Origin of the sequence: Actinomadura sp. 1N219 (genome assembly GCF_044326405.1) — a bacterium.
Lineage (GTDB): Bacteria > Actinomycetota > Actinomycetes > Streptosporangiales > Streptosporangiaceae > Spirillospora.
Map to the genome: position 1 here is coordinate 115344 of NZ_JBIRAY010000009.1, position 57671 is coordinate 173014.

43 protein-coding genes and 1 pseudogene (2 of these 44 cut by a window edge) are annotated in these 57671 nt (G+C 71.4%); 27 read left to right on the forward strand and 17 right to left on the reverse strand.

Annotated features, from left to right (window positions below; translation table 11 throughout):
* Both ACH35V_RS25895 and ACH35V_RS25900 read left to right on the forward strand, forming a co-directional pair.
* A protein-coding gene (locus ACH35V_RS25895; RefSeq protein WP_395975805.1) for a serine/threonine-protein kinase crosses the window boundary here: on the forward strand, positions 1-1581 show its 3' portion. The gene continues 111 nt to the left of window position 1, outside the view; only the last 1581 of its 1692 coding nucleotides appear in the window; its start codon lies beyond the left edge, outside the window; its stop codon occupies positions 1579-1581.
* A 106-nt stretch (positions 1582-1687) separates the two neighbouring features.
* On the forward strand, positions 1688-2491 hold the full coding sequence (locus tag ACH35V_RS25900; RefSeq protein ID WP_395975807.1) for a DUF4239 domain-containing protein: 804 nt from the start codon (positions 1688-1690) through the stop codon (positions 2489-2491).
* A 79-nt stretch (positions 2492-2570) separates the two neighbouring features.
* On the opposite strand, the gene ACH35V_RS25905 is transcribed toward ACH35V_RS25900, so the two are convergent.
* Positions 2571-4280 carry a hypothetical protein gene (locus ACH35V_RS25905; RefSeq protein WP_395975809.1) on the reverse strand — a complete coding sequence of 570 codons (1710 nt, stop codon included), beginning with the start codon at positions 4278-4280 and terminating at the stop codon, positions 2571-2573.
* A gap of 242 nt (positions 4281-4522) precedes the next feature.
* Between ACH35V_RS25905 and ACH35V_RS25910 the strand changes: the two genes are divergently transcribed.
* From ACH35V_RS25910 to ACH35V_RS25920, 3 genes are all read left to right on the forward strand, one after another.
* Positions 4523-5083 carry a heme-binding protein gene (locus ACH35V_RS25910; protein ID WP_395975811.1) on the forward strand — a complete coding sequence of 187 codons (561 nt, stop codon included), beginning with the start codon at positions 4523-4525 and terminating at the stop codon, positions 5081-5083.
* A gap of 178 nt (positions 5084-5261) precedes the next feature.
* Entirely contained in the window at positions 5262-6743 is a 1482-nt protein-coding gene (locus tag ACH35V_RS25915; RefSeq protein ID WP_395975813.1) for a hypothetical protein, read from the forward strand.
* A 49-nt stretch (positions 6744-6792) separates the two neighbouring features.
* Positions 6793-7545 carry a hypothetical protein gene (locus ACH35V_RS25920; protein WP_395975815.1) on the forward strand — a complete coding sequence of 251 codons (753 nt, stop codon included), beginning with the start codon at positions 6793-6795 and terminating at the stop codon, positions 7543-7545.
* Between the two features lie 18 nt (positions 7546-7563).
* Here ACH35V_RS25920 and ACH35V_RS25925 read toward each other — a convergent pair whose 3' ends face one another.
* Positions 7564-7905: an MmcQ/YjbR family DNA-binding protein gene (locus ACH35V_RS25925; RefSeq protein WP_395975817.1), complete on the reverse strand. Its 342-nt coding sequence runs from the start codon at positions 7903-7905 to the stop codon at positions 7564-7566.
* A 62-nt stretch (positions 7906-7967) separates the two neighbouring features.
* Here ACH35V_RS25925 and ACH35V_RS25930 point away from each other — a divergent pair, with 62 nt between their 5' ends.
* The 6 genes from ACH35V_RS25930 (at position 7968) to ACH35V_RS25955 (ending at position 17401) form a co-directional block, all read left to right on the forward strand.
* The gene (locus ACH35V_RS25930; RefSeq protein ID WP_395975819.1) at positions 7968-8354 is read left to right on the forward strand and encodes a CU044_2847 family protein; all 387 of its coding nucleotides are present in this window, start codon (positions 7968-7970) and stop codon (positions 8352-8354) included.
* A 6-nt stretch (positions 8355-8360) separates the two neighbouring features.
* Entirely contained in the window at positions 8361-10040 is a 1680-nt protein-coding gene (locus tag ACH35V_RS25935; protein WP_395975821.1) for a trypsin-like peptidase domain-containing protein, read from the forward strand.
* Positions 10041-11048, forward strand: coding sequence for an AAA family ATPase (locus ACH35V_RS25940; protein ID WP_395975823.1), 1008 nt, complete (start codon positions 10041-10043; stop codon positions 11046-11048).
* Positions 11038-15540 (forward strand): SAV_2336 N-terminal domain-related protein, encoded by a 4503-nt coding sequence (locus ACH35V_RS25945; protein ID WP_395975825.1) that lies wholly within the window; start codon positions 11038-11040, stop codon positions 15538-15540. Before ACH35V_RS25940 ends, ACH35V_RS25945 begins: the two co-directional genes overlap by 11 nt.
* 17 nt (positions 15541-15557) lie before the next feature.
* A complete protein-coding gene (locus ACH35V_RS25950) occupies positions 15558-16133 on the forward strand; it encodes a TetR/AcrR family transcriptional regulator (RefSeq protein WP_395975827.1) in 576 nt (191 codons plus the stop codon).
* An 80-nt stretch (positions 16134-16213) separates the two neighbouring features.
* Positions 16214-17401, forward strand: coding sequence for a Cmx/CmrA family chloramphenicol efflux MFS transporter (locus tag ACH35V_RS25955; RefSeq protein WP_395975829.1), 1188 nt, complete (start codon positions 16214-16216; stop codon positions 17399-17401).
* Between the two features lie 49 nt (positions 17402-17450).
* On the opposite strand, the gene ACH35V_RS25960 is transcribed toward ACH35V_RS25955, so the two are convergent.
* The 4 genes from ACH35V_RS25960 to ACH35V_RS25975 all read right to left on the reverse strand — a co-directional run bounded on the left by ACH35V_RS25960 (position 17451) and on the right by ACH35V_RS25975 (position 22069).
* Entirely contained in the window at positions 17451-18683 is a 1233-nt protein-coding gene (locus ACH35V_RS25960; RefSeq protein ID WP_395975831.1) for a hypothetical protein, read from the reverse strand.
* 204 nt (positions 18684-18887) lie between these two features.
* Positions 18888-20954 (reverse strand): M6 family metalloprotease domain-containing protein, encoded by a 2067-nt coding sequence (locus tag ACH35V_RS25965; protein ID WP_395975833.1) that lies wholly within the window; start codon positions 20952-20954, stop codon positions 18888-18890.
* A gap of 158 nt (positions 20955-21112) precedes the next feature.
* A complete protein-coding gene (gene rraA / locus ACH35V_RS25970) occupies positions 21113-21595 on the reverse strand; it encodes a ribonuclease E activity regulator RraA (protein WP_395975835.1) in 483 nt (160 codons plus the stop codon).
* Between the two features lie 18 nt (positions 21596-21613).
* On the reverse strand, positions 21614-22069 hold the full coding sequence (locus tag ACH35V_RS25975) for an Lrp/AsnC family transcriptional regulator (protein WP_395975837.1): 456 nt from the start codon (positions 22067-22069) through the stop codon (positions 21614-21616).
* Positions 22070-22250: 181 nt separating this feature from the next.
* On the opposite strand from ACH35V_RS25975, the pseudogene rocD reads away from it, so the two are divergent.
* The 4 genes and pseudogenes from rocD to ACH35V_RS25995 form a co-directional block, all read left to right on the forward strand.
* Positions 22251-23351: pseudogene (rocD, locus tag ACH35V_RS25980) on the forward strand (ornithine--oxo-acid transaminase); the annotation flags it as partial.
* A gap of 264 nt (positions 23352-23615) precedes the next feature.
* Complete coding sequence (locus ACH35V_RS25985) at positions 23616-24332, forward strand: LCP family protein (protein WP_395976288.1); 717 nt, start codon at positions 23616-23618, stop codon at positions 24330-24332.
* Positions 24333-24480: 148 nt separating this feature from the next.
* On the forward strand, positions 24481-25086 hold the full coding sequence (locus tag ACH35V_RS25990) for a PadR family transcriptional regulator (protein WP_395975839.1): 606 nt from the start codon (positions 24481-24483) through the stop codon (positions 25084-25086).
* Entirely contained in the window at positions 25083-26696 is a 1614-nt protein-coding gene (locus tag ACH35V_RS25995; RefSeq protein WP_395975841.1) for a DHA2 family efflux MFS transporter permease subunit, read from the forward strand. The genes ACH35V_RS25990 and ACH35V_RS25995 overlap by 4 nt, the downstream gene beginning before the upstream one ends.
* Before the next feature lie 32 nt (positions 26697-26728).
* Here the strand turns inward: ACH35V_RS25995 and ACH35V_RS26000 are convergent, their stop codons facing one another.
* The 3 genes from ACH35V_RS26000 to ACH35V_RS26010 all read right to left on the reverse strand — a co-directional run bounded on the left by ACH35V_RS26000 (position 26729) and on the right by ACH35V_RS26010 (position 29729).
* Positions 26729-27262 (reverse strand): DUF6113 family protein, encoded by a 534-nt coding sequence (locus tag ACH35V_RS26000; RefSeq protein WP_395975843.1) that lies wholly within the window; start codon positions 27260-27262, stop codon positions 26729-26731.
* 22 nt (positions 27263-27284) lie between these two features.
* Positions 27285-28184 (reverse strand): N-acetyl-1-D-myo-inositol-2-amino-2-deoxy-alpha-D-glucopyranoside deacetylase, encoded by a 900-nt coding sequence (mshB, locus tag ACH35V_RS26005; protein WP_395975845.1) that lies wholly within the window; start codon positions 28182-28184, stop codon positions 27285-27287.
* Between the two features lie 96 nt (positions 28185-28280).
* The gene (locus ACH35V_RS26010) at positions 28281-29729 is read right to left on the reverse strand and encodes a serine/threonine-protein kinase (RefSeq protein WP_395975847.1); all 1449 of its coding nucleotides are present in this window, start codon (positions 29727-29729) and stop codon (positions 28281-28283) included.
* 230 nt (positions 29730-29959) lie between these two features.
* Between ACH35V_RS26010 and ACH35V_RS26015 the strand changes: the two genes are divergently transcribed.
* Positions 29960-32053 carry a prolyl oligopeptidase family serine peptidase gene (locus tag ACH35V_RS26015; protein ID WP_395975849.1) on the forward strand — a complete coding sequence of 698 codons (2094 nt, stop codon included), beginning with the start codon at positions 29960-29962 and terminating at the stop codon, positions 32051-32053.
* 16 nt (positions 32054-32069) lie between these two features.
* Here the strand turns inward: ACH35V_RS26015 and ACH35V_RS26020 are convergent, their stop codons facing one another.
* Together ACH35V_RS26020 and ACH35V_RS26025 are read right to left on the reverse strand one after the other, a co-directional pair.
* On the reverse strand, positions 32070-33800 hold the full coding sequence (locus ACH35V_RS26020; protein WP_395975851.1) for an ABC transporter ATP-binding protein: 1731 nt from the start codon (positions 33798-33800) through the stop codon (positions 32070-32072).
* Entirely contained in the window at positions 33797-35503 is a 1707-nt protein-coding gene (locus ACH35V_RS26025) for an ABC transporter transmembrane domain-containing protein (protein ID WP_395975853.1), read from the reverse strand. The genes ACH35V_RS26020 and ACH35V_RS26025 overlap by 4 nt, the downstream gene beginning before the upstream one ends.
* Before the next feature lie 302 nt (positions 35504-35805).
* On the opposite strand from ACH35V_RS26025, the gene ACH35V_RS26030 reads away from it, so the two are divergent.
* From ACH35V_RS26030 to ACH35V_RS26045, 4 genes are all read left to right on the forward strand, one after another.
* A complete protein-coding gene (locus ACH35V_RS26030; protein WP_395975855.1) occupies positions 35806-37029 on the forward strand; it encodes a PP2C family protein-serine/threonine phosphatase in 1224 nt (407 codons plus the stop codon).
* A gap of 177 nt (positions 37030-37206) precedes the next feature.
* Positions 37207-37896: a succinate dehydrogenase cytochrome b subunit gene (locus ACH35V_RS26035; protein ID WP_395975857.1), complete on the forward strand. Its 690-nt coding sequence runs from the start codon at positions 37207-37209 to the stop codon at positions 37894-37896.
* Positions 37897-37898: 2 nt separating this feature from the next.
* A complete protein-coding gene (locus ACH35V_RS26040) occupies positions 37899-39836 on the forward strand; it encodes a fumarate reductase/succinate dehydrogenase flavoprotein subunit (protein ID WP_395976290.1) in 1938 nt (645 codons plus the stop codon).
* A 2-nt stretch (positions 39837-39838) separates the two neighbouring features.
* Positions 39839-40591, forward strand: coding sequence for a succinate dehydrogenase/fumarate reductase iron-sulfur subunit (locus ACH35V_RS26045; RefSeq protein ID WP_395975859.1), 753 nt, complete (start codon positions 39839-39841; stop codon positions 40589-40591).
* Between the two features lie 19 nt (positions 40592-40610).
* Here the strand turns inward: ACH35V_RS26045 and ACH35V_RS26050 are convergent, their stop codons facing one another.
* From ACH35V_RS26050 to ACH35V_RS26070, 5 genes are all read right to left on the reverse strand, one after another.
* A complete protein-coding gene (locus ACH35V_RS26050) occupies positions 40611-41624 on the reverse strand; it encodes a LysR family transcriptional regulator (RefSeq protein WP_395975861.1) in 1014 nt (337 codons plus the stop codon).
* Positions 41625-41728: 104 nt separating this feature from the next.
* Positions 41729-42427: a Crp/Fnr family transcriptional regulator gene (locus ACH35V_RS26055; RefSeq protein ID WP_395975863.1), complete on the reverse strand. Its 699-nt coding sequence runs from the start codon at positions 42425-42427 to the stop codon at positions 41729-41731.
* A 336-nt stretch (positions 42428-42763) separates the two neighbouring features.
* Complete coding sequence (locus tag ACH35V_RS26060) at positions 42764-43534, reverse strand: succinate dehydrogenase/fumarate reductase iron-sulfur subunit (RefSeq protein ID WP_395975865.1); 771 nt, start codon at positions 43532-43534, stop codon at positions 42764-42766.
* Positions 43531-45567: a fumarate reductase/succinate dehydrogenase flavoprotein subunit gene (locus tag ACH35V_RS26065; protein ID WP_395975867.1), complete on the reverse strand. Its 2037-nt coding sequence runs from the start codon at positions 45565-45567 to the stop codon at positions 43531-43533. Before ACH35V_RS26065 ends, ACH35V_RS26060 begins: the two co-directional genes overlap by 4 nt.
* Positions 45568-45579: 12 nt before the next feature.
* Positions 45580-46410, reverse strand: a complete 831-nt coding sequence (locus ACH35V_RS26070; protein WP_395975869.1) for a hypothetical protein — start codon at positions 46408-46410, stop codon at positions 45580-45582.
* A gap of 684 nt (positions 46411-47094) precedes the next feature.
* Between ACH35V_RS26070 and ACH35V_RS26075 the strand changes: the two genes are divergently transcribed.
* A complete protein-coding gene (locus ACH35V_RS26075; protein WP_395975871.1) occupies positions 47095-48906 on the forward strand; it encodes an LCP family protein in 1812 nt (603 codons plus the stop codon).
* A gap of 14 nt (positions 48907-48920) precedes the next feature.
* On the opposite strand, the gene ACH35V_RS26080 is transcribed toward ACH35V_RS26075, so the two are convergent.
* On the reverse strand, positions 48921-49538 hold the full coding sequence (locus ACH35V_RS26080; protein ID WP_395975873.1) for a prepilin peptidase: 618 nt from the start codon (positions 49536-49538) through the stop codon (positions 48921-48923).
* A 198-nt stretch (positions 49539-49736) separates the two neighbouring features.
* Between ACH35V_RS26080 and ACH35V_RS26085 the strand changes: the two genes are divergently transcribed.
* The 6 genes in view from ACH35V_RS26085 to ACH35V_RS26110 are tightly spaced (at most 44 nt apart) and all read left to right on the forward strand, a layout consistent with a single transcriptional unit that may run on beyond the window.
* Complete coding sequence (locus ACH35V_RS26085) at positions 49737-50288, forward strand: DUF4282 domain-containing protein (RefSeq protein WP_395975875.1); 552 nt, start codon at positions 49737-49739, stop codon at positions 50286-50288.
* Between the two features lie 12 nt (positions 50289-50300).
* Positions 50301-52748 carry a protein kinase gene (locus ACH35V_RS26090; RefSeq protein ID WP_395975876.1) on the forward strand — a complete coding sequence of 816 codons (2448 nt, stop codon included), beginning with the start codon at positions 50301-50303 and terminating at the stop codon, positions 52746-52748.
* Positions 52745-53881: a response regulator receiver protein gene (locus ACH35V_RS26095; protein ID WP_395975878.1), complete on the forward strand. Its 1137-nt coding sequence runs from the start codon at positions 52745-52747 to the stop codon at positions 53879-53881. The genes ACH35V_RS26090 and ACH35V_RS26095 overlap by 4 nt, the downstream gene beginning before the upstream one ends.
* 41 nt (positions 53882-53922) lie before the next feature.
* On the forward strand, positions 53923-55839 hold the full coding sequence (locus tag ACH35V_RS26100) for an AAA family ATPase (protein ID WP_395975880.1): 1917 nt from the start codon (positions 53923-53925) through the stop codon (positions 55837-55839).
* Positions 55840-55883: 44 nt separating this feature from the next.
* Positions 55884-56615 carry a 4Fe-4S single cluster domain-containing protein gene (locus tag ACH35V_RS26105; protein WP_395975882.1) on the forward strand — a complete coding sequence of 244 codons (732 nt, stop codon included), beginning with the start codon at positions 55884-55886 and terminating at the stop codon, positions 56613-56615.
* Positions 56603-57671: the 5' portion of an FHA domain-containing protein gene (locus ACH35V_RS26110; protein ID WP_395975884.1), read on the forward strand. Its footprint extends 230 nt past the window's final position; only the first 1069 of its 1299 coding nucleotides appear in the window; the start codon lies at positions 56603-56605; its stop codon lies off the right edge, out of view. Before ACH35V_RS26105 ends, ACH35V_RS26110 begins: the two co-directional genes overlap by 13 nt.

Consider the following 57671-nt stretch of genomic DNA (forward strand, 5'->3'; position numbering starts at 1 on the left):
GCGATCAAGTACCTCGCCGCCGATCTGCTCAGCGACACGGCGGCACGGAGCGTCTTCCGGGACGAGGCCGTGATGCTGAAGCGGGTGAACGACCCGCATGTGGCGCGGCTGCTCGACTACCTGGAGTCTCCCTGGGGCGCGGCGATCGTCCTGGAGGCGGTGCACGGCCGTTCGCTCCGCCGTGTCCTGGACGAGCACGACGGCCCCCTGGCGCCCGAAGCCGCGCTGACGACGTTGAAAGGCTCGCTGCTCGGGTTGGGCGCGGCCCATGCGGCCGGGGTCGTCCATCGGGACTACAAGCCCGCGAACGTCCTCGTCCAGGACGACGGGCAGAGCAAACTCATCGACTTCGGCATCGCGGTCCTTGCCGGACAGGGCGGGCAGGCCGGGACGCCGTCCTACATGTCGCCGGAGCAGTGGGCCGGTGACCCCGCCACACCGGCGACCGACATCTACGCGGCGACCTGCGTCTTCGTCGAATGCGTCACGGGCGAGAGACCTTTCCGAGGGACGACTCTCGCCGAGTTGAAGGCCGCGCACACCACAAGCCCGGTCCCCTTGGATCGGGTGCCAGGGCCCCTGCACCCGCTGGTTCGACGCGGTCTGGCCAAGCGCCCGTCCGACCGTGTGTGGAACGCCTACGAGTTCGTCAGGGAACTCGAAGCCATCGCCGTCCGGACCTATGGAGCCGAGTGGGAGCGGCGCGGTCTGATCGCGCTCGGCACCGTTGCCGCGACGGTGGCCACCGCCATTCCCCTGGCAATGCTCGGCCTCGCACCGGGGATCTCCTCCACCGCGGTGGGCGCCGCCGCCTCGGGCCTGGCGAAGGCCGGCCTCCCCGTGTCCAAAGGCTTCCTGGCCAAGGTCGGTGGCGCGAAGGGAGCGGCGGGCGTCGGAGCCGTGGGGGCGGGCGCCGTGATGGCGGCATGGTTGTTCTGGCCCGGCCCGAGCGTCGGCGGGACGAGTACCGCCGCAGTCCACGCGTACTTCACCAAGCCCGGCGTCCTCCTCGGCCAAGCCGGCATGCCCGCCGCCGAGACCCCCTACATCGACTTCAAATACACGCTCACTCCCGCGAGAGCGAAAGCCGGGACGGAGGTGCGCCTGGTAGAGCGCTTCCGGGGACGGACACCCGAGGGCGTCTACTACCCGCCCGGGGGCGGACGCCAATGCTTCGGTGAAGGAACCAGCTCGCCCAAGACCCACTTCTACAAATGGAGCATTGGCCAAGGCAACGGCTTCGACTCGGACACGCTCGCCTTCTACCGAATGCCCCCGGTCAAGCCGAAGGACATACCGCAAAAGACGACGGACGCGGTCATCCTCCCCGTCAGCGGCGACACGACGGGCGAGCACCAGCCGTTCGTCCAGGCGGAATGCGCCACCATGAGCAGCTGGACGACGACGTACAGGATCGTCCTCCCGGAGCAAGACCAGCTGCCGCCCGGCAAGTACCTGGTGACCCCGCGCGTACCAATGAAGATCACAACGACGCTGCGGGAAGAGACCGCGATCCCGCCGGAGTCCGCAGGCGCGACCATCGACGGGACCCTGCCCGTGCTCGAAATACTGGACGGCTGAGCACGCTCCCGCGGACAGCGCTGTGGGGGGGTGTTTATGGCTCTGACCTCTTGGAACTACTCCTTGTGGCTGGTTGTCGCTCTGAGTGGTCGGCATGGGGTGGGGCATGACGGTATTGATCCTTGTGGTGCTGGCCGTGGCGCTGGTGGGGGGTTTGGGCGCCAACCTTTGGTGGCGCAGACGCACCGGGAAGACCGACTCCGACGGGTGCGTGTCGCCCAAGGATCTGCTGGGTCCCGTGCTCACCCTGACTGTGCTGATCCTGGCGTTCATCCTGGTGCAGGCGTCCAGCTCGTACAACACCGCGCGCGACGCGTCCCGGGCCGAGGCGAACGCGCTCGACCATATGTACGAGGTCGCCGCCTATGTCCCGCAGCCGGAGCGGCAGCGGATCGAAGCGGACCTGGTCTGCTACTCCCGCGCGGTGGTGCACCACGAATGGGACATGAGCGACGGCACCCTTTCCCCGATCCCCAGCCTCTGGTCCACCGATGTCCGTAGGGCTTTCGCGGGGGTGGCCAAGAGCGAGAGTCCGGCATTCGGGATGCTGGTGTCGGCGGACAAGGAACGCGCCACGGAACGCGGTAAACGTGTGGACGAGTCGAAGGCCAAGACCCCGAACCCGGTCTACTGGCTGGTGCTGCTCGCCCTGGTGATCGCTCTGGTCGGGTACGCGCTGGAGATCCCGCTGACGCGCAACGCCGCGCAGATCAGCACCATGATCGCCGTCACGATCCTGTTCGCCCTGGTCCTGCTGCTGATCCGCGATCTGGAACAGCCGTTCACGGGGCTCGTCACCGTCGAGTCCGATCCGGTGGCGCAGATCTCCAACCAGCTCGCCCGCGACTTCGCCAACGCGAACCCCGGCGCGCGGCTGCCTTGCGACGACACCGGCCGCCGTATCGGATGACCGGGCGGCCGGTGCCAAAGGCGCTGTGACGCGGCCCCGGGGGCGGGGGCCCAGGGCGGGGCTCGGGGCCGCGTCGGGGTCAGCGAAGGCCGTAGGCGCGGGTCACGGTCTGTTCCACCGCGTTTCCGGAGCCGTCGGCGGCCTTGAACCGCAGGGCCGCGTAACCGTTGTGCGTGGTCGGGTGGACGACGTTGGCCGTCCACCGGTCGGTGCCGTTGGGGGTCAGCGCCACGGTGGTCCAGGTGGCGCCGTCGTCGAAGGACGCCTCCAGCGACGCCGAGGTCACCGCGGATCCGTTCAGGGCGCGCTCGGCGACCACGTCCAGCGGGAACGTGACGCCGGACGGGGCGCGTCCGGTGCCGTCGTAGTCGCCGGTGATCCGCGGCTGAAGGAGTCCGTGCTCGTTCGCGAACGGGTCACCGGGACGTTCGGCGGACGGGAACGTCCAGTGCGCGTCGATGCTCGACACGTACTTCGACCAGCCGACCGAGCGTTGCAGGGACATGTCGAGCCGGAACGTGGCGGCCTCGGCGGGCACGTTCCAGTTTCCGCCGAGCGGGTTGCTGCTCTGGCCGACCAGCTGGCCGTTGCGGTAGAGGGCGAGCGTGCCCGTGATGCCTTCGGAGTAGTTGCCGCCGAAGTTCTCGTGGCCAGGCGTGCCGGTGTCGGCGATCAGCGCCCCGGTCACGAGCAGTCCCTCACCGTGCCCGGTCTTCATCGTCGGCCCGAACGCGGCCTTGTTCCACGTCTCGGAGTAGGTGGCGCCGGGAGCATAGTTCTGCAGGCTGGTGTGCCGCTGGGCCACCTGGACGTCGGCGGCCTGGTAGAAGTAGTTCCCCCTCCAGACCACGCCGTCCGCCGTGTAGTAGATCCGCTGCGCGCTGGGTGCGGCGGCGGCGTGCGTGAGGCCCACCGCCGATTCGTCGATGCCTTCGAAGTCGACGATCGTGGAGTGGGGGCCGACGCCGTTGGACGCCACTCCCTGGGACGCGTAGGTGGTGTTCACCAGCGCCAGGCTGCTCGGCGCGGCGGTGAACGTCAGCGTGCTGGGGATGCGGCCGGACGTCGGGAACGCCAGGTTGTAGACGCGCGGCGAGGGCAGGGTGGCCGGCGGTTCGGACTGGCTCTCCACGTACAGGAAGTGGTACGGCCGCGTGGCCGTGGACGACGGCCAGGCGCGGAGGCTGGTCTGCGGGGTGCCGGTGATGGTGGACGAGATCCGCTGCCCCGCGATCGTCTGCGTGATCTGGGCGTGGCTGTTGGTCTCGGCGGCGGTCGTGGACGGGCTGACCGCCTTGATCTCCGTCGCCGTCCTGGCGTCCATGGTGATGTCGGCGTCGGCGGTCACCGAGAGCGCCGGGTTGCCGTAGAGGGCCAGGTCCCTGGGGTTGGCGGGGTCGCCGGTGAGGACGATGGCGGTCAGGTCGTAGGTCCCGGCCGGAACCAGGGCGGTGAGCGTGTCCCCGGACTGGGTCAGCGCGTACTCCGCGCCGGACGCCGGGTCGATCAGGCCGGCGAGGGGCGCGACGGGCGTCCCGTCGATGTCGATGCCGCGGATCGTGACCGTGTGGTCGGCGGCGTCGCCGCGTGCGGGGGCCTTGGTCTTGCTGTGGCCGATGCTGGCGGCGGGCCGGGACGGCTTGGTGGTCCCGTCCGGACCGTTCCCGGTGGTCCCGCTCGGCCCGTTCCCGGTGGGCCCGCCCGGGTCGGCCGACGCCGCGGGGGCGGCGGGGACGAGTAGCGCGGCCAGTGCGGCCGTTCCGATCAGGGCTGTTCTCCAGCGCCTCACCCGTTGTTCCTTCCATGTGGTGACAGGGGTCGGAAGTGGGCGCAGAACCGGACGTGCGGTCCCGGGGAGGACCCCCGCCAGCGGGGGGGGTTCTGTCCCGATTTCCAAGATCACCTTATCTTGATCTTGATCGGGGGCGCCGCCGTGGACGTCCGGTCGCGGGGCGGCATCGCCGGCACATTCCTGGGGATGTAACTCATTGCAATCAGGAAATTACTCTTAGTGTTCTGCGAAGGAGAGACATGTCATACAGGCATCTCGTTGGCGGTGTCGCCGTCGTGGGCGCCGTCGTGGCCGGGACGTTCGCCCCGTTGGCGCCGGCGGCGCAGGCGGACGCGGCGCGTCCGGTCGCCGTCCCGGCGGGGCGCGGCGGCGACGGGCCGTCCGATCTCGTGCTGTCGGACTGGTCGCTCACCCGCGCCACCGAGGCGCTGGTGCGGTCCGCCAAGAAGCGCGGGAACCAGCGGGTGACGATGGTCGTCATGGAACGGTCGGGGGTCATCAGGCTGGTCGTCAGGACGCGCAGGGCGGGCCCGCAGACCTACGAGTCGGCCAAGCGCAAGGCCTACACCGCGGTCGCCTTCGGCCGGCCCACCAGCGCCCTGACCGGGAACGAGACGATCAAGCAGATCCCGGGCACGCTGGTGCTCCCCGGCGGCGTCCCGATCATCCGGAAGGGCTTCCCGGTCGCGGGCATCGGCGTCGGCGGCGCCCCCGACGGACGGATCGACGAGGCCATCGCCGGCGACGTCCGCGCGGCGATGGCGGCACAGCGATGGCGGCACGGCGCTGATATGTCCTGATCTGGTGACATACGGGTTGGACGGGTGGGGGGTCCTGGGCGCGCTGGTAGGATCTCGGCCGATGCGTGGGCGGAGGCGTACGACGAGCCCAGGGTCCCCGCCCCCGGCGTGACGCGGCCGAGGTCCGGTCGGCACAGGATTCTGTCCGCCCGCACGTCCCACAGTTAGGGTCCCGGTGTTGCTCTCCCCTCTGCTCGACCGCCGTCCCACGGTTGGGGCCGTGGTGGACGCGGTGAAGGGGAACCGGCTTTTCGCGGTGGTGCTGGCCGCGGGCATCGTGCTCCGCGTGATCACCATGCTGGGTTTCCAGGGCGTGCTGTGGTTCAACGACAGTTACGACTTCGTGCGGATCGCCAACGATCCGTTTCCGCATCCGCTGCGGCCGTCCGGTTACGGGATCTTCCTGTGGGCGCTGAAGCCGTTCCACAGCCTGGCGCTGGTGACGGCGCTGCACCATGCGGCGATCATCGGGCTCGCGGCGGTCGGCTACCGGATGCTCGTGCGCGACTTCGACGTGCGGCGGGTGTGGGCGGCGGTGGCGGTCGCGCCGATCCTGCTGGACTCCTACCAGATCGTCCTCGAACATCTGCTGCTGTCAGACACGCTGTTCACCGTCCTGGCGTTCGGGGCGATGCTGCTGCTGGCGAAGCCCGGCGCGACGGGATGGCAGCGGGCGGCGCTGGTGGGCGCGCTTCTCGGCGTGGCCGCCGTCACGCGGACGGTCGGGGTGCCGCTGTTCCTGATCGCGGTGCTGTACCTGCTGGTGCGCCGGACGCGCTGGCCCGCCTACCTGGCGCTCGCGGCGATGTTCGTCCTGCCGGTGGGGGCGTACGCGACGTGGTACCAGCAGGAGCACGGCCGGTTCGGCATGACCGGGGTGGACGGCATCTTCCTGTGGGGACGGACGGCCGCGTTCGCCGACTGCGACGCGTTCACGCCTCCCCCGGACATCGCCAGGCTCTGCCCGCACGGCCCGAAGGACGAACGGCCCGCCTCGTCCCACCAGATCTGGGTGGAGGGCTCGCCGACCGGCTGGAAGAACGGCGAGGCGTTCGACGAGAAGACCAACGCGGACGCGCAGCGGTTCGCGCTGTGGGCGATCCGGAACCAGCCCCTCGACTACGCGCGGGTGGTGTCGTACGACTTCTTCGTCCGGACGTTCTCGTGGAACCGCAGCCGCTACCCGACCGTGGGCACCGAGGCCAGGTACCACTTCCCGACGAAGCCCACCGCGCGTAAGCCGGACCTGCCCGTGCTCGGCGGCGGCGACCGGCGGACGGTCGTCCGCGCGTATTCGCACGGCACGGGACGCACTCACGTAGTGGAGCCGTACGCGGGCGTCATGCGCGGTTACCAGGAGCGTGTGAGAGTGCCCGGAACGGTGCTGGGGGTCGTCCTGCTGGCCGGGGCGGCCGGAATCGTGTGGCGGCGGGCGCGCGCGCGGACGGCTCTGTTCTGGACGTCGAGTGTGGCGCTTCTGGCCGTCCCGCCCGTCACCGTGGACTTCGACTACCGGTACCTGCTGCCCGCACTGCCCTTCGCGTGTTTCGCGGCGGCGATGGCATGGGGACGCAGCGTCCCGTCCGGGGGCGGGTCGAAGGCCGAGCCGGTCAAGGAGACACCGGACGAGAAGGAACCACAGCCCGCCACCGCGAACTGAGTACGAACGCGGATACCGCCCCGGGGCCCGGCGGCTCGATCATGAGCGCATGCGCCGAATCGCGATCGTCCTGGTCAGCCTGGTGGGCCTGCTGGCGGGCCTGCTGATCACGGGGTGCGTCCCCGGGGCGTCGGCCGAGGACCGGGCCGCCGACGCCGCCCTGGAGAAGGCCCGTCGTGTCGGCAACGTCCTGTACGGCTCGCGTTCGTGGTCCGCGCAGGACATGGGGCACCGGGCGGCCGACCTCGACGAGGTGGACGTCATGCGGGTGAGCGGCACGAAGACCGGCGCACCCGAAGGGGTCGTGGTGGTGGTCAGGACGTCCGGCACCGCGGCGATGGATTGGCCCGACACCGGGACGGTCACCGTGAAACGGTGCTTTGAGCTGCGGTTCAGCCCGCGCACCGAATGGGACGACGCCCCGCGGAAGGTGTCCTGCCCGCGCGGGGAGCCGCTCAGGTTCAAGCCGTGGCCGAAGACGCCGGACATCCCGTCCACACGCCTTGAGAAGGTGCTGCCGCGCGTCCCTGCCGGGGGCAGGGCGGACGAGGCGGAGGTCCGTGAGGCCGTCGCGTCGCTGCGTCTCGACCCGGCCGTCCGCGCCGAGTTCGATACCCAGGGCTCTGTGGTGGGCTTGGTGTTGTCGGTGCGGCCTTACAAGTCCGGCGTGCTCGACTGCGTCCTGGCCCGCGTCGCGCCCGGCCGGACGGACGTGTGGTCACCGCCCAGAATCCAGCGCACGCTCGGCGAAAGCGGGTGCAGCACGGCCAACGCGATCAACCCGATGGCGCCGCCCCACTGAATCAGCGTTTTGAGCGCGCTAAAGGCCGAGGCGGGCGGCGGCGACCTTTTTCGGGACGACCATGCGCCACGCGTCCACGACCAGTTCCCGCATTTCGGGCTCGTCGAGCGCCTCCGTCCAGGCGTGGACCCAGTTGAAGCGCAGGTCGGATTCGCGCGGGAGGTGGAACTTGTCCGGCTCCGACTCGATCAGCGCGGCGCGTTCCTCCTTGGGGAACGCGAAGCCCATCACGGTCTCGTCCTGAGAGAAGGCGACGTAGACGATCGAGCCGACGCGGAACTTCACCTGGTCCCTGATCAGGTGCTCGGACGTGCGCGGAAGCGTCAGCGCGAGCGCCCGCACCTGGTCGACGGTGATCATCGTGTCCTCCTGTGGCCGTGCTCGCGGGGTCGCGATCCCCCGGCACAAGCATCACACACCGCATGATCTTGATAGATTTCCGTGACGAGGGGGCGGACGTGAACGAACTGGTGCGCTGGCAGACCGAGCACGGGACCATCGTCGTGGAGACCGACGACCGGGAGCCCGGGTTCTCGTCGGTGTCCCGCCAGGGCGGCATGATCCACGACGCGGCCGGGAAGTTCGAGGACGCGTTCCAGCACGTCCGGGACGCGGCGGAGACGGCGCTCGCGGCGCTGCGCGGCGGCGAGCTGAACCCGGACGCGGTCGAGCTGGAGTTCGGCGTCAAGCTGAACGCGGCGGCCGGGGCCGTGATCGCCAAGACGTCCGTCGAGGGGCATCTCAAGGTCAAGATGATCTGGGGCCGACCGGCGGCGGGGACGGGAACCGGAGCCCCGGAGGAGGCGTGACCGGACGTGGACGACTGGCAGTGGCGCGCCTGGGTCGGCCATCCGGCGGGCGGGAAGCTCGGCGCCGCGTTCCTCGTCACTGAGAACCGGCTGCTGACCTGCGCGCACACCGTCCACGGGCTGGACGAGGCGCGGGTCGGGTTTCCCGGGCTCCGCGAAGGGCTGACCGCCAGGGTCGTGTGGCGCGGCGGGTGGCTGCGGGAGGGCGACACCGGCGACGTCGCCGTCCTCGAACTGGACGAGCCGGTGCCGTTCCCGCCCGCCCGGCTGGCCGCCCCCGACGACCTGCACGAGCGCACCGCCGGCGGCCGGACGTTCGGCGTCTGCGGCTTCCCGAGGCGGCACGACCGGAACGAGCGGCACGCGGCCGTGACGACGTCCCCGCACCGGGGCATGCGGCAGGAGTGGTGGGAGCTGAAGACGGGCGCGGGCGAGTGGCTGGAGGAGGGGTTCAGCGGGTCCGCCGTGTACGACACGTCGACGGGCGAGGTCATCGGCATGGTGACGAACGCCGAGCTCCGGCACGGCGACCGCGCGGAGCTCGGCTGGATGCTGCCCGTCACCAGCCTCCGCGCGCACTGGGAGGAGCTGGACGACCTGCTCCCGCTCCGGTGGGCGACGGCGGAGGCGCGGCGCGAGCTGCGGGAGCTGCTGGACGGCGTGCGCTTCACCGAACCGCTCGGCGCCGACCTCGAACGGGCGGTCGGCCGCCCGCCTCTCAGCGAATTCCGATCCGCGTGGGCGTCGGTGCGGTATGTCGCGGAAGGGCTCGCTGAGGACAGGCTCGTCCGGTATCTGGCGGCTCTCGGTCGGCATCTGTCCGACGCGCTGCGCCAGCGGCTCGCCGCCTGGTCGGTGCGGCATCTGCCAGGCGCCGCGCCCGCCGCCCCGGGCCCGGCGCGTTCCGGGCCCGCGTCGGTGATCGTCCGGCTGGAGCGGGTGACGTTCGACAACGCCTTCGACGTCACCGTGCACACCTGGACGGACGGGGCCGAAGGGCCGTCCAGGCCGACCGTGCGCGTCCCGGAGCGGCGGGTCCGGGCGGCGGTCGAGGAGGGCGTGGCCGCGCTCGCGCCCGCGCTGTTCGGGCACGAGTGGATGATCGAGTTCGCGGTGCCGGAGAGCTGGCTCGGCAAGCCGTTCGAGCAGTGGTACATCGACCCGCGCAACAAGATCCCGATGCGCCGGTATCCGGTCGTCGTGCGGGACGTCGAACGCCTGCGCCCCGACTCGATCCGCCGCGACCAGGCCCACCACCGCTGGAAGCTGCTGAACGCGCGCGGACGCAGCGACCCGCACCCGATTCCCTGCGACGAACCACGCAAGGGCAGTGAATTCCAAGACTGGCTGGAAGCGCACGTCGATTTCTGCGTGCTCGTCTATGGGTCGCGTCCGGTGAAGAGCCGGTTGACGGCCGCGCTCAACAACGGCATCCCCGTCATGCTGTGGACGCGTACGCCGTGCGACGCGCCGGCCCACGGCGACTGCCGCGGGCACCGGCTGCTTGACGAGCTGACCGCCGCCGTGGGCGACAAACACCCCGGCGACCTGCCCCAGGTAGCGCTCGCCCTACGCAAAGAGGCGCTCGTCGCCCCCAAGGACAAGCCGCACTGCGGACGCGACCTGACCCTGCTGTGGGACGATCCGTCCCGGCTCCCCGATCCCCCGCTCGCCATGGAGGTTTAGGTGCCCGACTGGCTGCTCTACACAGGGAGCCGTCGCCCGCACGACGGCATCGACCGGTTGCCTCCGCCGCCGCCTTGGCGCGCGTTCGACGGCGAACCCGTCCTGCCGCCCCCGCCCGGGGCTTCCGGTAACGCGCACCAGGCAACGACGTACCGTCCGTCGGACGATGCCGTGCAGCAGGTCAATGCCGCCCTGTATTTGCGTCGTCCGCTCCTGGTGACGGGCCCGCCCGGTACGGGGAAATCGACGCTCGCCTACGCGGTGGCCCACGAACTAGGGCTCGGACCCGTCCTGCACTGGCCCATCACCAGCCGGACGACGCTCCGCGACGGTCTCTACCAGTACGACCCCCTGACCCGCCTCTACGCAGCCGGACACAACAGCGCTCCCGGACAGGGCAGCGGCCCCGGACAGGACGGTGCGCCCGCCGACGAGGACATCGGCCGCTACATCCGCCTCGGCCCCCTCGGCACCGCGCTGCTCCCCTTCGGGCGTCCCCGCGTCCTGCTCGTCGACGAGATCGACAAGAGCGACATCGACCTGCCCAACGACCTGCTCACCATCTTCGAGAAGGGCGAGTACGAGCTGCCAGAGCTGACCCGCCGCGCGGACCCGTCCGCCGACGTCATGACCGCCGACGCCCCCGGCTCCCGGGTCACGGTCACCGCCGGAACGGTCCGCTGCCGCGCGTTCCCGCTGGTCGTGATGACCAGCAACGGCGAGCGCGAGTTCCCGCCCGCGTTCCTGCGCCGCTGCGTCACCGTCGAGCTGCGGCAGCCGTCGGGCGAGGCGGAGCTGTCGGCGATCGTCCGCGAGCACCTCGGGCCGCTCGCCGACCAGAGCGACGACCTCGTCCGCCGGTTCTTCGAGCGCGCCGCGTCCGGCACCCTCGCGACCGACCAGCTCCTCAACGCCGTCTACCTGTGCCGCCACGCCGACACCGAGGACCGCCGGACCCTGGCCGACCGGATCATGCCGTACCTGTCGGAGCCCGTCGATGACGATTGACCGCCTCCGGGACGCCCTCTCCGCCATCGGGCCGCCGCCGGACGCGCGCGAGCTGAGCGAGATGCTGTGGCTCGCCTGCCACATTTCGCCTCCCGAGGAGCAAGCCCGACCTGCCCGGCCGGTCGAGACGGAGGAGCCCGCCGAGCCTCCTCGCCCCGCCGCTCCGTCCGCTCCGTCCGCGCCCGCTCCGCCGCCGCCCGCTCGGGAGCCGCACTCCCGGCTTCATCCGCGTCCCGCGCCCGGGGCCGCCGCCGGGCCGGTCGGCGAGGCGTCGGAGGTGCTCGTCCCGACCGCGCCGATGCTGGCGGACCCGCTCGGCGTGCAGCGGGCGCTCCGGCCGCTCAAGCGCCGCGTCCCGTCCAGGCACCGCTTCGAGCTGGACGAGGACGCGACCGCCGCCCGCATCGCCGAGACCCGGCTGTGGACGCCCGTCCTCGTCCCGTCGCCCGAACGCTGGCTGAGCCTGAGCCTCGTCGTCGACACGGGCCCGACGATGCGGCTCTGGCGCCCCCTCGCCCGCGAGCTGGCCGAGACCCTCCTCCGCCAGGGCGCGTTCCAGGACGTCCACCTCGGCTACCTCGACGCCACCGGCGGCATCACCGCCACCCCCGACGCCCCGCGCCAGGACCCCGGCACCCTCCTGGACGCCTCCGGCCGCCACGCCGTGCTCGTCCTGTCCGACTGCTCCGGCCCGCACTGGTGGAACGGGCGCGCGGCCGAGGCCGTCCGCCGCTGGGCGCAGACCGGGCCGACCGCGATCCTCCAGCCCCTCGCCGAACGCCTCTGGCGGCGCACCGCCGCCCCCGCCACCCCCGGCGTCGCCTTCCTGCCCCGCCCGGCCGCGCCGAACACCGACCTGCGCTTCACCCCGTACGACGGCGCCGCCGCCCCCGGGATCCCCGTCCCCGTGCTGGAGGCGTCGCCCCGCTGGTTCGGCGCGTGGGCCCGCCTCGTCTCCGGCTCGGACCCGCAGCCCGCCGCCGTCGCGACGATCCCGTCCCGCCCTGCCGGGACGACTCCGGTGCGGCGCGAACGCGAACTGACGATCGGCGAACGCGTCCGCCGCTTCCTCGCCACCGCCTCCCCGGACGCCGCCGAGCTCGCCGCCCACGTCGCGGTCTCCGTCCCGTCCCTGCCGGTGATGCGCCTCATCCAGCACCGCATCCTCGGCGGCTCAGGCCCCGGGCAGCTCGCCGAAGTGCTGCTGAGCGGGCTCCTGCGTCCGGCCGGGGGCGTCCGCTACGAGTTCGTGCCCGGCGCCCGCGAGGCCCTCCTCGATACACTCCCGCGCCCCGAGGCCCTGCACACCCGCCGCGTCCTCGAAGCCGTCTCCGCCGAGATCGAACGCCGCGCGGGAACGTCCGCCGACCAGTTCCGCGCCCTCCTCCCCACCGAGGGCGGCCCGGTGACCCTCACCGCCGACACCGACCACTTCGCCCTCCTCACCCCTCAAACCCGCTCCCACCTCGTCCCGGCACCACCCGCGCCCGACCTGCTGGACCTCCTCGGCACACCCGTCGACGAACTCCTCGGCGACGGCTGGGGCCGCCGCCCCCCGAACCCCATCCCCATCGGCGTGGACGGCAAGGGCGAAACGGCGCGAATCGACATCCTCCGCCGCGGTGTCGCCAACAAGCTCTGGCTGATCTTCGGCCCGAGAAGGGACCGCGACGCCCTGCTGCGGACGATCGTGCTCGGACTCGCCCTCAACCATTCGCCGAGCACGGTCACCTTCTCATTCGTCGACTTCTCCGGCGGCACTTCCTTCGTCGGCCTGGGCAGCCTCCCCCACGTCACCACCGCGGTACACACCACATCGACGGACTCACCGCTGATAGGCCAATTGCCATGGGTGCTGGAAAGCGAGCGACGGCGCCGCGAGACCATCCTCCAGGCCGCTGGGATCCCCACGTGGGACGAATACCAGACGGCCATCGCCGATGGACGGCCGCTCGACCCACTGCCCGCCCTGATCGTGATCCTCGACAACGCCGTGCCGCTCTTTGAGGCGCGGCACGACATGCTCGAACCCATCATCAACCTCTGCGAAGCAGGACCGGCTCAGGGGATTCGATTCATCCTCTCCTCTCCAGAGACTTCGCCGCCGCCGCCCCGCCTGGCCGAGTTCGCGGGATGGCGCGCCAACTTCCCCGCAGCGGAAGACGGCGTCAACTCCGGATCCCTCATGACCGAGCTGAAAACCCATTTCGGCTTTCGTCCCGCACGGATTTCTCTCGATGTGAGCGACCCCATCGTGGAACGGATGCGTCAGCGCGGCCCCCGGGCAAGCAGGCTCGCGTGGCGGACGGAGCCCCCGGCAGGCACGGCTCCGTCCCACATCACACCGCGGCCTGGCCTCGCCCCGGAAAACGACGTGCTGAGCTTGAACGGCGGCGACCCAAGCGCGGAGTTCGAGGAGACGTGGGCCCTTCCCGCGTCCACGCCCCGGAATCCGGCCGTCGGCCACGACGCTGATGGAAACGTCGTCACCCTGTACCCGCTCGACCTCTCGTCGGGTCTTCCGCATGGGCTGGTCGCGGGTGAGACCGAGGCACGTCAGCGCGTCATCCGCGCCATTACGCTCGCGCTGGCCGCGACGTCCTCTCCCTCGGACGTCATTCTTGCCTTCGCAGGTCTGGGCGAGCATCCGCTCGGGGACCCCATCGCGCTGCCGCACGTCGTCTACTCCGAGGACGAATTGCTCGGCCGCCCTGAGAAACTCCAAGAGTTCTTCAGATTCCTCACGGACGAGCTCGATGCCCGGGCCGCCGAGGGTGCGCCCGAAAGCATGGTGGAAGAACTCCTGTCCCGCGACGCGCCGAGACCGCCCCCAGGCCCGCCGCGGCTGCTCGTGGTGGCGGACGTTTCGCTGACCTTTCCGTCCAGCAGGCGCGAGGTGGGCGAGGCGCTCCTCTCACTCGCCCAGCGGGGTAGGTCGCTCGGCGTACAGCTGCTGCTCACGTCGACCAGCGTGGAGAACACCACGATGTGGAGCCGGTTCCTGCCGCTGCTCGGCTGGCGGATCGCGGCGGGCCGTCTGCCGCCCGCCGAACTCCAGCGCGTCCTCGGGCGCGCGAACCTCCCGTTCGCGGACGACCGGACGGCGTACCTCCTCGCGGGAGGCGGCACACCGCGTCCGTTCACGGTGGCGCCGGAGCCGCCCGAAGCCGCGCTCAACGACTTCCTCGAACGGACGAGGAGCCGGTCGCGAGCCGCCTCTCCCACCGCCGACGACCTTCCCCAGCTCGCCGCCCGGTTCGGCTCGCTGCTGAACACGTATGAGGGGTTGCTCGTTCGGCTCGGTGGCGGGCACGAGGCCGTCGCCGCGTTCGGGGTATTCGTGAACGAGGAGATCGAGTCCCGGCGGGCGGGCAGGGCTCCGGGGCCACGCCATCTGGTGTTCGAGGGAACGCGTCCCGCGCAGGTGATGTCGGCGTGTGCGGAGCTGTACGCGGAATTGCTCGGGGAGTTGGGTGTGGTGTCGACGGGCGGTCCGGTCGAGGCATCTAGCGAGGCTTTGAACGATCTCGACCTGATGAACACCGTGGGGGCCGTCCTGGAGCAGTTCGAGGCGGCCCTCGGCAAGGTGCTGTTCTTTCATGTCGCGGAGGACGTGTCGCTCCGGGAAGACCCCAGCCGCTCAGCCATCGGCACCGCGCTGAATATGGCCATGGACGAATTCAGCGACGATCCGGTCGTCATCCTTTACGGCGAGGCGCCGGTGCTGGGCCGTCTCTGGGAGCGCACTCCCGGCCTCCGTGACCGCTTTCGCCGGACGGTCAGCTTCACTGAGGACGAGGCGCGGCCCGGGCCGGACGTCGCCCCATCCGCGACGGTCGCGGACACGCGAATTCCCCTCGGCGTGGACGTTGACACCGATGAGCCCGTCCTGCTGGATTTCACGACCGACCAGCATTTGCTGATTTCCGGCCCGTCCGGGTCCGGAAAAGCGAGGCTGCTGTCTCACCTGTACGGCAAAATACGCACGCGCGTTGAAGGCGATCTCTACTTTCTCGACGGCGAAGACTACATTTCCGGGAGGAGGACCGCGTCGGGCGGTGACTCGCCCGCCGCCGACGAGTTCCGCCGCCGTCTCCGGGAGGTCGTCGGAAGGGTCGAGCACCGGGGCCGGACCGGCCACGGGGCCGATGTCTGCCTGGTCATGAGGAACCGCCGGTGGCTCCTCCAGGACGATCCGCTCCGGCCTCTTCTGCCCCTGCTCCGGTCGAGCGCCGAGAACGGTCTGCGCCTCGTGGTCTCCCGGCATCAGATCAGCTTCGGCGAGCCGAGGGATCCGCTGGTCGAGACGCTGCACGCGCTCGGCGCGCCGGTGTTGCTGCTCGGGCACGCGGGCGGTCAGGAGGCCGATCTGTGGGACGTGCCGTCCGCGTTGCGCCGCCCGATCCCGCATGGTCAGGCGCTGCTGGTGCAGTCTGACCGCCGGCGGTTCATCCGGCTGCCCCTGTTCCATATTGGATCGGACGGTCCATAACGTGTTAGCGTAGGCGCATGGCGCGGCCGAGGAAGTTCGAGGAGGAGCGGGCGGTCGAGGCCGCCATGCGGGCGTTCTGGGCGGACGGCTACGAAGCGACCTCCACCCAGGAGCTGTGCGACGCGACCGGCCTCGGACGGAGCAGCATCTACAACACGTTCAGGAGCAAGCACGACCTGTTCGAGAAGGCCCTGGTCCACTACATGGACGTCAAGACGGCCAACATCATCCGGGTCCTGGAGGACGGCGGCCGTCCCGTGCGGGAACGTCTGCGGACGATCCTGGAGTGGGCCGTCGAACCCGAGCCCGGCGATCCGGCCGGATGCCTGGTCGTGAACACGATGGTGGAGCTGGCGCCGCGCGACGAGACGGTCGCCGAGCGGCTGAAGCGGGACGAGCGGCGGCGGCTGACGGCCCTGACCGCGGCCGTCGAGGAAGGGATGCGGTCCGGGGAGATCGACCGGAGCAGGGACGCGCGGGCGCTGGCGCATTTCGTCGTCTCGACGGTCAGCGGCATGCGGGTCGTGGCTCGCGGCGGGGCCGACGAGCGCACGCTCGCCTCGATCGCCGACACCGCCATGAACGCAATCTGAGCTAAGAGGACGGGCATGTGCCCGTCCGTTCGCACGACCTGGTTTTGAACTGAACCATCCAATACAGAGGGGCGACATCGATGCCACTGGCCGTCTTCGTGCTCGGAATGGCGATCTTCGCGCAGGGGACGTCGGAGCTGATGCTGGCGGGGCTGCTGCCCGGCATGGCGGACGATCTCGGCGTGTCCGTGCCCGAAGCGGGGCTGCTGATCTCGGCGTTCGCGATCGGGATGCTCGCGGGCGCGCCGGTGCTGGCCGTCCTGACGCGGCGCTGGTCGCAGCGGCGGGCGCTGCTGGCGTTCCTCGCCGCGTTCGCCGCGACCCATGTCATCGGCGCGCTGACGTCCGACTACTGGGTGCTCTTCGCGACGCGGGTCGTGGGGGCGTTCGTCTACGCCGGGTTCTGGGCGGTGGCCGCGGCGACGGCGATCGGGCTCGTCCCGGCGAACGCGCGCGGGAGGGCGATGGGGATCGTCGCGGGCGGGCTCACGGTCGCGGCGATCGTGGGGCTCCCGGCCGGGACGGTCATCGGGCAGCATCTCGGCTGGCGGGCGGCGTTCTGGACAGTCGCGGCGATGTCGGTGGTCGCGATGGCGGGGGTGGCGGCGACGATCCCGGCCGGACGCCCGGCAGGCGAGAGCCCTCGCATCCGGGACGAGCTGCGCGCGGTGGCCGTCCCCAGGCTGTGGCTGCTGTACGGGACGATCGCCCTGGCCACGAGCGGGCTCATGGTCACGTTCAGCTATCTGGGCGCCTTGCTGGAGGAGACGACCCGCGTCGCCGAAGCGTGGGTCCCGGCGGTGCTCGCCCTGTATGGGGCGGGCGCGCTCATCGGCATCACGGCCGGTGGGCGGACGGCCGACACGCGAGGCGTCCAGACCCTGTACGTGGGGTTCGGCGGGCTCGTCCTCGTGTCGGTGGCGCTGGCCTTGACCGCCGGGTCGCCCGCGCCCGCGGTGGCTCTGGTGTTCCTGCTCGGCCTCGTCGGGTTCGGGACGAACCCGACGCTCAACTCGCGGGCCTTCGGAATGGTGGAGGGCTCGGCCACGCTGGTCGCGGCCGGGAACGTCGTCGCGTTCAACGTCGGGATCACGGCGGGGCCGTGGCTCGGCGGCCTCGCGATCGACGCGGGGGCCGGGCTCGCGTCCACGGCCTGGATCGGGGCCGGGCTCGGCGTGCTGGCGCTGGGCGCGGTCGCGGTCGGCCACGGCCGCGACCGGACGGCCGGGGCGGTCGAGGCCCGGCAGCGCACGAAGGTGAACGCCTGACCGGAGGGCCGGCGCGCGGAGCTCGGCGCGCCGACCCGGTTCATGGCGGTCAGCCGCAGGAGTCGGCGCGGAAGCCCCACAGGGCGCGCTTGCGGGCGTGTTCGGCGATCGTCCAGATGCGGTGCTGGCCCCGGTAGCAGGACAGGTCCTCGGGGCCGTGCGAGATGGTGCGGCGGGTGACGCGGCTCCACCCGTCCCAGTCCCGGGACGTCATGAGGAGACGTCCGCGCTTCTGGCCGCGGCCCTGGGTGAACCACCAGCGGCCGTTCGTCCTGACGCCGCCCTGGATCCTGTCGCCCGGCAGGGCGGCGGCCCAGTCGGCCTGGGCGACGCCGCCCCCGGACAGCGCCCACAGCGGCCAGGTGACCACGCGTCCCCGCGGCGCCTTCGGCTTGCAGTACTCGCCCGCGATGAGGGCGTGCCGCCACGTGGTGCGGTCGACCGCGATCCAGGACATGCGCAGCGGGCCCGAGCCGTGGCATTTGCCGCTGGTGCTGCCGCGCGTGAAGTGCCAGCTGCCCGTCTGAGCCATCACGTAGCGGTGGCCGTGGCCGTAGTACTTCTTGCCGTGCAGCCCGACCCGCCCGGCATGGCCCGTGGACCCGGCCTTGCTCTTGCCCAGGTCGTAGATCTGCCGGATGTCGAATTCGCGGACGCCGTGGCGCGTGTCGGCCACGTACAGCTTGGAGCCGTACCAGGCGATGCCCCCGGCGTGGACGCCGATGTCGCCATAGGTCGGCCGTCCGCGCTTCATCGTCGGGTAGACGAGCAGGACGTGCCGGTATGTGCGCCTGTGAGGGTTGACGAACGTCAGCCTGACCCTGCCGCTGTCGTGCCACGACACGAGCAGGGGCCTGCCGCCGCCGGGCAGCCGTTCGCCCGCCGTCGCGTCCGAGACGCTCGTGACGCCCTGCGGGACCCACTTCCCGGTCGCGCTGTCCGCTCTGTCGAAGCAGTGGACGAGCGAGCGGGCGGGCACGGCGGCCGGCTTCCCGCAGCCGTGGCCGAGCCTGCGCTGCCCGGACGCGGTGAGCAGCGCGTCCACGCTGCTCCGTTCGAGCTTTCCGCTCAGCGCGCGGAGCGGCCCGCTGCGGTCGGAGACCCGGCGCAGATCGAAGTCACGGAGATTCGGGGCCGCCACGGCCGCCTGCGCCGGCGCTCGCCCAGGCGCAGACGCCTGCGCAGGCAGTGCGTGGACGACGCTCGCCACGAGCACGGCCAGCGCGACGGCCACGCCGTCCCGCCGGCGAAGCCCGGTCACTGTACGCTGCAAGATGATCACATTCCGCAACGTATCCCGACCCGGGGTCACGAATGGTGAAGAGATGACCTTGGGACGTGCAACTTAGTTTTCGCGCACCATTACGTCGCGCGAGTGAACCACCGCCCCGGCCCAGGCGTCGCGTACGGGACGGGGACGAACGCGGGACGCGGGAACGACGGACGGGACGGCCCGGAGACCGTCCCGCCCGCGAATCCCCCTTCATCAGCGCAGCTTGCACGTCCCGGTGCTGGACTTCGACGGGTCGCTCTCCGAGGTCGCCGTCACCGGCAGGTCGGTCTTGCGGTGGCCGCGCCGCGCGGCCTTCGCCCACACCTCGACCTCCGTGCTGCCCTTCGCCTGCGCGGTGGCCAGCTCGTTCGGGAGCCAGGTCGTCCAGCCGCTCGGCGCGCCGGCCTTGAGCCGGAACACGTCGGAGCCGTGGTGGCCGGTGCCGCCCTTGCCCTTGTTCTGGAGCGTCAGCGTGCACTTCGTCCAGCCGGCGCCGGTCGGCTGGCCCTGCGCGTTGCCGAGCTGGACGCCGCGCTCCTGCGGTCCGGCGCCGTCCAGCGACCGGATCGCGACCGTGTACGCCAGGACGCCCTTCTGGTCGCGCTCGACGTTCAGGACGTAGAAGTGCAGCCGGTTGGCCTGGTCGACGTACTCGTACTCGCTGCCGGAGTTCGTCCCCGCGTGGAACAGGGCGTCCGACAGCTGCCGGTAGTCGCCGATCGTCATCTTGACCGGGGTGCCGTCCGGCAGGACGAAGTCGACCTTGTCGATGTCCTGCGGGTTGGCGTCCTTGACCCAGATGAACGGGGCCTTGTCCTCGTTCTTGGTCTTCGCCAGCAGGACGCCGGAGTCCGGGGTGAAGGAGTCGGTGCCCATGCGGTCGACGACCTCAAGGGTGTAGTTCTCGTAACCGCCCTCGTCGCACAGCGGGTCGGTCTTGGGGTCGCACTTCGGGCTCTTGTCGCCGCCCGCGCCGAGCTTGAGGTTGATGCCCGTGAGGCCGCCTTCGCCCGGCACGACGGACCGGGCCGTCACCCGCGCGACGACCGCGCCGGACGAGGCCAGCTTCTCCCGGTCGAGTTGGAGCACGTGGTTCGGGTCGACCATTTCGAGCTTCAGCTTGTTGCGCAGCATGTGCTGCGCGCCCATGGAGCCGCCGCCCGTCGCGGGGATCGTCCACCGGCTGTGGGGGCCGCCGGGCCCGTTGAACGTGCCGCGGCTCAGCATGTCCCAGATGCCGCTGTAGGCGCGCCGGGGCGGGTTGCTGTACGGGTTGTTGTAGTTGTCGGCGATGCCGAGGATATGGCTGAACTCATGGGCGAAGACCGACATGCCGGAGCTCTCCGCCTGGGTGGACGACTCGCCGAAGATGGCGTTCGGCCAGATGGTGGAACCGGCCTGCCAGGACGTCCAAGGGATGTACCGGGTCCGCACCCAGTTCGTCAGGTTCGGGTCGCCCGGACCCCAGTCGGCGGGCACGTTCTCCTTCGTGCCGAACTTCATCTCGCCGAACTCCTGCCAGGTGGACGACTCGTCCTGCCCGGCGCTGAGGAAGAACACGAAGTCGAACTTCTTCGCGGTCTCCTCGCCGACGTCCGCGACCCAGGCGGCCCGCGCGTCCTTGCGCAGGTCGCGGTTGCAGGTGTCGCCGGCGGGGCAGCCCGTCCCGCCCTGCATGCCGTCCACGCCGTACTCGTGGTCCTTGGCGGGCATCTTGTAGGCGCCGAACCCGGTGAGGTTCACGCCGTACCGGCCGCCGGAGTCCTCCATCCAGTACTCGTGGAGGGTGTGGCCGTGGTTGAGCTGCTGCGGCTTGTTGAGGAACTCCTCGTAGAACTTGGCGACCTTGTCGCGCGGGACGTCGCCGGTCCCGACCGGGTTGCCGAAGATCGAGGAGTTCTTCGGCTGCGTCACCACGAACGGCTGGTTCGAATAGTCGACCAGCACGACGGCGCCGTTGAAGTTCTTGAGCGACCCCTTCTTGGCCGGGTCGGCCCAGTTCGTTCCCGGGATCTGCTTGTAGTCGTCCCAGGTCATCGTCTCCGGCATCTCGAAGTTCTGCGGATCGATGGGACGCGGTGCGCCGTGCGCGAAGCTCTGCGGCGAGGGCTGGGCGCGCTGCCACGGCTGCGTCTGCGGCCAGTGCTTCATCTGCCACGGGTTGGCGGTGGGTTTCGGGATGGGCGGGCTCGGCGGCGCGGCGGCGGCCGGGAGGGCCGCGGTTCCCATGACCAGCCCCATCACCGCCGCGGGCACCACCAGCATGTTCTTGGCGCGCATTTCTCCCCTGCCTCAAGGTGGGTTGCGGGGAGAAAGTAAAGAAAGGGGGATACGCCCGGCTACGGCCGACTTAGCCGATCTATTGCCGTTTGGCATGGCATGTCGGACGATGCGGCCAGGTCAGGCCCGGATGCGCCCCCGAACGGGCGGGTGCCAGGTCAGGCCAGCAGGTCACGCTCGGCCACGACGATCCCGTCCTCGTCGCTGTAGAGCCAGTCGCCCGGACGGAACTCCACGCCGCCGAACATCACCGGCACGTCCACCGCCCCGGCGCCGTCCTTGGCGCTCTTGCGCGGATTCGACCCGAGCGCCTTCGCGCCCAGGTCCAGCCCGCGGAGCGCCGCCACGTCCCGGACCACGCCGTTGATCACCACCCCGGCCCAGCCGTTCGCCACCGCGGCCGCCGCGATCATGTCCCCCATCAGCGCGGACGCCAGCGAGCCCGCGCCGTCCACGACGAGCACCCGGCCCTCGGACGGCGTGTTGAGCAGCTTCTTCACCAGCCCGTTGTCGCGGTTGCAGCGCACCGTCGACACCCGTCCGGCGAACGCCAGGCGCGCACCGTACTGCCGGAACTGCGTCCGGCAACTGCGCAGCTCGTCCCCGAAGTCGTCGACGAGGTCAGCGGTCGTGAATTCCATGCCCGGCACCCTATTGACTCAGCGGGACGGCGCGTCGATCGGGCGGCCGATCAGCCGGGACAGGACGATCGCCGTCTTCGTCGCCGTGATGTTGTGCGCGCGGCGCAGCCGTTCGAGCGCCTGTTCCAGATGCTGGATGTCGCGGGCCCGCACGTGCACCAGGGCGCTGGCGTCACCGCTGATCGTGTACGCCGCGACGACCTCGGGATGCCCCCGGACGCTTGAGTAGATCTCCTCCGGGGACGTCGCACCCGTGCAGAAGATCTCGATGAACGCCTCGGTCGTCCAGCCGAGCGCGGCCGGGTCGACGACCGCCGCGAAGCCGGTGATGACGCCGTCCGCGCGGAGCCGGTCGACGCGCCGCTTCACCGCCGGGGCCGACAGCCCGACCTTGTCCCCGATCTGCGCGTACGAGGCGCGCCCGTCCTCCAGGAGCCGTGCAACGATTCGACGGTCCAGCTCGTCAAGACGCAACAAATAACACCCCCCAAGTCGGTTTTCGTCATTGGTCGACGGTCGATCCCGAACATACGCTGGATATCGGACCGGCGGCCACCCGACCCCGCCCGGCCCCTTCCTCCCAGGCACCGGACGCCGTCCGGTGTCCCAGCCATGCCCGGGCCCGACCGGCCGGGCCGAGCCGCGAAGGAGCGCCGTGACGCCGACCCAGAAGCCGCCCGCGACGTCCAGTGAGCTGCGGGCGCTGTCCGACGAGCACAGCGCGCACAACTACCACCCGCTCCCCATCGTGGTCGCCGAGGCCGAGGGCGTGTGGATCACCGACGTCGAAGGCCGCCGCTACCTCGACATGCTGGCCGCCTACTCCGCGGTCAACTTCGGGCACCGCAACCCGCGCCTCACCGCGGCCGCGAAACGGCAGATGGACCGCGTCACGCTGGTCAGCCGCGCGTTCGACCACGACAACTTCGGGCCGTTCGTCACCGAGCTCGCCGAGCTGTGCGGCAAGGACATGGTGCTGCCGATGAACAGCGGCGCCGAAGGCGTCGAGACCGCGCTGAAGACCGCCCGCAAATGGGGGTACGAGGTCAAGGGCGTCCCCGCGGACCAGGCGAACATCGTCACGTTCGAGGGGAACTTCCACGGCCGCACCACCACGATCGTCAGCTTCTCCACCGACGCCGACGCCAAGGACTCCTACGGCCCCTACACGCCGGGCTTCCGCACCGTCCCTTACGGGGACGCCGAGGCGCTGAAGGCCGCGATGGACGGCTCCACGGTCGGCGTGCTGATCGAGCCGATCCAGGGCGAGGCGGGCGTGAACGTCCCGCCGAGCGGGTTCCTGCGCACGGTGCGGGACCTGTGCACCGCCAACGGCACCCTGATGATCGCGGACGAGATCCAGTCGGGCCTCGGCCGCACCGGCGAGACCTTCGCCTGCGAGCACGAGGGCGTCGTCCCCGACGTCTACATCCTGGGCAAGGCCCTCGGCGGCGGGATCATGCCGGTCTCGGCCGTGGTCGCGGACGCCGACGTCCTCGGCGTCTTCCGGCCGGGCCAGCACGGCTCCACGTTCGGCGGCAACCCGCTCGCCTGCGCCATCGGCCGCGAGGTCGTCGCGATGCTGAAGACGGGCGAGTACCAGGAACGCTCCAGGACGCTCGGCGCGCACCTGCACGAGCGCCTCGGCCGGCTGCCCGGCGACGTGGCCCGCGAGGTGCGGGGGCGCGGGCTGTGGGCGGGCGTCGAGCTGCACGGCAAGGCTCCGGTCAGCGAGCGCCTCATGGACCCCGGCGTGCAGGGTGGGCGCATGCTGCGGAACAGGAGTAGGCGCCAGGTGATCATCGGGTGCGGTGCGGTGGCGCTGGGCCTCCTGCTGCTCGTCGGAGGCGGCCTCTACCTGCTGCAGCGCAACTACGACGGGGACGTGCGGCGCATCGCCGGGGCGCTGCCGACCCGGGCCGGGCGCCCCGGGCCGGGCGGGGGCGGCGAGAACTGGCTGCTGATCGGGTCCGACCGGCGGGCGGACATCCCGTCGATGGGCGCGCGGGCCGACGCGATCATGCTGGTGCACCTGTCCGGGCGCGGCGACCGCGTGTCGGTGATCGCGATCCCGCGGGACGGGTGGGTGCCCGTCCCCGGGCACGGCACCACGAAGATCAACGCCGCGTTCGCGCACGGCGGGCCCGCGCTGCTGATCAGGACGGTGGAGCAGCTCACGGGCGTCCGCGTCGACCACTACGCCGCGCTCGACTTCGGCGGCTTCGTGCAGATGACCGACGCGCTCGGCGGCGTGGACGTCACCATCACCAAGAAGACCCACGACCCGAAGCACGACCGCACCTGGCAGGCGGGCCGCCAGCACCTGGACGGCGTCGAGGCGCTGGACTTCGTCCGGCAGCGCTGGAACCTCCCCGACGGCGACCTCGACCGGATCAAGCGGCAGCAGGCGTTCCTGCACGCCCTGGCGGAGAAGGCGCTCGACACCCGCAACCCGATCAAGATCGACCGGTTCATCCGGGCGGCGACGCGGTCGGTGACCGTGGACGACTCCGTGACGTCCGGCACGCTGCGCGGGCTGGCGCACCGGCTGCTGCGCACGTCGCTGCGGGAGTACCTGACCACCCCGGTCGCGGGCACGGACCAGCGGGAGGGGCAGAGCATCGTGCTCCTGGACGACGGCCGCGCGCGAACGCTGTTCACGGCCGTCCGGGACGACCGGGTCGGCGAGTACGTGACCCGCAGCGGCGCGGGGAACACGGTCGACGCCGTCCGCTGAAACGACGCCGTCCGCTGAAACACGGTCCCCACCCGCCCCGGGCGAGCCGACCGGCCTGGGCGAACTTGCTCGTAAATAACCGTTATGACGGACTCATCTACATGGATTAGTCTAAGCGGACTAATCGCTCCGACCATGAGGCCGTCCCATGTCCCGACCCCTCACGCCGCTCGCGCTGACCGTGCTGCGCATGCTGTGCGACGGGCCCATGCACCCGTACGAGATGCAGCAGCGCATCCGCGACCACGCCTACGACCAGGCCGTCAAGATCACGCACGGCGCGCTCTACCACTCGGTGGAGCGGCTCGCCGGCGCCGGGCTGATCGAGCCGCTGGAGACGAGCCGCGAGGGCCGCCGTCCCGAGCGCACCGTGTACGCGGTGACCACCGCCGGACGCGACGCCGCGCACATCAGGCTCGCCGAGCTGCTCGCGCGTCCCACCGAGGAGTTCCCGCTCTACGGCACCGCGCTGGCGTTCATCAACCTGCTGCCGGAGACCGAGGTCGCGCGGCAGCTGCGCCATCGCGCCGTCGCGCTGGAGGCGCTCCTCGCCGGGCACCAGACCGCCCACGACGCGCTGCTGAAGACCGGGCTGGAGCGGTACAAGCTGATCGACCAGGAGTGGCTGATCAACCGGGTCCGGGCCGAGCTCGACTTCACCCGGAGCCTGGCGGACGACCTGGACACCGGCCGCCTCACCTGGAAGGACGACGACGCCACCCGCCCGGCGAACATGACGGGGAGCATTTCATGAGCAGATGGCGCGGGAATCCCTGGGCGATCCTGCTGACGCTCTCGCTCGGCTTCTTCATGACGCTGCTCGACATCACGATCGTGAACATCGCGATCCCGAGCATGACCGAGAAGCTGGACGCCTCGCTCGACCAGGTCCTGTGGGTCATCAACGCCTACGTCCTGGTGCTCGCCGTCCTGCTGATCACCGCGGGCCGGCTCGGCGACCTGTGGGGCAAGAAGAACCTGTTCATCGCCGGTGTGACGCTGTTCACGCTGTCCAGCCTGGCGTGCGGGATCGCGCAGGACCCGACGCAGCTCATCGCGGGCCGGGCCGTCCAGGGCCTCGGCGCGGCGCTGCTGATGCCGCAGACCATGTCGATCATCATCGCGGTGTTCCCGGCGGAGCGGCGCGGCACCGCCCTCGGCGTCTGGGGCGCGGTCGCCGGGGTGTCCACCATCGCCGGGCCCACGCTCGGCGGGCTGCTGGTCACCCACCTCGACTGGCGGTGGATCTTCTTCGTGAACCTGCCGATCGGCGTGCTCGTGCTGTGCATGGCCGTGCCGATCCTGCCCGGCCACACGCCCGGCGTCCGGCACAAGTTCGACCTGACCGGCGTGCTGCTGGCGTCCGCCGCGCTGTTCTGCGTGACGTTCGCGCTCACCGAGGGCCAGAAGTTCGAGTGGAACGCCGTCATCTGGGGGCTGATCGCCGCGGGCGCCGTCCTGTTCGCGGTCTTCGTCGCGCAGCAGCGCACCCGGCAGGACGCGGAGCCGCTCGTCCCGTTCTCGCTGTTCAAGGACCGCAACTTCACGATCCTCAACATCGTCGGCGCGGCCGTCACGGTCGGCATGATCGGCATGATCCTGCCGCTGACGATCTACATGCAGTCGGTGCTGGGGTTCAGCGCACTGAAGGCGGGGCTCGTCCTGGCGCCGTCCTCGGTCATGTCGGTGTTCCTCGCGCCCATCGCCGGACGGCTGTCCGACCGCATCGGCGGCAAGTACATCCTGATGGCGGGCCTCACCCTCTACGCCCTCGGGATGCTCTGGGTCGCCGCCGTCGCCGAGGTCGGGACCGACTGGACCGCGTTCATCGCCCCGCTCACCCTCGCCGGGATCGGCATCGGCGGCGTGTTCGCCCCGATGGCCACCGAGGCGACCCGGAACGTCCCGCCGCGGCTCGCGGGCGCCGCGTCCGGGGTCAACAACACGATCCGGCAGGTCGGCTCCGTGCTCGGCGCGGCGGCGGTCGGCGCGCTCCTGCAGAACCAGCTCGCGTCGTCGCTGCGGGACGAGGCGGCGGCCCGCTCGTCCGCCCTGCCGCCCGACGCGCGCCCGGGCTTCGTGCGGGGCTTCGCGGACGCCGCCAAGGGCGGGCTTGAGGTCGGCGCCGGGCAGAGTGGAGCGCCGGAGCAGCTCCCGGCCGGCGTCTCGCCGAGCATGGCGGACCGCCTCCACGACCTGGCCGCGCAGGTGTTCTCGCACGGGTTCGTGCACGCCATGAAGCCGGCGATGGTCCTGCCGATCGGCGTGATGTTCCTCGGCGCCGCGGCCTGCCTGGCGCTGAAGGGACACCAGTCCGCGACGCCTGCCGCCGCCGACGAGAAACCGGCGCACGTCACCACCTGAAAGCCCCCGGCGGGCGGGCCTGCCGGGCGGGCCTACCGGCCGGTTCGGCCCGTCCGGCCGAGGAGCCACTGCCCGGACGGCCCGGCGGGACGGACGCGCAGCACGGCGAGCACGGCCGCGGCCAGCCCGCCGATGATGTAGACGTACCCGGCGTAGTTGGTCTTGTCGCTCAGCTCCGCGGGCATGACGAGATCGCCGCCGGGCCCCTCGTTCGACAGGACGAACACGACGACCAGCCAGGCGAGCACCATGATGACGGGGCCCGTCCGGCCGCCCATCCCCCAGCCCGCCAGCCGCACCACGGCGAACAGCCCGAGGGCGAGGACGATCGACGCGACCGGCACCCGGTCCACCGTCCAGTCCTGGACGAACGAGCCGACCAGCCCGTACACGGCGCCGAGCAGCCCGAGCACCGCGTAGGCGGCGCCGGACACGACCGCGTCGAGCGGGGCCTCGCCGTCCGGCCCGTCCGGGCCGGGCGGCATGGGGTGCCCCGGCGGGCCGCCGTGCGCGGGAAGGCCCTGCTTGGCGAGGCTCACCCGGGTCTCGTCGTCCTGTTCGTCCACGGACTCCAGGGTATCGAGGCGGTCAGCCGCGCGGGTCCGCCAGCCCCGCGAACAGGTCGCGCTCGCGGCGCCCGGCGCCGACCGGGCCCGGGTCGCCCGCCTGGAGGATGAAGTACTCGGTGCCGAACGCCTGCTGGCCCAGGTTGTTCGACAGCGCGAAGAACGGCCCGACCTGCTCGGGCGCCACGACGATCTGGGTGCGGTGGGCGCGCAGGGCGCCGAGCTTGGCGGGCAGGTGCGCGCGGGCGTCCACGACCGTGGTGACCTGCCCGTCGGGGACGCCGGACCCGAGCTCGTCCAGCCCGGCGACGCGCGCGAACGGCAGCTTCGCCTCCCGCATCACGGCGATCGCGCGGGCGAGGACGGTCCGCGGCGTGGCGTAGGCGTAGAACTTGGCGGCCCGCCACGGCTCGGCGCCGTCCTCGTGGGCGGGGTCGGCGGCCAGCTCGAACGCCCGCCACGCGACGCGGTGCGCCTGGATGTGGTCGGGGTGGCCGTAGTTGCCGCGCTCGTCATAGGTGACGATCACCTGCGGGCGGACGTCCCGGATCACGGCGACGAGGTCCGGCGCCGCGGCGTCGACGTCGGCGCGCCAGAAGCAGCGCGGGTCGTCGTTGGTGGGCGCGCCCATCATCCCGGAGTCGCGCCAGCGGCCAGGCCCGCCGAGGAAGCGGTGGTCGCGGACGCCGAGCGCCGCGCACGCCGCCGCGAGCTCACCGATCCGGTGCTCGCCGAGGCGGTCCTCCTTGTCGGAGGCCAGATGGCGCAGCTCCTCGGGGATGACCTCGCCCTCCTCGCCCAGCGTGCACGTGACGAGACAGACGTGGGCGCCCTCGGCGGCGTACTTGGCCATGGTCGCCCCGGTCCCGATGGACTCGTCGTCCGGATGGGCGTGGACGAACAGGATCCGCGGCTCCTTCATAGGAAACGAGCCTACTCAGGGGCCAGGGCACGGTGGTCGACCGCCCTGCCCGGGCGGGTCCCGCGGCCCCGGACCAGCGGCTCAGGGAACGGCGGCTCAGGGAACGGCGGGCGGCGGCTGCCCGGCGCCACCGCCACCGCCACCGCCGCCACCGCCACCGCCTCCGCCGTCGGTCGGCGTGGTGGTCGGCGTGGTCGGCGTGTCGTCGTCGGTCGGGGTGGTCGGCGGCGTGTCGTCGTCGGTCGGGGTGCTCGGCGGCGGCTCGGTGTCCGGCGGGGGCGTGTTCTCGCGCGTCCGGGTGCGGGTCGGCGTCGGCTCGTCCTCGTCCTCCGTCGTCGGGGCCTCCGAGACGGACCCGGAGTCGGTGACCGACGGCGAGACGGGCGAGGACGGGTCGTTGCTCCCGCGGGTCGCCGCGTACACGCCCACGACCAGCGCCAGGACGAGGATGGCGGCGACGGCCGCGACGATCGGCCACTTGGACTTGCGCTCCGGCTCCCACTCGTCGTACCGGGCGCGGCGGCCGCCGGGCGGCGGGCCGGCCCCGTACGGGGAGCGCGCGGGCGGCAGGTTCCCGGTGTACTCGGCCGGGGACACGCGACGCGTCGCCCCGCCCGGCGGCTGCGTCCGGCCCGCCGCCGCCATCCCGGCGCCGGCGATGCCGCCCGCCGCGAGCGTGGAGCCCTCCGCGAGCATCGTGTTGGCCTGGGCGGGGTCGTCCATGCGGGTCTGCCCGCCGCCGCCGGGGCCGCTGCCGATCAGCGCCATCATCAGCTGCTGCGCGGTCGGCCGCCGCTCGGGCTCCTTGACCAGGCACGCCCCGAGCATCCGGTGCAGGTCGGTGGGCACGCCGTCCAGCGACGGCGGCTCGTGCATCACCCGGTTGATCACCGCGACGACGGTGTCGTCGCCGAACGGCGGGCGCCCGGTCGCGGCGAACACGATCGTGGTGGCCCAGGCCCACACGTCCACGGCCTCGGTGAGGGTGGCGCCCGCCACCTGCTCGGGGGCCATGTAGGACGGGGTGCCGATCGCCTTGGTCGCGTTGGTCTGGTCGGTGTCGAAGGCCCGCGCGATGCCGAAGTCGATCACTCGCGGGCCGTCCGGCGCCATGATCACGTTGTGCGGCTTGAAGTCGCGGTGCACGATCCCGGCCTGGTGGATCGCGACCAGCGCGGTCGCGGTGCCGATCGCGAGCCGCTCCAGCGTCGCCCCGGAGATCGGGCCGCTGTCGGTGACCTGCTTGAACAGGGAGGGGCCCGGCACGTACTCGCTGGCGATGTACGGCTGGTCGCCCGCGACGTCGGCCTCCAGGACCTGCGCGGTGCAGAACCGCGCGACCTGCTTTGCGGCCTGCGCCTCCCGGACGAACCGGTTGCGGGCCATCGCGTCGGCGGCCAGGTCGGCGCGCAGCAGCTTGATGGCGGCCTTGTTCCCGGAGGCGTCGAGACCGGCGTAGACGACGCCCTGGCCGCCCTCGCCGAGCCGTTCGACGATCTCGTACGAGCCCAGCCGCCGGGGATCTCCCGGCTGCAGCTCCGGCATGGACCACTCCTCAGAGCGCGACGACAAATGTGCTTGGGGAAGCCTTGAGCTTACGCGAGCCCGGTACCGGGCACGTGACATTCCCGGCTCACCAGGCGACGACCCGTGATCATAGGGGCATGGGGCCGCCGCGCGCCGCACTTCCCCCCGCCCGATTTCACCCGTCCCCCGCCCGATTCCGCCCGGCCGCCCTGCGGCGGGCCGATCCGCGGCTGGCAGACTCGGATTCCATGAGCATCAGCTATCCGCGGCAGAGCGCCCGCACGCGAAGGTTCAGCCTCGGCGTCCCGCGCGCCTTCCAGATCGCACCGGACGAGTCCCGGGTCGCGTTCCTGCGCACCAGGGCCGGCGACGACCCGGTGACCTGCCTGTGGACGCTGGACACCGGCACCGGCGAGGAGCGGTGCGTCGCGGACCCGGCGGCGCTCGACGTCCCCGGCGAGGAGAACCTGCCGGCCGAGGAGCGGGCCCGGCGCGAGCGGGCCCGCGAGCAGGCGGGCGGCATCGTCGGCTACGCCACCGACCGGGCCATGCGGCAGGCGGCCTTCACCCTGGGCGGACGCCTCTACGTCGCCGATCTCGACACGGCGATCGTGCGCGAGCTGCCCGCGCAGGAGCCCGTCTTCGACCCGCGTCCCGACCCCGCCGGGCGCCGGATCGCCTACGTGTCCGGCCGGACGCTGCGCCTCATCGAGATGGACGGCACGGACGACCGCGCGCTCGTCCAGCCGGAGTCCGAGCAGGTCTCCTACGGCCTCGCGGAGTTCGTCGCGGCGGAGGAGATGGACCGGATGCGGGGCCACTGGTGGTCCCCGGACGGCGCGACGCTGCTGGCCGCCCGCGTCGACGAGACGCCCGTGCTGCGCTGGCACATCGCCGACGCCGCGAACCCGGAGGCGCCGCCCGCCGAGATCGCCTACCCGGCCGCGGGCACCCCGAACGCGCTGGTGTCGCTGGTGCTGTTCAAGATCGACGCCGGGCGTCCCGACGCCAGGGCGGCGGTGGCGTGGGACCGCGGCATGTTCCCCTACGTCGTCACGGCCGCGTGGGACCGGCACGGGCTGCTGATCGTCGTCCAGCCGCGCGACCAGCGGTCCCAGCGGGTGCTGAGCGTCGACCCGGCGTCGGGCGAGACGACCCTCCTGCACACCGAGTCGGACGCGGCGTGGACCGACATCGTCGCCGGGCTGCCCGTCCGGACCGGCGACGGCGACCTCGTCTGGGTCACCGAGGACCGCGCGACCGGCACCCGGCGGATCACCGTCGCCGGGGAGCCCGTCACGCCCGGCGGCCTGCAGGTCCGGTCGGTCCTGGGCGTGGACGGACGGTCCATCCTGTTCACCGCGTCGGAAGAGCCCACCGAGGTCCACCTGTACACGTGGAACGACGGCGAGGTGGCCCGGCACACCGAGGGGCAGGGCGTCTTCAGCGGGACGGCCTCCGGCGAGATCACGGTGGTCGCGGGCGCGCGGCTGGACCGTCCCGGGACGGAGGTCGAGGTGCGGACGCCGTCCGGCACCCACCCGGTCGTGTCGCTCGCCGAGACGCCGGTGATCACGCCCCGGGTGGAGCTGCTGCGCTCGGGCGACCGCGAGATCCGGACCGCGGTCCTGCTGCCCACGGGGTGGAAGTCCGGCGACGGGCGGCTGCCCGTCCTCATGGACCCCTACGGCGGGCCGCACGCGCAGCGCGTCCTCGCCGTCCAGCGCATGTACTGCGAGGCGCAGTGGCTCGCCGACCAGGGCTTCGCCGTCGTGATCGCCGACGGCCGCGGCACCCCCGGGCGCGGCCCGGAGTGGGACCGCGCCGTCCACGGCGACTTCACCGGGCCCGTCCTGGACGACCAGATCACCGCGCTGATCGAGGCGGCGCGCCGCAATCCCGCCGCGCTCGACCTCGACCGCGTCGGGGTCCGCGGCTGGTCGTTCGGCGGCTGGCTCGCGGCCCTCGCCGTGCTCCGCCGCCCGGACGTGTTCCACGCCGGCGTCGCGGGCGCGCCGGTCACCGACTGGCGCCTGTACGACACCCACTACACCGAGCGCTACCTGGGCCATCCCGACGAGGAGCCGGAGAACTACGCCGCGAACTCCCTCATCGAGTCGGCCGCCGAGCTGAAGCGCCCGCTCATGATCATCCATGGGCTGGCGGACGACAACGTCGTCGCGGCCCACACGCTGCGCCTGTCGTCGGCGCTGCTCGCGGCGGGACGCCCGCACACCGTCCTGCCCCTCTCGGGCGTCACCCACATGACGCCGCAGGAAGTCGTCGCGGAGAACCTGATGCACCTCCAGGTCGATTTCCTCAAATCCGCCCTGGCGAGGTAGGCCGCCCGCGCCGCGCTCAGGCTCCGTGCCAGGAAAGCCAGAGCGCGGCGTAGGAGCCGTTCGCGGCGATGAGCTCGTCGTGGGTGCCGAGTTCGGTGATGCGGCCGTCCTCCACGACGGCGACGCGGTCGGCGTCGTGGGCGGTGTGGAGGCGGTGCGCGATCGCCACGACGGTCCGCCCGTCGAGGACGGCGGCGAGCGAGCGCTCCAGGCGGCGGGCCGCGCGCGGGTCGAGCAGCGAGGTCGCCTCGTCCAGGACGAGCGTGTGCGGGTCCGCCAGGACGAGCCGCGCCAGCGCGAGCTGCTGCGACTGCGCGGGCGACAGCGTCTCGCCGCCGGAGCCGACGACGGTGCCGAGTTCGGGCCCGTCCCAGTCGACCGCGGCGAGGACCCGCTCGATGTCGGCGTCGGACGCGCCAGGACGCGCCATCACGAGGTTCTCGCGGACCGTCCCGCGGAACACGTGATGCTCCTGCGTGACCAGGGAGACGTGGCCGCGCAGATCGTCCAGCGGCAGCTCGACCAGCGGCACGCCGCCGCCGTTCTCACCGATGGTGACCGCGCCCGAGCGCGGGCCGTCCACCCCGGCGAGGAGGCGGCCGAGCGTCGACTTGCCCGCGCCGCTCGGGCCGACCATCGCGAGCCGTTCACCGGGTCTCAGGTCGAGATCGACGCCGTGCAGGACGTCCTGCCCAGGACGGTAGGCGTAGCGGACGTCGCGGGCGGTGAGCCGCTCCCCCTCCGGGCTGCGGCCGTTCGGCGTCCGGTCCGGCGGGACGTTCCCGACCCCGAGCAGCCGGGCCAGGGACGCGCCGCCGAGCTGCAGCTCGTCCAGCCAGGACAGGAGCGTGTCCACCGGCTGGATGAGCTGCTGCGCGTACAGGGTCGCGGCGGTGACCTGCGCGAGCGACGCCATGTCGTGGATGTAGAGGAAGCCGCCGACCACCAGGGTGGTCACGACGGGCAGCACGAAGCCGAACTCGGCGACCGGGAACAGCACCATGCGCAGCCGCAGCGTGTACCGCTCGGCCCGGTACGAGCGGGCGATGTCGGCGTCGCCGCGGGCGTGGCGGCGGCCGGCGAGGCCGAGCGCCTCGACCGTCCGGGCGCCCTGGACGGTCTCGGTCAGCCCGTCCGCGATCTGCGACCACGACTCGTTCTCCCGCAGGTAGCCGCCGTGCGCCCGGGGCAGGTACCAGCGCATCACCGCCCACAGCATCGGCACGGCGACCAGCGCGGGCAGCGCGACGAGCGGGCCGTTCAGCAGCAGCGCGCCGACCGTGAACCCGCCGACGACGACGGCGACGAGCGTCTCCGGCATCGCGTACCGGACGGACGTGCCGAGCGTGTCCACGTCCCGGGACGCGCGCGTGACCAGGTCGCCGGTGCCTGCCCTCTCGACCCGCGACAGCGGCAGCGCCAGGACGCGGTCGACGAACTCCTCGCGCAGCTCCGCCAGCACGCGCTCGCCCAGCTTCGCGGACGCGAGGTAGGCGAACCTGGTCAGCACGGCCTGCACGATCACGAAGGCGGCGATGGCCAGGCCGGTCGTGTCGACGTCGGCGCGGCCGTCGCGGACGTCCTCGACGAGCGCGCCGAGCAGGCGCGGCGTCACCAGGCCCGTCACGGCGGCGAGCGCGTGCAGGGCCAGCACGGCGGCCAGGTCGCGCGGATGCCGCACGACGAGCCGACGCGCGTACGCGCGCACCTGCGCGGGCGTCGCGACAGGCAGTGTCTCCGCACTCACCGTCCCGCCCTTTCCGCTGGTTCCGTTGCTTCTCCTCTGGTGACGGTGGCCGCGTAGCGCGGCTCTGTCTCCAGCAGGTCGCGGTGCGTTCCTTCTGCGACGATCTGGCCGTCCTGGACGAAGGCCACGTGGTCGGCCCTGTCCAGCATCAGTGGGCTCGTCGTGCACACCACGGTGGTGCGTCCCGCACGCGCTGGACGGATCCTGTCGGCGATACGCGCCTCGGTATGCGCGTCTACGGCGCTGGTGGGCTCCACTAGGACGAGGACGTCCGGGTCAGCGGCGAGGGCCCGTGCGAGGCGAAGGCGCTGCTGCTGGCCGCCGGAGAACTCCCGTCCGGCCTCCGCGACATAGGCGTCCAGTCCGGAGGACGCGACGATGTCTTCCGCGCATGCGGAATGGATCGCGGCGCGCAGCGTGGCCTCGTCTTTGTCGGGCGCCAGCGACTCGGCCAGAGGCCCGGCGAAGAGGCGGTCCTCGTTCACCGCGACCAGGATCCGCTTCCTGACGTCCGCCACCGCGTGCAGCGGGACGCCGCCGAAGTCGACCTCGCCGGGCGCGTACCGGCCGAGCCGGTCGGCGATCGCCTGCGCGTCGCGCGGGTCGGACGCCGCGATCGCGGTGACCCGTCCCGGCCGCACCACCAGCCCGGACGCGATGTCGACCAGGTCGCCGCCCGCCGCCGGACGGGCGGTCCCCGCGTCCGGCAGCTCGGGGTCGATGTCCAGCAGCGCGGTGACCCGCCCAGCCGCCACCAGCCCCTTGGTGATCTTGCCGGCGGCCTCGCCGAGGGTCTTCAGCGGGACGATCAGGAAGACGGCGTAGCCGTAGAACGCGACCAGCTCGCCGACGCCGATCGTCCCGTTCACCGCGAACCGGGCGCCGACCCACGTCACCAGCGCGATCAGCAGGCCGGGGAGCAGCACCTCCGCGCCGCTCAGCCGCGTCTCGGCCCGCGCGGCGGCCACCCCCGCCGTCCGCACCCGCTGCGACTCGGCGCGGTAGCGGCGGGAGAACAGCGGCTCACCGCCGATGCCGCGCAGCACCCGCAGGCCCGCGACCAGGTCGGTGGCGTGCGTGCTCAGCTCGCCGACGAGCTCCCGGTGCGCCAGCTCCCGGTCCCGGTAGGGGCGCAGCAGCGGCGCCGCGATCGCGAGGATCAGCGGGACGCCCACCAGCACGATCAGCCCCAGCGGCGGCGACGTCGACAGCAGGATGCCCGCCACCGCGACGATCGCGACGACGGCGCCCGACCCGCGGGAGACGATGTCGAGGGTGTCGCCGATGTGCGAGACGTCCGACAGGCCGATGCTGACCACCTCGCCCGCGCTCAGCCGCTTCGGCAGCGTCCCGCCGAGGCGGGTGGACTGGCGGGTGACGAGCTGGGCCGTCCGGTACGCGGCCGACAGCCAGTTGAACACCGCGAACCGGTGCCGGAACGCGCCGGTCACCGCCGCCGTGACGCCGAGGCCGAGCAGGACGCCGCCCCACGCCAGCAGGGCGCGCTCGTCCCGCGCCACGACGCCGTCGCCGATGGCGCGGCCGATCGCGGCGGGCATGAGGGCCTGGCTGAGCATCCACACGACGCCGAGAAGCGCGCCTGCGGCGCAGCTGCGCCATTGGACGCGCAGCAGCCACAGCAGGTAGCGCGCTGGGGATCTGTGGTCGGGGCTGCCAGGATCTTTTTCCGGCAACGGCTTCACGGACGAAGGTTATGCAGCCGATCGCCCTGAGTTCGACTGGTTTTTCATCAGGGCGGGATCGGTTCCGGACGGTCCGTAAACGGCCCTGCGGAGGAGCCCCTAGGGTGCGCCGGGACGTCGGGACACGCTAAGGTCGGGATCGACGGAGCGCCCCCTCCCTCCGCTCCATGAGCCGGGAACCCGGCGGCTAGGCCAATGCCGCTCCCCCGGCGCGCCCGTACCGCTCCCCCTGCGGCCGCAGGAATAGAGCGGAACGCGCAAGCCGTTGCCAGTGCCGTCGCAAGCCCGACTTCGGAAGCATTGTGAGCACCTTCAGTCATCAGACGCATCCCTTCACGCCCGGGGCCGAGGACAGGATCGACCTGCTCCTCATCGACGACGACCCCTCCGACGTCCTCCTGGTCGAGAAGATGCTCGCCGAGAGCGGCCTGGACGTCGGGATCGCGGTCGCCGGCGACCTCGCCGCCGCGCGGCGGGCGCTGACGCGGCGCACCCAGTGCATCCTCGTCGACCTGTCCACGCCCGGTATCGACCGGCTGGAGGGGCTGCGGCAGGTGCTCGCGCTGTCCGGGGCGGCCGCCGTGGTCGTCCTCACCGGGCTGGACGACGCGCACCTCGGCGTGCAGGCCGTCGCCGCCGGAGCCGAGGACTACCTGGTGAAACAGGAGGTCGACGCGCCGCTGCTGGCCCGCGCCGTCCGCTACGCCATCGAGCGCAAGCGGTCGGAGGAGACCGAGCGGCGGCTGGTGGAGGCCCGCATCCTCGGCCGCGAGAACGCCCGGCTGGAGCGCGGGCTGCTGCCCGTCCCGCTGATCGACGACCCGTCGCTGCGGCACCACACCCGCTACCGGCCGGGCCGGCGGCGGGCGCTGCTCGGCGGCGACTTCTACGACACGGTGCAGACCGAGGGCGGCGCCGTCCACCTGATGATCGGGGACGTCGCGGGCCATGGCCCGGACGAGGCGGCCCTCGGCGTCCAGCTCCGGATGGCGTGGCGGACGCTCGTCCTCGCCGGGCACACCGGCGAGCAGCTCCTCGGCACCCTCGACACCGTCCTCGGCCACGAGCGGCGCAACGAGGAGATCTTCACCACACTCTGCATGATCACGATCGCGCCGTCCCGGCGGACCGCCCGGATGCACCTCGCCGGGCATCCCGCGCCGCTGCTCTTTCGCGAGACGCCCGGCCCAGGGAGGGCTGGCGGTTTCGAGGTCACGGCGCTGCCGGAGTACGCGCACGGGCCCGCGCTCGGGCTGGTGCCCGGCGCGGAGTGGCCGACGACCGAGATCGACCTCGGCGAGTCCTGGAGCCTGCTGCTCTACACCGACGGCCTGATCGAGGGACGGGTCGGCGCGGGCTCCGAGCGGCTCGGCACCGACGGCCTGGTCGAGCTGGCGCGCGCGGCGCGCGGCAAGGGCATCGCCGGACGGTCGCTCATCGACGAGCTCGTCGGCGAAGTGGAACGTCTCAACGGCGGCGCGCTGACCGACGACCTGGCCGTTCTCCTCCTGTCCCGCCAGGTCTGAGCTGTTCTCTGGATCACTCCGGGACGGGTTCCCGGACGCCCTGTGAAGTCACTCACCTGCCCGTTCGTCGCAAAAGACGCTTAGTGCCCGTTCTGCTCGCGTCATAGCCTGCGGCTATGGAAACGAGTTCCCTGATGACTTGGAACTCTCGCCCCAGGCGGACGTAGCGTCCGCGATGTGGCTATAGCGATACCCGCGATCTACCGGTCGACCGTCGGCAAGAAGGCCGTCATGGCGGTGACCGGCGGCATCCTCGTGCTGTACCTGATCGCGCACATGGTCGGGAACCTGAAGATCTTCTTCGGCGCGGAGGACTTCAACCACTACGCGCACTGGCTGCGCACGATCGGCGAGCCCGCGGTGCCGCGCCGGACCGTCCTGACGCTGATCGAGGTCGTGCTCGGGGTGTCGGTCGTCCTGCACATGTGGTCGGCGGTGTCGCTGGCCCGGCGCGCGTCCACCGCGCGCCCGGTGAAGTACCGGTCGAAGAAGAAGTCGCACGCGCAGGGCTACGCCGTCCGCACGATGCGGTACGGCGGCGTCATCATCGCCGTGTACGTCGTCTGGCACCTGCTCGACCTGACGTTCTTCGTCGTGAACCCCAAGGGCTCCGACGCCACGCCCTACGAGCGGATGGTCGCCGACTTCGACCCGTCCCGCTGGTACATCACCGTCTGGTACGTCCTCGCGGTGGCGCTCGTCGGCCTGCACCTCCACCACGGCATCTGGAGCGCGTTCCAGACCCTCGGGCTGCGGACGCCGCGCCGCGAGCGCGCCCTGCGGGGCCTCGCCGCGACCGTCGCCGGGCTGGTCGCGCTCGGCTTCGCCGCCGTCCCCCTGTCCATCACATTCGGGTGGGTGAGCTGATCATGATCGACGCGTTCTACCAGTCCGGCGAGCCGATCGCCGACGGCAAGGCCCCGGCCGGGCCGATCGAGGACCGCTGGACGACCCGCAAGTTCGAGGCCAGGCAGGTCAACCCGGCCAACAAGCGCAAGAAGAAGATCATCATCATCGGCACGGGCCTGGCGGGCGGGTCGGCCGGGGCGACGCTCGGCGAGGCCGGCTACCACGTCCAGCAGTTCTGCTTCCAGGACTCCCCGCGCCGCGCCCACTCGATCGCCGCGCAGGGCGGCATCAACGCCGCCAAGAACTACCGCAACGACGGCGACAGCGTGTACCGGCTGTTCTACGAGACGGTCAAGGGCGGCGACTTCCGGTCCCGCGAGTCGAACGTGCACCGGCTCGCCGACATCTCCCGGACCATCATCGACCAGTGCGTCGCGCAGGGCGTCCCGTTCGCCCGCGAGTACGGCGGCCTGCTCGACAACCGCTCCTTCGGCGGGACGCAGGTGTCCCGCACCTTCTACGCGCGCGGGCAGACGGGCCAGCAACTGCTGCTCGGCGCGTACCAGGCGCTGATGCGGCAGGTGGACGCGGGCAACGTGGAGCTGTACCCGCGCCACGAGATGCTCGACCTCATCATGGAGGACGGACGGGCGCGCGGGGTCGTCGTCCGGAACCTCATCAACGGCGAGATCAAGCACTACACGGCGGACGCGGTCGTACTGGCGTCCGGCGGCTACGGCAACGTGTACTTCCTTTCGACGAACGCGATGGGCTCGAACGTCACCGCGTCCTGGCGCGCTCATAGGCACGGAGCGCTCTTCGCCAACCCGTGCTACACGCAGATCCACCCGACGTGTATTCCGGTCAGCGGCGACCACCAGTCCAAGCTGACGCTCATGTCGGAGTCGCTGCGCAACGACGGACGTGTCTGGGTGCCGAAGAAGCACGGCGACACCCGCCAGCCCTACGACATTCCCGAGGACGAGCGCGACTACTACCTGGAGCGCATCTACCCGTCGTTCGGCAATCTCGTCCCGCGCGACATCGCGTCCCGCGCCGCGAAGAACGTGTGCGACGAGGGACGCGGCGTCGGCCCCGGCGGGCTCGGCGTCTACCTCGACTTCGCCGACGCAATCGAGCGGCTCGGCCGGGACAAGGTCGAGGCCAAATACGGCAACCTCTTCGAGATGTACGAGCGCATCACCGGCGAGAACCCGTACGACACGCCAATGCGCATCTACCCGGCCGTCCACTACACGATGGGCGGCCTGTGGGTGGACTACGACCTGGAGTCGACCATCCCGGGTTTGTTCGTCATCGGTGAGGCGAATTTCTCCGACCACGGCGCGAACCGTCTCGGCGCGTCCGCGCTGATGCAGGGCCTGGCGGACGGCTATTTCGTCCTGCCGAACACCATCGGCGACTACATCGCCCGCAACCCCCTCCCGCCCGTCGCCGACGCCGCCGTCACCGAAGCGGAAGAACGGGTACGGACGCGCATCGACAAGCTCCTGTCGGTCGACGGCGACCGTTCCGTCGACTCCTTCCACCGCGAACTCGGCCACATCATGTGGGAGTACTGCGGAATGGAGCGCACCGAGGAAGGGCTGCGCAAGGCGCTCGACCTCATCCCGGCGCTGCGCGCCGAATTCTGGGAACGCGTCAAGGTCACCGGCAAGGGCGAAGAGCTGAACCAGCAGCTGGAGAAGGCGGGACGCGTCGCCGACTTCTTCGAGCTGGCCGAGCTGATGGTCGTCGACGCGCTGCACCGCACCGAGTCCTGCGGCGGCCATTTCCGCGCCGAGAGCCAGGACGAGGACGGCGAGGCCAAACGCGACGACGACAACTTCAGCTACGTCGCCGCCTGGGAATGGGCCGGGGAAGGCGGACGGCCCGTCCTCCACAAAGAGTCCCTCAACTTCGACTACGTCAAGCCGACTCAGAGGTCGTACAAGTAACCATGAAGCTCACACTGCGCGTCTGGCGCCAGCGCGGCCCGGAGGACAAGGGCGGGATGGTCGAGTACAAGCTCGACGACATCTCCCCCGACGCGTCGTTCCTGGAAATGCTGGACGTCCTCAACGAGAAGCTCATCGCGTCCGGCGAGGAGCCCGTCGCGTTCGACCACGACTGCCGCGAGGGCATCTGCGGCATGTGCTCGCTCGTCATCAACGGCACCCCGCACGGCCCGGAGCGCAAGACCACGACCTGCCAGCTCCACATGCGCAAGTTCAGGGACGGCGAGGTCATCGACGTCGAGCCATGGCGCGCGGCGGCGTTCCCCGTGGTGAAGGACCTGGTCGTCGACCGGTCGGCGTTCGACCGGATCATCCAGTCGGGCGGCTTCATCACCGCCCCGACCGGGACCGCGCCGGAGGCGCACGCGACGCCCGTCCCGAAGCCCGACGCCGACCGGGCCTTCGAGGCCGCCGAATGCATCGGCTGCGGCGCCTGCGTCGCGGCCTGCCCCAACGGGTCCGCCGCTCTGTTCCTCGGCGCCAAGGTCACCCACCTGGGCCTGATGCCGCAGGGGCAGCCGGAACGCTGGGACCGCGTCGTGTCCATGCTGGACACGCACGACGAGGAGGGCTTCGGCGGCTGCACCAACACGGGCGAATGCACCGCCGCCTGTCCGAAGGGCATCCCGCTGGACGTCATCGGCCGCCTCAACCACGACTACCTGAAGGCGACCGCGGGCGGCAAGAAGCGCTGACCCCGCCGCTCGTCGGCGGCTAGCCGTCGACGAGGGTCTCGACCCCTGCGGGCAGGCTCCCGGCAAGGCCGGCCTCTACCAGGAACGTCTGCAGGGTGTCCTGGAAGGCGCGTGCCGCGTGGGTCAGTTCGACGTCCTTGCGGTGGGCGAGTGCGATCGTCCGGAGAAGGCCGGGGCCGTGATGTCCGCGGCGCGCCTCCTCGTCGGGCAGGACGAGGGGCGTCCCGCGCAGCCCGGGCCGTCCGGACAGGACCATGCTCGGGACGACCGCGATCCCGAGCCCGACCTCCACGAACCGCAGGACGGCGTCCATCTCGCCGCCCTCCACCGCGAACCTGGGTTCGAACCCCGCCTCGCGGCACGCGCTGATGGTCGCCTCACGCAGGTCGTAGCCCGGACGGAACATCACCAGCGGCCGGTTCCGGAGATCCTCGATCCGCAGATACGAACGGCGCGGAAGCGTCGCCGCCTTGAGCGACCGCTCCGGGACGCCGTCCTCGGCATCGGACGGACGACCGGCCGGAGAAGCCACGACGAGGTATTCACGCAGGATCGGCGTCGTGTCCAGGGGCGGGTCACCGTGCAGCGGAAGGATGACCAGGGCCATGTCGAGCGACCCCCGCGTCAGCTCCCGGACGAGGTCCCGCGAGCCTCCCTCTTCGACGATGAGCTGAATCCCTGGGTAGGTGTCGTGGAAGCGGCGCAGAACGTCCGCCAGCAGGCCCGCGCAGAGGGACGGTGTAGCGCCCAGCCGTACCCGCCCACGCCTGAGACCCGCCAGCTCCTGCACTTCCAGACGGGCGGTGTCGACATCGGCCAGGATGCGCTTGGCCAGTGGCAGCAGTGCCTCACCGGCGGGCGTCAGAGTGATGTTTCCCCTGGCGCGGCTGAACAGGGAGACGTTCAGCTCCGTCTCCAGCGCACGGATCTGCTTGGACAGCGAAGGCTGCGCCACCCGCAGGATCTCGGCGGCCTGCGTGAAGTGGCGTACCTCCGCGACCGCGACGAAGTAGGCGAGCTGCTGCAACTGCATCCAGCACAGATTACGTGCCGCCCCTCCGGCCGCCCGCAGCCGCAGTGCCGCTACCGGCGCTACCGGCAATGCCGCAGTGCCGCCAGCCGCAGGCGGCGATTCGGTCAGCGGGCGTGGCGGCGGAGGGCCTGGAGGTCGTGGACGATCAGCCGCCGCCGTCCCGTCTCGATCCAGCCGTGCGCGCGCAGCGTCCGCAGCGCCTTGCTGACCGCCTCGCGGGACGCGCCGACCCAGCCCGCCAGCTCCTCCTGCGACAGGTTCAGCGTGATGCGGACGCTCTGCCCGCCCGCCCCGGGGCCCGTCCGCCGCTCGTAGGGGACGCCGAACCGCTCGGCCAGCTCCACGAGCCGCTGCGCGACGCGTCCGGTCGCGTCGAACATGCCGAACTCGGCGCGCTTGCGGTCGGCGTCGCGCCAGCGCTGGCACAGCATCCGCATGATGATGATGGAGACGCGCCCGTGGGCCTGCAGGAACGCCATGAACTCGTCCGCCGTGACGGCGAGCGCCCGCACCGGCTCCAGCGCCGCCACCGACGCCGAGCGCGGCTGCCCGTCGATCGCGGCGACCTCCCCGAGCAGCGCGCCCGGTCCGCGCACCGCGAGCAGCGCCTCACCGCCCTGCTCCCGGTAGGAGAACGCCTTCACCCGGCCCTGCAGCAGAACGGCCACCCAGCCTGGCTGCTCCCCCTCCACGAAGAGCGTGGCCCCTCGCTCGAAGTCGCGGACGCGGCCACGTGACTCCAGGTCCTCGCGTTCCGCCTGAGTGAGATCGGCAAGGAACGAGCCCGGTTCGAGGGCGCTCATGCCCACCACGCTAAAGGGACCTGGGCTTCCCGGGGCCCCGGAAAACAATCACGGTTCAATCACGCGTTGTGTGCACTAATCCCTACTCGAACGGGCGGGCGTGGGCGAGTGTTGCTCGTGGCGTGTGCGGCCGGGAGGCCACCCAACGTCCACCGCGTTCAAGGGGAACGGCGGTACGACGGGCGGCGGCCCGGGGGCACGCCGCCCGTCGCGGAACGGGGACGCCGCTTGCCAGAGCGCCGGCCTCGCGTGACGGAAACGCGAGCGTCCCCCGCCGCGCGGGGCGGCGGGGGATGCTCGCGAGAACATCGACGTCGATGCGGGCGCCGGTGCCCGTCAGGCGGACGGCGTGTCCTGGCCCTTCTTGACGATGCCGAGCTTGCTGCCGAGCCACACCACCGGGTCGTACTTGCGGCCGACGACCCGCTCCTTCATCGGGATCAGCGCGTTGTCGGTGATCTTGATGTGCTCGGGGCAGACCTCGGTGCAGCACTTGGTGATGTTGCAGAACCCGAGCCCGTGGTCCTTCGCGGCGATCTCGCGCCGGTCCGCGACGTCCGCCGGGTGCATCTCCAGCTCGCCGATCCGCATCAGGAAGCGCGGGCCGGAGAACTCGGCCTTGTTCTCCTCATGGTCGCGGATGACGTGGCAGACGTTCTGGCACAGGAAGCACTCGATGCACTTGCGGAACTCCTGCGAGCGCTCGACGTCCACCTGCTGCATGCGCAGCTCGCCGGGCTTGGCGTCGCCCGGGTCGAACGACGGGACCTCCCGCGCCTTCTGGTAGTTGTACGACACGTCCGTCACGAGGTCGCGGATGACGGGGAACGTGCGGACCGGCGTGACCGTGACCGTCTCGTCCGGGTCGAACGTCGACATCCGGGTCATGCACAGCAGCCGCGGCATGCCGTTGATCTCCGCGGAGCAGGAGCCGCACTTGCCCGCCTTGCAGTTCCACCGGACGGCGAGGTCGGGGGCCTGCGTGGCCTGGAGCCGGTGGATGATGTCGAGGACGACCTCGCCCTCGTTCACCTCGACGGTGTAGTCGGTGAGCTCGCCGTCCCCGTCGTCGCCGCGCCAGACCTTGAACTTGGCCTCGTAGCTCATCGGCCGTCCTCCTCGTCGTCCTTGGCCGCCGCCGCGGTCGCGCCGGACCCCGCCGCGGCCTCCGCCTCCTCGGCCTTGGCCTCCTCGGCCTTGGCCTCCTCGGCCTTGGCCGTCTCCGCCAGGCCCGCCGGCAGCTCCTCGGCGGTCAGGTACTTCTTCAGCTCGTCGTTGTCGAACAGTTCGAGCAGGTCGCCCCGCATCGGCTCCATCGCCTGCCGCCTCAGCTCGACGTGCGGGGACGCCGGGTCGCCGGCCAGCGAGCACACCAGGTTGACCTTCCGCCAGTCCGCGGACATCTGCGGGTAGTCGTCGCGGGTGTGGCCGCCGCGGCTCTCCTGCCGCTCCAGCGCCGCCTTCGCGACGGCCTCCGACACCAGGAGCATGTTGCGCAGGTCGAGCGCGAGGTGCCAGCCGGGGTGGTAGCCGCGGCCGTCGTCGCCGACCGCGACCGGCTGGACGCCGACGTTCGCGATCCGCTCGCGGAGCTTGCCGAGCGAGGCGATCGCCTGCTCCAGCTCCCCTTCCTTGCGGATGATGCCGACCAGCTCGTTCATCGTCTGCTGCAGCTCGGCGTGGACGGCGTACGGGTTCTCGCCGCCCTCCCGCTCGAACGGCGCCAGCGCCTCGGCCGTCGCCGCGCCGACCTCAGCGTCCGGGACGGCCGGACGCGCGTCCAGCCCGTCCACGTACTCCGACGCGCCCAGCCCGGCCCGCCGCCCGAACACCAGCAGGTCGGACAGCGAGTTGCCGCCGAGCCGGTTCGAGCCGTGCATGCCGCCGGACACCTCGCCCGCCGCGAACAGGCCGGGCACCAGCGCGGCGCCGGTGTCGGGGTCGACCTCCACGCCGCCCATCACGTAGTGGCAGGTCGGGCCGACCTCCATCGCCTCCGCCGTGATGTCGACGTCCGCCAGCTCCTTGAACTGGTGGTACATCGACGGCAGCCGCCGCCTGATCTCCTCGGCGCCGCCCGGCATCCGGTCGACGACGGTGAGGAACACCCCGCCGTGCGGCGATCCCCGTCCCGCCTTCACCTCGGAGTTGATCGCGCGCGCGACCTCGTCACGCGGCAGCAGCTCCGGCGGGCGCTTGTTGTTCTCGGGGTCGTCGTACCAGCGGTCGCCCTCCTCCTCGGTGGTGGCGTACTGGTTCTTGAACACCTCGGGGATGTAGTTGAACATGAACCGCTTGCCGTCGGAGTTCCGCAGGACGCCGCGGTCGCCGCGCACCGACTCGGTCACGAGGATGCCCTTGACGGACGGCGGCCAGACCATCCCCGTCGGGTGGAACTGCACGAACTCCATGTTCAGCAGCGTCCCGCCCGCGAGCAGGGCCAGCGCGTGCCCGTCCCCGGTGTACTCCCAGGAGTTGGACGTGACCTTGAACGCCTTGCCGATCCCGCCGGTCGCGAGCACCACGGCGGGCGCCTCGAACACGACGAACTTCCCGGTCTCGCGGACGTAGCCGAACGCGCCGCAGATCTTGCCGTCGTCGTCCTTCAGCAGCCGCGTCACCGTCGTCTCGGCCCACACCTTCAGCCGGGCGTCGTAGTCGCCGTGCTCGGCGTGGTCCTCCTGCTGCAGCGCGACGACCTTCTGCTGCGTGGTGCGGATCAGCTCCAGGCCCGTCCGGTCGCCGACGTGCGCGAGCCGCGGGTACTCGTGCCCGCCGAAGTTGCGCTGGCTGATCTTGCCGTCCTTGGTGCGGTCGAACAGCGCGCCCCAGTGCTCCAGCTCCCAGATGCGGTCCGGGGCCTCCTTGGCGTGCAACTCCGCCATCCGCCAGCTGTTCATGAACTTGCCGCCGCGCATGGTGTCGCGGAAGTGGACCTGCCAGTTGTCGTTGGCGTTGACGTTGCCCATCGCCGCGGCGGCGCCGCCCTCGGCCATCACCGTGTGCGCCTTGCCGAACAGCGACTTGGAGATGATCGCCGTCTTCTTGCCCTGGAGGCGCGCCTCGATCGCCGCGCGCAGCCCGGCGCCGCCGGCACCGATGACCACGACGTCGTACGAGTGCCTCTCGATCTCAGTCATGATTCCTTGGCCTCAGTTGAAGATACGCAGGTCGGAGATGGTCTCGCTGGCGACGAGCGCGACGTACAGGTCGGCGGCCACCAGCGAGCCCAGGGTGATCAGCGCGTAGGTGCCGTGCTTCTCGTTGATCTTGGACACCCAGCCCCACATCCGGTACCGGAACGGGTGCTTGGAGAAGTTCTTCAACCGTCCGCCGACGATGTGCCGGCACGAGTGGCACGACAGGGTGTACAGCCACAGCAGGACCACGTTCGCGACCAGGATGAGCGTGCCGAGCCCGATGCCGAACCCGCCGTCCTTGCCGTGGAAGGCGAGGATCGCGTCGTAGGTGTTGACGAGCGAGATGAGGACGGCCGCGATCCAGAAGTAGCGGTGCAGGTTCTGCCCGATGAGCGGGAAGCGGCGCTCGCCGGTGTACTTGCCGTGCGGCTCCTTGACGGCGCACGCGGACGGCGACGCCCAGAACGAGCGGTAGTACGCCTTCCGGTAGTAGTAGCAGGTGAGCCGGAACAGCAGCAGGAACGGCAGCGAGATCGCCGCGAACGGGATCCAGCCCCGGGTGGACTCCGGCAGGAACGTCCCGAACTCCGCCGCGTTCCCGGTGTGGCCGTTCACCGTCACGTTGTTGCATATCTCGTTGAAGCACGGCGAGTAGAACGGCGTCAGGTAGTGAAATTCCGGGACGTAGAACGCCGAGCCCCAGAAGGCCCGGACCGTCGCGTACACCACCCATGCCGTGAAGATCACGAAGGTCGTGACCGGATACAGGCGCCAGTTGTCCTTCCGGAGCGTGCGTTCCTTGATCTGGGCGCGCGACTTCGCCGGCGCCTCCACAGTGCTCATCGATCGCTCTCCTGAGCTCGGGTCGTCATGTCCCCGTATCACGGTCTGCGCGCACCCACGCGTCCGTCGCGCCCGGCCGTTGCCCTCTGGATCCGGACCCTCGGCCCGTCGGTCGAGCGCCCCTGGCCGGGGCCGCAGACGGCGGCCGGAGGCCGTGCCGCATGCGGGCGGTGACGCCTCGTGTGCGCTTCTAGCGAAGCGACCTTACGCCACCTGACGGGAGCTGTGACATACATAACAGGGAGAACCCATATGTGAGTCTGACCACAGACTTTATCCGCCGAAGGCCCCCTCGGCGCCGCCCGTCATCCATAACCAGTTGTTATTGCCCAGCGGAATGGAGACGAGCGCGCAAAGGCATGACCGATCCGGACGCCGCCTCCTCGGCGCAGGTCACACCCGCCCCCGAGGACCCTCCTCGTCCCGATCCGGCCGAGCACGGTGAACCGGCCGCCGATCCCCACCCCGCGTTCGCGGCGGCGACCGCACGGAAAGCCGCGATCCGGCACCGCACAGTCACAACGCCAGGTTTTCCGCACACTTGTCAACAGAACGGACGTCTCGCGCATCAAATAAGTGGAGGTGCACGCTCTCCCCTGGCTCCCGCCGCCTTCCTGAACTTCCTGAACTGACGGACTACGCAAATCACGCGCCCTGACCAGGGCCCGCGCCGAGACGGGACCGATGAGCGACAACGACCCCGGCCGCGACGACCTCGCGGGGGACCAGGCGGCACGCAGCACCCCTGCCGACGACACGGCGCCCGACCCGCGCACGTCCGGCCAGAAGGACACCTCACCGGCCGACGCCGTCGTCTTCGACGAAACCCAGCTGCGCCGGACCCCACCCGCCGAAACCGAGACGCCACCGGACGGCGACGAAAGCGCACCAGGGCCGGACGAAGCCGCTCCGGGTGACGCAGGGTCGGTGAACGTGACCCGGACGGACGGCCCCACGCCCGACGCGTCAGCCGCGTCCGACCAGGAGGCGCCCGAGGCTGCTGAACCTGAGCCGCCGCAGGACCGTGCCAAAGGGACGCCGACGCCCGAGGAAGCGGATTCGGGTGACGCGGAGTCGGCGGGGGACGACGAGGGCTCGGGGCCGGAGGACGGAGAGAAGGCCGCCGCCGACGGTGGAGGCAAACGGCCGCGGAAGGTTCTTCGGCGGGTCGCGTTCGGCCTGGTCGTCGTCATGCTTCTCGGGGGCGCGGGAGCGGCGTGGCTGTATCACGACCTGGTCGGCGGGATCAGGACGAAGCACGTCACCGATCAGCTCGGCGCCGACCGGCCGAAGAAGCTGAACAAGTCGCTCAACATTCTGCTGATCGGGTCCGACACGCGCGAGGGCGACAACGCCGAGTACGGCGGGTCGGCCGAGATCTCCGGGGCGCGGTCGGACACGGCGATCCTGCTGCACCTGTCGCCCAACAGGGACCAGGCGGTCGGGATCAGCTTCCCCCGCGACTCGATGGTGAAGATCCCCGCGTGCGAGAAGGAGAAGGGCGGGACCGTTCCGGCACGGTTCGGGATGCTGAACTCGGCGTTCGCGTTCGCCGGGCCGACCTGCACATGGAAGATGCTGGAGTCGCTCACCGGCATCCACATCGACCATTTCGTCCAGGTGGACTTCTCGGGTTTCAAGCGCATGGTGGACGCCTTGGGCGGCGTCGAGATCTGCGTCGACAAGCCCGTCAACGACCCGCGGGCGGAGCTTTATCTGAAGGCCGGGAAGCAGACCGTCAAGGGCAAGCAGGCCCTCGGCTACGTGCGGGCCCGATACTCGCTCGGGAACGGTTCCGACCTTGAGCGGATCGAGCGGCAGCAGAAGTTCATGGCCGCGGTCGTCGACAAGGCGACCAGCGGCAAGGTCCTCACCGACCCGCCGAAGACGTACAAGTTCCTCAAGGCCGCGACGAAGTCGGTGACGACGGACGACGAGCTGGACCTGTCCGCGATGCGGAAGCTGGCCGACGGTCTCAAGGGCATGAGCGCGGGCCAGGTGCGGTTCGTGACCGTCCCGGTCGAGCGGTACGCGCCGGACCCGAACCGCGTCCAGTGGAACCAGGAGCTGGCCAAGCCGCTGTTCGACGCGGTCCGCCACGACAACGACCTGCCCGCTGAGCCGGCCGAGCCCGTCAAGGCGAAGCAGGAACCGCCTGCCCCCGGCAAGGTGAACGTCACCGTCGTCGCCGCGGGCGGACGGGACCAGCTGGTGAAGCGCGTCGTGAAGCAGCTCAGGCAGCGCGGTTTCAAGGTGGCGAAGAAGGTCGAGAAGGGCACCGTCGCGCCGGAGAGCCGCATCGTCTTCGCGGCGTCCGCGGAGGCGCAGGCGTCGGCGCTCGCGCGGGACGTCCCCGACGCGCTGCTCACCCCCGACGCCAACGCTCCGGCGAACGGTGTGCGGCTCGTCATCGGCAAGAACGGCCTGCGGCTCGCCCCGCCCACGATCAACAAGATCGGCGGAGGGATCAAGGGCGGCGAAAAGCTCTGCGGCTGACGCCCGTGTGGATCTCAGGTCGCGGACGCGGAGAATGAGAGGAGTGCGAGCAGCGCTCCGGCGAGCATGCAGGGGCCGAACGCGAACTCGCCTTTCCGGGTGCGGCGGACGATCATGATGCCGACACCGGCCACACCGCCGAACAGGTACGTCGCCAGGAGGCCCAGAATCCAGGCGTCCTGCCCGAACCAGCCGAGATAGAGGCCGAGCACGCCGGACAGTTTGACGTCCCCCATGCCAATGCCGGACGGAACCAGGAACGCCTGGACGAAATACAGCCCGAACAGCAGCGCCATTCCTAGGAGCGCGTGCTCGAAACGTCGCAGGCCGTCGTCCGTGAAAGGCGCGGCCGCGGCCAGGAGCGCCGCCGCGATGCCGTAGGACGGCAGGGTGAACCGGTCGGGAAGCCGCTTGGCCTTGATGTCGATGAACCCGAGGAGCGTGCCGACCGCGGCGAGGTAGAGCAGCGCGGGCAGGACGGGCTCGGGCCCGACACGCCATCCGAGCACCCCGTGAACGGCGGCCGTGACCAGGCCCATCAGGACGCGGCGGCGGCGCGGGACGTCACCGGCGAACGGCGCCGCCAGCGGCGCCATGAGCAGGCCGACGACGAGCCCCACGGGGAGCAACACGAACGCGACCACTGAACCTCGCCCTGATCCGGCCTCGCTTCGACCTCGGCACCCCAACGGTACGGGGACACGCCCCGACCTTCTACGGCGCCGACCTTCTGCGGTGCCGGACGAGCGTGGCGCAGTTCGTCCCGGGCGCGGGCGGGGTGCAGGCTCTAGAGTCTTCCTGTAGGCGGCCTCACACTGGAGACGACGGCGATGACGCACCCCTCCGACCCCGGTCAACCACCGCGCCCACAGGCCCCCGGCCAACCTGGCGCCGGTCACCCGGGAGACCCGTACGGCCCGCCGCCGCAACCCCAGCAACCGCACCCCCAGCACCCCCAGCAGCCGCAGCAGCCGCAGCAGCCGCAGCAGCCGCCGGGCTCCGTCCCCGGGCCTCGCCCGCCAGGCCCGGAGTTCGGGCCGCAGAACGCGCGCCAGGACTGGGCCCCTCCCTATCCTCGCGATCGGGCGGGCAAGGGCGTGGTCGGGACGCTGTTCGACCTGAACTTCGACTACATGATCACCGCCAGACTGGTCAAGATCATCTATGCGCTGTCACTGCTCCCGATCACCCTCGTCTCCCTCGTCCTGGCGTGGTACGGACTGGCCTACCTCGAAGAGGGCTCGTCGATCGGCCTCGTCGTCCTCGTCGCGGCTCCGTTCATCTGGCTCCTCCAGGTGCTCGTGACGCGGATCGTCCTCGAGTTCGTGATCAATCAGTTCAAGATCAGTGAGTATCTGCGGGCCATCAAGGACAAGGACTAGACGGGGCTGCTGGTGGGCGAGTTCGACGAGACCCGGCCCGGCGGCGGGACGCCGCCGCAGGACACGCGGCGCGACGCCGCGGGTCCGGCGCCGGAGGCGGGGTCGACTCGGCGCGACGCACGGGTGCCGTCGCCGCGCCCCGGGTCGCTTCCGCCGTCGGAGACGCGACGGGACGGCGAAGCAACCCCAGGCACCGAATCGCTGATGCGGCTCCCGGCCGTGCTGGGCGAGCGGTACGAGGCGATCGCGGACCTTCCCGTCCAGGGCGCCGAGTCGGATCTCCTCCTGGTGCGGGACGCGCACGGCGACGAGTACGTGGTGAAGATCTTCCGCCGCGGGTACAGCGCCGACCGGGAGGTCTGGGCGAAGCTCCCGGCGCTGGACTCGCCGCACGTCCTGCGCATCCTGGAGACCGGCCACGCCGACGGACGCGACTACGAGGTCGCCGCCTACGCGCCCGACGGCAACCTGCGATCGCTGCTGGCGGACGGGCCGCTCCCACCGGACACCGCCGCCGACTTCGCCGCGCAGCTCGCGGACGGCCTGACGGCCCTGCACCGGGCGGGCATCGTCCACCGCGATCTCAAGCCGGAGAACATCCTGGTCCTGGGCGCGGACCCGGTGCGCCTGGCCATCGCCGACTTCGGGCTGAGCAAGGTGCTGGATCAGAGCGTGGTGTTCGCGTCGTCATCGCGGACGCTGGCCTACGCGGCGCCGGAATCGCTGTCCGGACAGGTGTCGCCCGCCCGCGACTGGTGGTCGCTCGGCATGATCGTCCGCGAGATGGCGACGGGCCGGGCCCCGTTCCAGGGCCTCAGCGAGACCGTGGTGGTCGACCATCTGGCGACGCGGCCGGTGAGCGCGGACGACGTCCCCGACCCGAACCTGCGGCTGCTGTGCCAGGGCCTATTGACCCGCGACCCGCGCAAAAGATGGACGGGCGCGCAAATAAAGGAATGGCTGGACGGCGGCTCCCCACCGGTAGCCGAAGAGAGCCGGCAACCCGAGACAAGCAGCGGGCTCCCGTTCAACGGCCGCCGTTTCACCCGCCGGGACGAACTGGCGCGCGCGCTCATCGAAGACTGGGATCACGCCGTCCAGTACTTCTTCGCGCGCGGCGAGTCCGGGGAGGCGTGGCGGAGCCTGCGCGATTGGCTCGCGGAAATGCCCGACGACGATGGCCGCATCGACCTCATCGACGGCCATCTCACCACGCGCCTGCCGTCCGATATGAAGCTGCTGCACCTGGTCAGGTGGCTGGACCCGGAGCTCCCGCCCCATTACCTGGGCCGCCGGATGACGGCCGACGATCTGCCGAATCTCGCCGTCCTCGCCGGGGACCGCCGCCACCCCGACCACCACCTCGCCTGCCGGATCGGGCGGGACATGTGGGAACAAGGGGTGCTGCCCGCGCTGGCCGGATTCGCGGGCGGACGGGAACTCGCCCGCATCGACGACCAGTGGCGCGCCTACGCAACGGCGTGGAACGACCTAGCCCGCTGGTTGCGGTCCCAAGAGGCGACGCCTCCAGGACTGGACGCGCGGCTCCCCGACGCCGGGACGGACGATCCGCCCGTCGTCCTCCTTACCCTCCTGGCCCTCGCGGCACGTCCCGCCCAGACCGGGCAGCAGCTCGCAGACGGCGCGGCCCGGGCGCAGGCGGCCGTCACCGAGCCCCCGCCGTGGTTCACCTGGATGTCGAACGGGACCGGCGACGATCCGCTGCGCCGGCTCGCGGTGTCGCTGGCCGCGCCCGAGGCGGTCGTGGAAACCGAGGCACGCGCCCGCGAGCGTCTCGCCGCCGAACGACAAGCTGAGGCGCTGAGCGCGCAATGGGCCGACCGCGAACAGCAACGCCTCGCCGGACGCAGCGCCGCCACCACCCGCGCGCTGCTCTGGACGCTCCCGCTCCTCGCCTTCTGGCTGCTCGGGAGCTGGATCGTCGACACCCTGTTCGGCGGCGACGACACCGGCTCCAGCGCCGTCGGCGGGTTCCAGCGGTCGTCGGGCGCGTCGCTCGGGCTGCTGGTCGCGGCGTCGGTGGTCGCCTGGGCGGTGCAGTGCGGCAGTGAGGTGATGCTGGCCCGCGCGCAAGGCACGGAGTATCTGCCCGGCGGGCCGTGGTCGTTGTTCTCCAAGGTGCTCGCGGCGGCAGGCCGGATGCTGTCCGGCGTGTCCAGGGCGTCCCGGACGATGTCGGGCGCCGCGCGGAGCAGCGGACGCCCAGGATGCGGGCTCATCTTCCTCGCCGGGACGCTTCCGCTGCTGATCGTCCTGATCCTGCTGGGGGCGGTGATGCCGCTCGGGACGCTGCTGTGGCTGCTGCTGATTGCCGCAGGCGCGTTCGCTCACGCCATCATGGCGGGCATGCGGCTGCACCGGTGGCGCGAATCACGCAGCGGCAGCAGCAGCGGAGACAGCGGCAGCAGCGGAGGCAGCGGTAGCGGAGGGAAAGCGTGAGCAGCGGCGTCGAAGCGGAGATCGTCCTGGACATGGCGGTGGTCCTCACCCTGGGCATGAACCGCGTCCTCGGGCATGGCGCGGGGATCGCGGGCCGGGGCGCGGAGGCGCTGGCCGCGCTCGCGGAGGGACGCGCCGAGGCCCGCGCCGCGGCGCTCGCCGAAGTCCAGACCCAGGAGCGCGCGCTACGCGAGGTCGTGGCGCGCAACGCACGCATCAAGGCGCTCGCCGAGACACGCGACAGGCTCGGCGCAGAGGTGACCCTCCCGGCAGAGCTGCAGCCCGACGAACGTCCGGCCGACGAACTCATCGAATGGTGCGCAGCCACAGACCAGCTCCTGGACGAAGCCGAACGGCAACTCTCCGAGCACCTGGCAGCCGAAGTCACCGCGCAGGTCTTCGCCCCCCCCGCCGCGACCCTCCAGGCCGACACCACCCAACAGCCGAAGCCCGAGAACGACAAGAAGACCGACGTCCAGCAGACCCTCGCGCGAATCATGGCGCGCCTCCTCCCGGACGCTCCCGACGAAGAAAGACAAGCGGTCGCGGACGCGGCGCAGCTCCTGTCGGAGATCAAGACCACCGACGAACACGAAGCCGAAGCCGTCCTGCACGAAGTACGCCTCCGGATCCAGGACGCGAACAGCCGCACCCGGCAGCACCGCGAGGACGAGCGCCGCCGGGCGGCGGAACGCGACGCCGCCGAGCAGGCCGCGGCCGAGCGCCGGTACGTCCTCGACTCGATCACCGCCGCGTTCGAGGACCTGGGCTACGAGGTCCAGGCGGGGTTCGAGACGCTGACGGCCGACGACGGCACCGTGACGCTGACGAAGGGCGCCTGGCCCGACCACAGCGTGCGGATGCGCGTCGACGACGCGGCGCACGTGCGGGCGTCGATGGTGCGGGAGCGGCCAGCCGAGAGCGAGGACGACCGGCGCCTCGACGTCGAGCGGGAGCAGGAGTGGTGCGAGGCGTTCGAGGACGCGAGGACCCGCCTGGAGGCCGCCGGAATCCGCTCGGACGTGTCGTGGCGCCTCGACCCGGGGGTCCGCGAGCTGCCGGTTTCCGCCGGGTCACGGCACACTAGGACCCGTGCGGGGCAACGCGAACGCAGCCGGGAGCGTCCCAAGTGAAGTTCCGGGGCATGCGATGAGAGCTGAGTGGAGCAAGCCGGATGAGCATTGAATCGCCGACACTCGGTGGGCGGCTGCAGGGCTGGCCGCCGTTCATCCGCGAGCTGGACGCGACCCTCTCGGTGCACTCGCAGTACGTCCTGTCGGGGAACCTGTACGACAGCTTCCTCGCGCCTCCGCTGGACGCGACCGGGCCCGCGCGGCTGCTTCCGCTGCGCGAGCTGCTGTGGGAGACGCTGCGGTCCAGCGGCGCGTCCTGCATGATCGTGTACGACCCGGTGGACGGTCTGCAGGTCTACCCCGGCGTCGGCGACGAGATCGGGGACGAGGCCGCACGCTCGGCGGAGCGGCTGCTCGGCAAGGTCAAGCGGGACGAGAAGCCGTCGCTGGAGGCGCTGACCCGGCATCTGGCGTCCGTGGCCAGGCCGAAGGAGAACATCCGGGCCGCGTTCGTGATCGACTCGGCGTCGCGGATCGCCCGCACCCCGACGGATCTGGAGCCGTCCGAGCGCGACTTCTTCCGGTTCTGCGCGAAGCTGTCGCGCAGCGCCCGGCCCGTCCGGGTGACGGGTCCGCGGCCGAAGCCGCTCTACAACCCGATCGTGTGGCTGGTGGAGCGGCCGGGCGACCTGCCGCCGTGGCTGACGACCGACAACGAGACGATCCGCGAGATCACGATCCCGCGGCCGCATCTCGGCGACCGGCAGGAGACGGCGCGGCTGCTGGCCCGCGCGTTCGGCGTCAGCGACGTGGGCGCGGACGAGGTCGCCGCCGCGGCCTGCGACGCGTTCGCCGAGCAGGCGGACGGGCTCACGCTCCAGTCGATGATCGAGGTGACGCGGCTGGCGAAGGAGCGCAGCGTCGACCTGGCGGACCTGCCGGACGCCGTCCGCACCTACAAGCTGGGCGTGCTCGACAACCCGTGGAGCCGCGGCCATCTGCGGCGCCGGGTGCTGGAGGGCGAGAAGCGCGTCCCGGAGCGGGTGATCGGGCAGCCGCAGGCCGTCACGAAGACGCTCGACATCCTCAAGCGGGCGGTGCTCGGCCTGTCCGGCGCGCAGGCGACGCGGTCGGGCAGCCGTCCGCGCGGGGTGCTGTTCTTCGCGGGCCCGACCGGCACCGGCAAGACGGAGCTGGCGAAGGCGATCACCGAGCTGGTCTTCGGGGACGAGTCCGCCTACCTGCGGTTCGACATGAGCGAGTTCTCCGGCGAGGGGTCCGGCGACCGCCTGATCGGGTCGCCGCCCGGCTACGTGGGCCACGAGGCGGGCGGGGAGCTGACCAACGCCGTCCGCGAGGACCCGTTCCGCGTGATGCTGTTCGACGAGATCGAGAAGGCGCACCCGCGGATCCTGGACAAGTTCCTGCAGATCCTGGAGGACGGCCGGCTCACCGACGGGCGCGGCAACACCGTCCACTTCTCCGAGTCGATCCTGATCTTCACCTCGAACCTCGGGATGTACGTCCCCGGCCGCGACCTCACGACCCGGGACGCGGCCCCGCTCGGGTCGCCGAGCCGTGTGCAGAACATCACACCGGGGATGGCCTACGACGAGGTGGAGCAGCGCATCAAGGCCGCCGTCGCGGACCATTTCACCGAGGTCCTGAACCGGCCCGAGCTGCTCAACCGGTTCGGCGACAACATCGTGGTGTTCGACTTCATCTCCGGCGAGGCCGCGCACAAGATCTTCGACCTGCAGTTCGCGAACATCTGCAAGCGCGTCACCGACGAGCACCGGCTCATCCTGGCCGTGAAGAGCGAGGCGCTGGAGACGCTCCGCGAGTGGTGCACCGAGGAGCTGGACAAGGGCGGACGCGGCATCGGCATGGCGCTGGAGTCGGACTTCGTGAACCCGCTGGCGCGGGCGCTGTTCGACCGGGAGCTCGTCCCGGACGAGAAGATCACCGTGTCGGGCATCCGGCGCGAGGGCAGCATCGTCCACCTGGAAATCCAGTGACGCCCGCCGGGCCCGCGGCGCGACCGGCGGAACCGGAGCACCGGGTGGCCGAAGGCGGTCCCGCGGAGACGCTCCTGCTCGCCAAGGCGCACTATCCGGTGACCACTCTCGGCCCCGGAACCCGTGCGGGCATCTGGACGCAGGGCTGCACGCTGCACTGCCACGGCTGCCTGTCCAGGGACACGTGGGAGGCCGATCCGGGCAAGGCCGTCCCGGTCGAGACGGTGCTCGGCTGGCTGGAGTCCCTGCCAGGACCGGTGGACGGCGTGACCATTTCCGGTGGTGAGCCGTTCGAGCAGCCGGCCGCGCTGGCGGCGCTGCTGCGCGGCGTCCGCGCGTGGCGAGACCGCCGCGACCGTGAGACGATTGCATTGGACATATTGGTCTACAGCGGATATGTCTACTCTCGGCTCTCCCGCACCGCTGAGACGCGCGAGATCCTGGACATGTGCGACGCGGTGATCGCAGGGCCGTACGTCGATCGGCTCAACCCGGGGGGGCGACACTCCAGGAGTGGCTCTCTACTCTGGAGGGGGTCGGCCAACCAGCGTGTCGTGCCGTTGTCCCAGCTGGGGCGTGAGCGGTACGGGGCACTGGCCGACATCGGGAAGACTGGAGAAGATACAGGGCCCCGAGTACAGGTGTCCGTGGACGAAGGGCCGGAGGGAAGGCGGGTGTACTACATCGGGATCCCGCGAAGGGGTGATATGGATCACCTCACGTCGAGGCTCGACCGCGCCGGGGTGCGCTCGGGGGATGTGTCATGGCGACCTTGAAATGTCCTGTCTGTGACGAACCGTTCCAGCAGGGCGACCTGCTCTGCATGAGCTGCGGGGCCAACCTGGCCCGCGCCGGCGGCGCGCAGCGGCAGGGCCCTGGCGGGTACGACGACCAGCAGCGGGGCTACCCGCCGCCAGGCCCGCAGCAGGGCGGCCAGCCGCCGTACGGCGCCCCGCCAGGGCAGCAGCCGGGCGGCCAGCCGTACCAGCAGGCGCCCGACCCGTACCAGCAGCAGGCCCCCCAGCAGCAGGCCCCGCCACCGCCCGGCCCGCCCGGGCAGTCATCGGACCCCTGGGGCCAGCCGCAGCAGCAACAGCCGCAGCAGCCGGACGCGTGGGGCGCGCCGCCCATGCCCCAGCAGCAGGCGCCCGATCAGCACGGGCAGCCGCAGCATGGGCAGCCCCCGTACGGCCAGCCGCAGCAGCACGGCGGCGGCCAGGGCCAGTCCCCGATGCCTCAGCAGCCGCCCGGCGACCCGTGGGGCGCGCCGCCGCCGCAGCAGCAGCCGCAACAGCAGGACCAATGGGGCGCGCCGCAGCAACAGCAGCCCCCGGTCCCGGACTACCCGCAGCCGGACGCGCAGTTCCCGCCGCCCGACCAGCAGTTCCCTCCGGGGGACCAGCAGTTTCCGCCGCCGCAGCAGGATCAGCAGTTCCCGCCGCCGCAGGACCAGTTCTCCCCGCCGCAGCAGCAGGACCAGTGGGGCGCCCCGCAGCAGCAACAGCAGCAGGACCAATGGGGTGCGCCGCCGCCAGGGCCGGGCGACAACCAGTTCGGCCCGCCGCCGCAGCAGCACGGGGGCGCGCCGATGCCGCCGCAGCACGGGCGCGAGGCGACGCTGCTTCCGCCCGACCACAACCAGGGGCGACAGCCCGACGGCACGGCGTTCATGTGCCCGTACTGCGAGGCGGTGCTGCCCAACCCGAGCGCCGCGCAGTGCGACTCGTGCCTGCGCCCGCTGCCGCAGAAGGGCACGCCCACCCTGCGCGTGATGTTCCCGACGGGCGAGCTCAAGGTCTCCGTCGGCCAGCATCTGGTGCTCGGACGGGACG

What these genes read in the sequence shown, in the direction of transcription:
- ACH35V_RS25900 (WP_395975807.1), top strand. Translation starts at nt 1,688, where the DNA reads ATGACGGTATTGATCCTTGTGGTGCTGGCCGTGGCGCTGGTGGGGGGT.
- ACH35V_RS25910 (WP_395975811.1), top strand. Translation starts at nt 4,523, where the DNA reads ATGTCATACAGGCATCTCGTTGGCGGTGTCGCCGTCGTGGGCGCCGTC.
- ACH35V_RS25920 (WP_395975815.1), top strand. Translation starts at nt 6,793, where the DNA reads ATGCGCCGAATCGCGATCGTCCTGGTCAGCCTGGTGGGCCTGCTGGCG.
- ACH35V_RS25925 (WP_395975817.1), bottom strand. Translation starts at nt 7,905, where the DNA reads ATGATCACCGTCGACCAGGTGCGGGCGCTCGCGCTGACGCTTCCGCGC.
- ACH35V_RS25930 (WP_395975819.1), top strand. Translation starts at nt 7,968, where the DNA reads ATGATCTTGATAGATTTCCGTGACGAGGGGGCGGACGTGAACGAACTG.
- ACH35V_RS25945 (WP_395975825.1), top strand. Translation starts at nt 11,038, where the DNA reads ATGACGATTGACCGCCTCCGGGACGCCCTCTCCGCCATCGGGCCGCCG.
- ACH35V_RS25950 (WP_395975827.1), top strand. Translation starts at nt 15,558, where the DNA reads ATGGCGCGGCCGAGGAAGTTCGAGGAGGAGCGGGCGGTCGAGGCCGCC.
- ACH35V_RS25955 (WP_395975829.1), top strand. Translation starts at nt 16,214, where the DNA reads ATGCCACTGGCCGTCTTCGTGCTCGGAATGGCGATCTTCGCGCAGGGG.
- ACH35V_RS25965 (WP_395975833.1), bottom strand. Translation starts at nt 20,954, where the DNA reads ATGCGCGCCAAGAACATGCTGGTGGTGCCCGCGGCGGTGATGGGGCTG.
- rraA (WP_395975835.1), bottom strand. Translation starts at nt 21,595, where the DNA reads ATGGAATTCACGACCGCTGACCTCGTCGACGACTTCGGGGACGAGCTG.
- ACH35V_RS25985 (WP_395976288.1), top strand. Translation starts at nt 23,616, where the DNA reads ATGCTGGTGCACCTGTCCGGGCGCGGCGACCGCGTGTCGGTGATCGCG.
- ACH35V_RS25990 (WP_395975839.1), top strand. Translation starts at nt 24,481, where the DNA reads ATGTCCCGACCCCTCACGCCGCTCGCGCTGACCGTGCTGCGCATGCTG.
- ACH35V_RS25995 (WP_395975841.1), top strand. Translation starts at nt 25,083, where the DNA reads ATGAGCAGATGGCGCGGGAATCCCTGGGCGATCCTGCTGACGCTCTCG.
- mshB (WP_395975845.1), bottom strand. Translation starts at nt 28,184, where the DNA reads ATGAAGGAGCCGCGGATCCTGTTCGTCCACGCCCATCCGGACGACGAG.
- ACH35V_RS26010 (WP_395975847.1), bottom strand. Translation starts at nt 29,729, where the DNA reads ATGCCGGAGCTGCAGCCGGGAGATCCCCGGCGGCTGGGCTCGTACGAG.
- ACH35V_RS26015 (WP_395975849.1), top strand. Translation starts at nt 29,960, where the DNA reads ATGAGCATCAGCTATCCGCGGCAGAGCGCCCGCACGCGAAGGTTCAGC.
- ACH35V_RS26040 (WP_395976290.1), top strand. Translation starts at nt 37,899, where the DNA reads ATGATCGACGCGTTCTACCAGTCCGGCGAGCCGATCGCCGACGGCAAG.
- ACH35V_RS26045 (WP_395975859.1), top strand. Translation starts at nt 39,839, where the DNA reads ATGAAGCTCACACTGCGCGTCTGGCGCCAGCGCGGCCCGGAGGACAAG.
- ACH35V_RS26050 (WP_395975861.1), bottom strand. Translation starts at nt 41,624, where the DNA reads ATGCAGTTGCAGCAGCTCGCCTACTTCGTCGCGGTCGCGGAGGTACGC.
- ACH35V_RS26055 (WP_395975863.1), bottom strand. Translation starts at nt 42,427, where the DNA reads ATGAGCGCCCTCGAACCGGGCTCGTTCCTTGCCGATCTCACTCAGGCG.
- ACH35V_RS26060 (WP_395975865.1), bottom strand. Translation starts at nt 43,534, where the DNA reads ATGAGCTACGAGGCCAAGTTCAAGGTCTGGCGCGGCGACGACGGGGAC.
- ACH35V_RS26065 (WP_395975867.1), bottom strand. Translation starts at nt 45,567, where the DNA reads ATGACTGAGATCGAGAGGCACTCGTACGACGTCGTGGTCATCGGTGCC.
- ACH35V_RS26070 (WP_395975869.1), bottom strand. Translation starts at nt 46,410, where the DNA reads ATGAGCACTGTGGAGGCGCCGGCGAAGTCGCGCGCCCAGATCAAGGAA.
- ACH35V_RS26075 (WP_395975871.1), top strand. Translation starts at nt 47,095, where the DNA reads ATGAGCGACAACGACCCCGGCCGCGACGACCTCGCGGGGGACCAGGCG.
- ACH35V_RS26085 (WP_395975875.1), top strand. Translation starts at nt 49,737, where the DNA reads ATGACGCACCCCTCCGACCCCGGTCAACCACCGCGCCCACAGGCCCCC.
- ACH35V_RS26100 (WP_395975880.1), top strand. Translation starts at nt 53,923, where the DNA reads ATGAGCATTGAATCGCCGACACTCGGTGGGCGGCTGCAGGGCTGGCCG.